General features: G+C 44.8%; 34 protein-coding genes and 1 pseudogene. 22 read left to right on the top strand and 13 right to left on the bottom strand.

What is annotated here, in order from left to right:
- The first annotated feature begins 262 nt into the window (after positions 1–262).
- Positions 263–1,336, top strand: coding sequence for a DMT family transporter (locus tag QUA24_RS03340; RefSeq protein ID WP_333227190.1), 1,074 nt, complete (start codon positions 263–265; stop codon positions 1,334–1,336).
- A gap of 33 nt (positions 1,337–1,369) precedes the next feature.
- Here QUA24_RS03340 and QUA24_RS03335 read toward each other — a convergent pair whose 3' ends face one another.
- Both QUA24_RS03335 and QUA24_RS03330 read right to left on the bottom strand, forming a co-directional pair.
- Positions 1,370–2,047, bottom strand: coding sequence for a phage tail protein (locus QUA24_RS03335; protein WP_333227189.1), 678 nt, complete (start codon positions 2,045–2,047; stop codon positions 1,370–1,372).
- A gap of 1 nt (position 2,048) precedes the next feature.
- Positions 2,049–3,158 (bottom strand): AAA family ATPase, encoded by a 1,110-nt coding sequence (locus QUA24_RS03330; RefSeq protein WP_333227187.1) that lies wholly within the window; start codon positions 3,156–3,158, stop codon positions 2,049–2,051.
- A gap of 47 nt (positions 3,159–3,205) precedes the next feature.
- Between QUA24_RS03330 and QUA24_RS03325 the strand changes: the two genes are divergently transcribed.
- From QUA24_RS03325 to QUA24_RS03310, 4 genes are all read left to right on the top strand, one after another.
- Positions 3,206–4,054, top strand: coding sequence for a M28 family peptidase (locus QUA24_RS03325; RefSeq protein WP_333227185.1), 849 nt, complete (start codon positions 3,206–3,208; stop codon positions 4,052–4,054).
- Positions 4,055–4,244: 190 nt separating this feature from the next.
- Entirely contained in the window at positions 4,245–7,955 is a 3,711-nt protein-coding gene (locus QUA24_RS03320; RefSeq protein WP_333227183.1) for a hydantoinase B/oxoprolinase family protein, read from the top strand.
- A gap of 581 nt (positions 7,956–8,536) precedes the next feature.
- Positions 8,537–9,184, top strand: coding sequence for a sigma-70 family RNA polymerase sigma factor (locus QUA24_RS03315; RefSeq protein ID WP_333080899.1), 648 nt, complete (start codon positions 8,537–8,539; stop codon positions 9,182–9,184).
- Positions 9,185–9,296: 112 nt separating this feature from the next.
- Complete coding sequence (locus QUA24_RS03310; protein WP_333227181.1) at positions 9,297–9,617, top strand: 2Fe-2S iron-sulfur cluster-binding protein; 321 nt, start codon at positions 9,297–9,299, stop codon at positions 9,615–9,617.
- Positions 9,618–9,928: 311 nt separating this feature from the next.
- On the opposite strand, the gene treS is transcribed toward QUA24_RS03310, so the two are convergent.
- Positions 9,929–13,309: a maltose alpha-D-glucosyltransferase gene (treS, locus tag QUA24_RS03305; protein WP_333227179.1), complete on the bottom strand. Its 3,381-nt coding sequence runs from the start codon at positions 13,307–13,309 to the stop codon at positions 9,929–9,931.
- Between the two features lie 564 nt (positions 13,310–13,873).
- Between treS and QUA24_RS03300 the strand changes: the two genes are divergently transcribed.
- Complete coding sequence (locus tag QUA24_RS03300) at positions 13,874–14,104, top strand: photosystem II protein, Psb35-related (RefSeq protein WP_333227177.1); 231 nt, start codon at positions 13,874–13,876, stop codon at positions 14,102–14,104.
- Positions 14,105–14,321: 217 nt separating this feature from the next.
- Here the strand turns inward: QUA24_RS03300 and QUA24_RS03295 are convergent, their stop codons facing one another.
- The gene (locus QUA24_RS03295; RefSeq protein ID WP_333227175.1) at positions 14,322–17,273 is read right to left on the bottom strand and encodes an AAA family ATPase; all 2,952 of its coding nucleotides are present in this window, start codon (positions 17,271–17,273) and stop codon (positions 14,322–14,324) included.
- 275 nt (positions 17,274–17,548) lie between these two features.
- Between QUA24_RS03295 and QUA24_RS03290 the strand changes: the two genes are divergently transcribed.
- The 4 genes from QUA24_RS03290 (at position 17,549) to QUA24_RS03275 (ending at position 21,993) form a co-directional block, all read left to right on the top strand.
- Positions 17,549–18,964: an MBOAT family O-acyltransferase gene (locus QUA24_RS03290; RefSeq protein ID WP_333227173.1), complete on the top strand. Its 1,416-nt coding sequence runs from the start codon at positions 17,549–17,551 to the stop codon at positions 18,962–18,964.
- Between the two features lie 5 nt (positions 18,965–18,969).
- Positions 18,970–19,188, top strand: a complete 219-nt coding sequence (locus QUA24_RS03285) for a hypothetical protein (RefSeq protein WP_333227171.1) — start codon at positions 18,970–18,972, stop codon at positions 19,186–19,188.
- A 93-nt stretch (positions 19,189–19,281) separates the two neighbouring features.
- Positions 19,282–19,941: an SGNH/GDSL hydrolase family protein gene (locus QUA24_RS03280; protein WP_445242581.1), complete on the top strand. Its 660-nt coding sequence runs from the start codon at positions 19,282–19,284 to the stop codon at positions 19,939–19,941.
- Between the two features lie 276 nt (positions 19,942–20,217).
- Entirely contained in the window at positions 20,218–21,993 is a 1,776-nt protein-coding gene (locus QUA24_RS03275) for a hypothetical protein (RefSeq protein WP_333227169.1), read from the top strand.
- A 116-nt stretch (positions 21,994–22,109) separates the two neighbouring features.
- Here the strand turns inward: QUA24_RS03275 and gloA are convergent, their stop codons facing one another.
- From gloA to QUA24_RS03255, 4 genes are all read right to left on the bottom strand, one after another.
- Positions 22,110–22,538, bottom strand: a complete 429-nt coding sequence (gloA, locus tag QUA24_RS03270) for a lactoylglutathione lyase (RefSeq protein ID WP_333227167.1) — start codon at positions 22,536–22,538, stop codon at positions 22,110–22,112.
- A 110-nt stretch (positions 22,539–22,648) separates the two neighbouring features.
- Positions 22,649–23,161 (bottom strand): cupredoxin domain-containing protein, encoded by a 513-nt coding sequence (locus tag QUA24_RS03265; RefSeq protein WP_333227165.1) that lies wholly within the window; start codon positions 23,159–23,161, stop codon positions 22,649–22,651.
- 19 nt (positions 23,162–23,180) lie between these two features.
- Positions 23,181–25,436, bottom strand: a complete 2,256-nt coding sequence (locus QUA24_RS03260) for a heavy metal translocating P-type ATPase (protein WP_333227163.1) — start codon at positions 25,434–25,436, stop codon at positions 23,181–23,183.
- A 36-nt stretch (positions 25,437–25,472) separates the two neighbouring features.
- Positions 25,473–25,667 carry a heavy-metal-associated domain-containing protein gene (locus QUA24_RS03255; RefSeq protein ID WP_333227161.1) on the bottom strand — a complete coding sequence of 65 codons (195 nt, stop codon included), beginning with the start codon at positions 25,665–25,667 and terminating at the stop codon, positions 25,473–25,475.
- A 322-nt stretch (positions 25,668–25,989) separates the two neighbouring features.
- Between QUA24_RS03255 and QUA24_RS03250 the strand changes: the two genes are divergently transcribed.
- From QUA24_RS03250 to QUA24_RS03220, 7 genes are all read left to right on the top strand, one after another.
- The gene (locus QUA24_RS03250) at positions 25,990–26,700 is read left to right on the top strand and encodes a DUF305 domain-containing protein (protein WP_333227159.1); all 711 of its coding nucleotides are present in this window, start codon (positions 25,990–25,992) and stop codon (positions 26,698–26,700) included.
- 21 nt (positions 26,701–26,721) lie between these two features.
- On the top strand, positions 26,722–26,847 hold the full coding sequence (locus QUA24_RS03245) for a hypothetical protein (protein ID WP_333227158.1): 126 nt from the start codon (positions 26,722–26,724) through the stop codon (positions 26,845–26,847).
- Between the two features lie 208 nt (positions 26,848–27,055).
- Complete coding sequence (locus QUA24_RS03240; protein WP_333227156.1) at positions 27,056–27,253, top strand: hypothetical protein; 198 nt, start codon at positions 27,056–27,058, stop codon at positions 27,251–27,253.
- 193 nt (positions 27,254–27,446) lie between these two features.
- Complete coding sequence (locus QUA24_RS03235) at positions 27,447–29,312, top strand: efflux RND transporter periplasmic adaptor subunit (RefSeq protein WP_333227154.1); 1,866 nt, start codon at positions 27,447–27,449, stop codon at positions 29,310–29,312.
- Between the two features lie 237 nt (positions 29,313–29,549).
- Positions 29,550–30,791 carry an ABC transporter substrate-binding protein gene (locus tag QUA24_RS03230; RefSeq protein ID WP_333227152.1) on the top strand — a complete coding sequence of 414 codons (1,242 nt, stop codon included), beginning with the start codon at positions 29,550–29,552 and terminating at the stop codon, positions 30,789–30,791.
- Positions 30,792–31,041: 250 nt separating this feature from the next.
- Positions 31,042–34,155, top strand: coding sequence for an efflux RND transporter permease subunit (locus QUA24_RS03225; protein WP_333227150.1), 3,114 nt, complete (start codon positions 31,042–31,044; stop codon positions 34,153–34,155).
- A 39-nt stretch (positions 34,156–34,194) separates the two neighbouring features.
- Positions 34,195–34,674 carry a hypothetical protein gene (locus QUA24_RS03220; protein WP_333159713.1) on the top strand — a complete coding sequence of 160 codons (480 nt, stop codon included), beginning with the start codon at positions 34,195–34,197 and terminating at the stop codon, positions 34,672–34,674.
- Between the two features lie 142 nt (positions 34,675–34,816).
- Here the strand turns inward: QUA24_RS03220 and QUA24_RS03215 are convergent, their stop codons facing one another.
- The 3 genes from QUA24_RS03215 to QUA24_RS03205 all read right to left on the bottom strand — a co-directional run bounded on the left by QUA24_RS03215 (position 34,817) and on the right by QUA24_RS03205 (position 38,034).
- The gene (locus tag QUA24_RS03215; protein ID WP_333227148.1) at positions 34,817–35,770 is read right to left on the bottom strand and encodes an FTR1 family protein; all 954 of its coding nucleotides are present in this window, start codon (positions 35,768–35,770) and stop codon (positions 34,817–34,819) included.
- Positions 35,771–35,843: 73 nt separating this feature from the next.
- Entirely contained in the window at positions 35,844–36,872 is a 1,029-nt protein-coding gene (locus tag QUA24_RS03210) for a helix-hairpin-helix domain-containing protein (protein ID WP_333227146.1), read from the bottom strand.
- A 157-nt stretch (positions 36,873–37,029) separates the two neighbouring features.
- Positions 37,030–38,034, bottom strand: coding sequence for a multicopper oxidase domain-containing protein (locus QUA24_RS03205; protein ID WP_333227144.1), 1,005 nt, complete (start codon positions 38,032–38,034; stop codon positions 37,030–37,032).
- A 206-nt stretch (positions 38,035–38,240) separates the two neighbouring features.
- On the opposite strand from QUA24_RS03205, the gene rppA reads away from it, so the two are divergent.
- The 5 genes from rppA (at position 38,241) to rpmB (ending at position 43,525) form a co-directional block, all read left to right on the top strand.
- Positions 38,241–38,930 carry a two-component system response regulator RppA gene (gene rppA, locus QUA24_RS03200; protein WP_333227143.1) on the top strand — a complete coding sequence of 230 codons (690 nt, stop codon included), beginning with the start codon at positions 38,241–38,243 and terminating at the stop codon, positions 38,928–38,930.
- Positions 38,931–39,016: 86 nt separating this feature from the next.
- Positions 39,017–39,244, top strand: coding sequence for a hypothetical protein (locus tag QUA24_RS03195; RefSeq protein WP_333227141.1), 228 nt, complete (start codon positions 39,017–39,019; stop codon positions 39,242–39,244).
- Positions 39,245–39,434: 190 nt separating this feature from the next.
- Positions 39,435–40,766, top strand: a complete 1,332-nt coding sequence (gene rppB, locus QUA24_RS03190; protein ID WP_333227139.1) for a two-component system sensor histidine kinase RppB — start codon at positions 39,435–39,437, stop codon at positions 40,764–40,766.
- A 378-nt stretch (positions 40,767–41,144) separates the two neighbouring features.
- On the top strand, positions 41,145–43,133 hold the full coding sequence (htpG, locus tag QUA24_RS03185; RefSeq protein ID WP_333227136.1) for a molecular chaperone HtpG: 1,989 nt from the start codon (positions 41,145–41,147) through the stop codon (positions 43,131–43,133).
- A gap of 155 nt (positions 43,134–43,288) precedes the next feature.
- Positions 43,289–43,525, top strand: a complete 237-nt coding sequence (gene rpmB / locus QUA24_RS03180) for a 50S ribosomal protein L28 (protein WP_006634309.1) — start codon at positions 43,289–43,291, stop codon at positions 43,523–43,525.
- 84 nt (positions 43,526–43,609) lie between these two features.
- Here rpmB and QUA24_RS03175 read toward each other — a convergent pair whose 3' ends face one another.
- Positions 43,610–45,670 carry an adenylate/guanylate cyclase domain-containing protein gene (locus QUA24_RS03175; RefSeq protein ID WP_333227134.1) on the bottom strand — a complete coding sequence of 687 codons (2,061 nt, stop codon included), beginning with the start codon at positions 45,668–45,670 and terminating at the stop codon, positions 43,610–43,612.
- Positions 45,671–45,783: 113 nt separating this feature from the next.
- Positions 45,784–48,756: pseudogene (locus tag QUA24_RS03170) on the bottom strand (adenylate/guanylate cyclase domain-containing protein).
- Positions 48,757–48,956 lie beyond the last annotated feature (200 nt).

The raw sequence follows: 48,956 nt of genomic DNA, 5'->3' as shown, positions 1-48,956 counted from the left end.
GTACAGGCAATGTTACGGATTTTTGTAGCTAACTTCTTATAGTGTGCCTTATTCATCGGGGTAGATGTTGTGCCTGTGTTCGCAACAGGCAAGATGCCTGTTCCACCTTGATTTTGTGGAACAGGCATCTTGCCTGTTCATAATGGCCGAGATTTGTGCGATCGCATTTAACTCAACACCAATATATAATTGTAAAAATTGCTTAACAAAACTACATCATCCCCACGAGAATCAATCTCATCAATTATCTGGAGCCATCCCCATGCAGCTAAAGCTTACCGATTCAAAACTGCCTTTTGCCCCGCTGTTGCTAATTGCGCCGTTTTTCCTGTGGGGAACCGCGATGGTAGCGATGAAAGGGGTGATGCCGCACACAACGCCGCTGTTTGTGGCATTCGTGCGTTTAGTACCTGCGGGTGCGTTGGTGCTGCTGGCGGCGGCATTCATGGGAAAACCGCAGCCGCAGGGTTGGAAAGCTTGGCTGTGGATTTCGCTGTTTGCTTTGGTTGACGCTACTTTGTTTCAAGGCTTTTTAGCCGAAGGTTTGGCGAGAACCGGTGCGGGTTTGGGTTCGGTGATGATTGATTCTCAACCGCTAGCTGTGGCGATTTTGTGTTTGTGGCTGTTTCAAGAAAAAATTGGTTTTTGGGGCTGGTTGGGATTAGTTATTGGCGTTGCGGGCATCAGTTTGATCGGGTTGCCGGATGGCTGGATTTTGGGGCTTTTTCCTCCTGAAAACAGGGAGGTTTCTGCGGGTATCGAACAGTTCTTTCAGGGTGGAGAATGGTTGATGCTGTTGGCTGCTTTGTCGATGGCTGTGGGTACGGTTTTGGTGCGCTGGGTTTGCCGTTATGTTGACCCGGTGGTGGCGACTGGTTGGCACATGATTTTGGGCGGTTTGCCGCTGTTGGCAATTTCTGCTGCAACTGAGTCTGAGCAGTTTGTGAATATCGATTTTTCCGGCTGGATGGCGTTAGCTTATTCTACTGTGTTCGGAAGTGCGATCGCCTACGGTTTATTCTTTTATTTTGCTTCGAGTGGCAGTCTAACAAGTTTAAGTTCTCTTACCTTTCTTACGCCTGTATTTGCTTTGCTGTTCGGCAATTTGTTCTTGGGCGAAGTGCTCAATCCGCTACAATCGATGGGAGTTGGGCTGACTTTGGTGAGTATTTATTTGATTAATCAGCGGGATACTTTGGGTGAGAAATTGCGAAAAGTGCGGCACGGTGAAGCGAGTGCAGAAGTTGAAGCAACAGGATTGTTAGAGTCGTCTGAGTTAAATTCGGTAGAGTTGCCGGTGCAGGTGCGGGTAGGCGAATTGGAATCAGAAGTTTAGCAGGTGGAAAAGTTTAGGCAAAATTGCCTAAATTTACCACTCGTCTTCTAAAGGAATAACAATTTTCTTGCTTTCAATCTCTACTACAAAACTTGTCAAACTGGGATTGTGTTGGTAACAAGCCATCAAATCCTTATGCTTGCGATATTGTTTGGAAATTTCCCGATAATATTCAGGCTTTTTGGCGTCAATTGTAAAATTATGTTTCTTGACAAGCTCCTTATTTAAGGTTTCTAAACACTTTTTGAATTTAGACTTTTTGTTGTCTTTATAATACAGTGGCAGCAACCAACACTCAATAGAGTGTACTGATATAGCCCAAATGATTCGCTGTTGACATTGACTGTAGAAATCTTCGCCAATTTCCTCTTTAAACTTTTCGATAACTTTTTCAATCAACTCTTTAGGAGTGAATTCGCCATTTTCATGTCGCTGTGGGATATCATAACCATGCTCTTCTGAAACATCAGTATCTATTTGGATAATTATATAGTCATTAAATTGAAACGCTTCTTGAAAATCTTTTAAACGGCAATAAGCAAAAACTTGACTCCAACTACCATAACCTTTAAATTTGTTTTCATCTTGTTTATCTCTTTCTGGTTGAAGCGGTCTAATATCTAGATCGGGATTCTTGAAATATCCTGCTAAAATATTTTCAATCACAATCTGGTCAGTCAATCCCTCAGTAATTAATCCAAAACTAATCATATTAAAAATTCTTAGGAAGTCCGCCGATATAGCCCCTCAAAAAAGCCTCGGATAATTTTACAGGTTCCTGTCCTTCGAGAGGTTCAGGTTTGAGAATGCGTCTAGCTTTAGTATGCCCTAATTGGTTGCGGTAGATCACAAACAGCCGCTGTTCATCATCATCTAAATCCAAACCGTCCAAAACTGCCGGGTTGTGGGTTGTGAATATAACTTGTTTGCCGTGTTTTTTGGATAATTCGACTAATTCTTGCATTAATCTGCGACACAATCTGGGGTTGAGGGAAGCGTCAATGTTATCAATTGCAAAAAATTTAGGCGTGAGAGCGCTAATAAATAAAGCGAAGTAAAAAAGCAAAAATAAAAAGCCTTCATTAGAACTTCTTTGGTCAAAGTAAGTTAAATCCGGGTCTAAGTATCTATCTTTAATTGGGAGAGAGTTTTGAATATTTGATAAATGTGGAGGAGCTTCAAAATCTTGAAACCAATCTATCAGTTGCAGCTTTTTTTTGATTTCATTAAGCTGCTCTTGCTTATCATCTGAATTCAAAAATTTTAAAAGTTTAAACAAACCTTCTCCATTAATCCCTAATGGTTGAATTTGGCCTTCTTTTTCAAAAGTTCGTAAAGCTTGGTTTTCAGGAGAGTAAATTATAAATTTCCATAGATAAACTATTTGATAAGCCTGATGTTTAAGAATCTTATTTTTTTCTATATTGGTGCCAATATAATAACTTACAAAATCTGGAAGTGGACTATAACAAATATAATAATTGCTGTCATTAACCCATTGAGAATAGGGAGAGTTATCATTTTGTAAACGAAACTTAAATTCTTGTCCATCATTCCACCTTAAGTCAATTTTTATCTCTTCAACCAAATTTTCATTTTCAAAAGCCGATCGCATCAATTGAGGTTCTGTAACTCTGATGCCCCTAGATGCTAAAAACTCGTTATCCAGCTTATCATCTGCCGCCGCAGAAGCAAGGGCGATCGCCTCTAGGATATTGCTTTTGCCGCAGCCATTTTCACCGATCAATACAGTTACTCGTCCTAATTCTAGCTTCAGCTTTTGAATCGACTTATAATTTTCGATTCTGACTTCTCCAATCATAATTCAATCCCATATAATCTTAGTGTACTCATTGTATCTCCGATCGCATGAATCTCAAGGAACGCTTGCACAGCCATCTGATTCAAATTGTACGCGATCGCAATCCATACCTCGCATCCGAAGGGCATTTTTATGCCCAGCAATACATCCGCGAACTGTTGGCACAGTGGGGAACAGTAGAAATTGACGATTTTTCCGTGCGCGGTCGAATTCATCACAATTTTATCTTGGATTTACCCCCCTCCGATCGGACGAGTAAGAAGCGGTTGCCGCCGATCGTAATTGGTGCTCATTACGATACTGCACCCGGATCGCCTGGGGCCGATGATAATGCTACTGGTGTGGCTGTTTTGCTGGAACTCGCAAGGGATATCGCATCTGGACCGCTCAAATATCCAGTGCAATTAGTCGCCTTCGATATGGAAGAATACGGTTGTTTGGGAAGCAGTCATCATGCAGCTAAATACAAGCAACAGCAAAAGTCAATCCGGTTAATGATTTCTTTGGAAATGTTGGGTTATTGCAACCCTAATCCTAATTCTCAAAGCTATCCCGCTGGCTTGAAATATTTTTATCCAAATAGTGGTAATTTTATTGCTTTAATTGGCACTTTCCCGACGGTGCCCGATTTGATTAATTTGAGTGGCAAAATTCGCAAATCTGGTCAGCCCTGCGAGTGGCTGCCGGTGCCGAATCGAGGTTTAATTGTTCCCGATACTCGCCGCAGCGATCATGTTCCTTTTTGGGATAATGGTTATCCGGCTATTATGGTGACTGATACTGCTAATATGCGAAATCCGCATTATCATCGAGGAAGTGATAGGATTGAGACTTTGGATTTGGATTTTCTGGCTGGTGTTTGTCAGGGGTTGGTTGAGGCTATTCGATATATATAGCAGTTTTATTTTAACGAACCGCGAAGACGCGAAGGGCGCGAAGGAAGAAGAAAGAAGATGAGAGAGAAACAGATATGATTTTTATGAGTCTCAGGTTCTGAATTTTATGAAATTTATGAATTGACTTTCAGATAATTTTGTTGAATAATTCTGAATCAGTAAAACAACAAAAGTCAGGAAAAAGATATATATGAATGCTGATTTTCCCGATCGCACTCGCTGGCAATTCTGGATCGATCGCGGTGGCACTTTTACCGATATTGTCGCCAACAGCCCCGACGGTAAATTAGTCATTCACAAGCTGCTGTCGGAAAACCCGGAACGCTACACCGACGCCGCAGTTCAAGGAATTCGCGAGATTTTGAGAATTCCGGCCGACGCAGCTATACCCGCCACCGAAATAGAAGCGATTAAAATGGGGACGACGGTGGCGACAAATGCTTTGCTGGAACGAAAGGGCGATCGCACAATTCTGTTAATTACTAAAGGTTTCGGCGATGCGCTGAGAATTGGCTATCAAAACCGCCCGAATATTTTCGCGCGTCATATTGTTTTGCCCCAGATGCTGTACGATCGAGTTATTGAAGTTGCAGAACGCTACAGCGCTCAAGGTGAGGAGTTAACTGCTGTCAATCCCGAGTTTATCCCGTCTTTGCAGCAAGCATACGATGAGGGAATTCGCAGTTGTGCGATCGTATTCATGCACGGCTACCGCTACTCGGAACACGAAAAACAAGTTGCTAAAATAGCAAAAGAAATTGGCTTTACTCAAATTTCAGTATCTCACGAAGTTAGCCCGCGGATGAAATTAGTTTCGCGGGGAGATACTGCGGTTGTCGATGCTTATTTGTCTCCGATTTTACGGCGTTATGTCGAACAAGTAACCAGTCAGTTAATCGAGGCAGATTCCGGGAACGAGGGATTATTAATGCCCAATTCCCAATGCCCAATTCCCAATGCCCAATTCCCCAAATTAATGTTTATGCAATCGAATGGCGGCTTAGTGGACGCCGCACAATTTCAAGGAAAAAACAGTATTTTATCCGGGCCTGCTGGGGGAATTGTCGGTGCAGTTCAAACGAGCAAAAAGGCAGGTTTTGATAAAATTATTACCTTTGATATGGGCGGAACTTCGACAGATGTTGCCCATTATAACGGCGAATACGAACGCGAATTTGAGACGGAAATTGCTGGGGTGAGATTGCGATCGCCCGTGATGGCAATTCATACTGTAGCAGCCGGCGGCGGTTCAATTGTCTTTTTTGACGGCACTCGCTACCGCGTTGGGCCGGAGTCTGCAGGAGCCAATCCTGGGCCCGCTTGCTATCGAAAAGGCGGCCGCTTGACGGTGACTGATTGCAATCTGATGTTGGGGAAAATTCAACCGGATTTTTTCCCGAAAGTATTTGGATTGAATGGAGATTTGCCGATCGCCCCTGACGTAGTAAACCAAAAATTTGGGCAACTAGCGGCGGAAATAGGGGGCGATAGGACGGCGGAACAGGTGGCGGAGGGTTTTTTGGCGATCGCTGTGGAAAAGATGGCAAATGCTGTCAAAAAAATCTCGCTTCAGCGCGGTTACGATGTTTCGGAGTATACATTGTGCTGTTTCGGCGGTGCGGGCGGCCAACACGCTTGTGCGATCGCCGATGCTTTGGGCATGAAACGGGTATTTATTCACCCTTATGCGGGTGTGTTGTCGGCTTACGGTATGGGTTTGGCTGATGTGCGGGCTATTCGCGAAAGGGCGATCGAGCAACAATTAAATGCAGAATTATTACCTGAGTTGCATCATATTTTAACCGAATTGGAGGCTGATGGAAAGAGGGAATTGAACCGCAGAGGCGCAGAGAACACAGAGAATGAGTCAGAGGTTTTAGTTGTTAGCAAGTTGCGCTTAAAATATCAGGGAAGTGACTCGGTTTTGGCGGTCAATTTTGCTGACAATATTGAGGAGATGCAGGCTGAATTTGAAGCAGCCCACCGACAGCGTTACAGTTTTATTATGCCAGAAAAACCGCTGATTGTGGAAGCGGTTTCTGTGGAAGTTGTAGAAAGAATGGATGTGCCGGAAGCATCCGCAAGTTCCCCCTCTGGTGGGACGCGCATCTTGCCTGTGCAACCAATTTCAACCGTGCAAATGTATGTTGCTGGGGGGTGGCGGGAAACGCCTGTTTATCAGAGAGACGATTTGCGATCGCACGACTGCATAGAAGGCCCTGCTATGATTGTTGAAGCTACGGGAACTAATATCATAGAACCGGGCTGGGAAGCGGAAATCACCGAAAATAACGATCTAATTTTGAACCGCAGATGCACGCAGATGGACGCAGATAATATCGGCGTTCATTCGCGTTTATCTGCGGCTAAATCCGATCCGGTTTTGCTGGAAATTTTTAATAATTTGTTTCGGGCGATCGCCGAACAAATGGGCGTCACATTGCAAAACACAAGTTCCTCAGTCAACATCAAAGAACGTCTCGACTTTTCCTGTGCAATTTTCGACCAAAACGGGCAATTAGTTGCCAACGCGCCCCACATTCCCGTACATCTGGGCTCGATGAGCGAAAGCGTTGAAGCTTTAATTTTAGCACAAGGCAATGCCATTCAACCGGGCGATGTTTATGTTTCTAACAATCCCTACAACGGCGGCACACACTTGCCAGATATCACCGTTATTACTCCAGTATTCGATCGTGATTCCTCCCTTCCTTTGTTTTATGTTGCCTCGCGGGGACACCACGCCGACATCGGCGGCATTACTCCCGGTTCCATGCCTCCCAACAGTACAACAGTAACTGAAGAAGGTGTATTGCTTGACAATTTCCTATTAGTAAGCGCGGGCAATTTTCAAGAAAAAGAATTACTAGAACTTCTGACAGCGGGGAATTTTCCTGTTCGGAATTCCGCTCAAAATATAGCCGATTTGCAAGCACAAATTGCTGCTAACAAGCGCGGCGCAGAAGAACTTCTCAAGATGGTAGAGCATTATGGATTAGAGACTGTGCAAGCTTATATGGGCTTCGTACAAGACAATGCGGAAGAGTCGGTGCGGCGGGTAATTGATGTTTTGCAAGATGGCGAGTTTACTTATCCGATGGATAGCGGCGGACAAATTAAGGTAGCGATTACAATTGACAAGTCTGCGCGCAGTGCAAAAATAGATTTTACTGGCACTTCTGCTCAACAAGCCAACAATTTTAATGCTCCCGCAGCCGTGTGCAAAGCCGCTGTTTTGTATGTTTTCCGCACCTTGGTAGATGACGATATCCCTCTAAATGCGGGCTGTTTGAAACCTCTCGAAATCATCAATCCCGAAGGCTGTATGCTGAATCCTCGCTATCCAGCGGCGGTAGTTGCCGGAAATGTGGAAACATCGCAGAATATTACCGATGCTTTGTATTGTGCTTTGGGAGTGATGGCGGCTTCTCAGGGAACTATGAATAATTTTACCTTTGGAAATCAGCGCTATCAATATTATGAAACTATTTGCGGCGGTTCGGGTGCGGGTGCAGATTTTGACGGTACTGATGCGGTGCAAACTCACATGACTAATTCGCGTTTAACTGACCCAGAAGTATTAGAATGGCGGTTTCCGGTGTTGTTAGAAAATTTTGAAATTCTGGCTAATAGCGGGGGGAATGGATATCATCGCGGCGGTAATGGAGTTGTGCGGCGAGTGCGGTTTCGGGAGGCGATGACGGCGGGAATTTTATCGGGGCGGCGGGTGATTTATCCTTGCGGTTTGAATGGGGGCGAAGCGGGTAAAGTTGGACGGAATTATGTTGAAACGGTTGAGGGAAAAGTTGAGGAGTTGGGGAGTACGGCGACTGTGGAAATGCAGCCGGGGGATGTGTTTGTCATTGAGACTCCGGGGGGCGGAGGATATGGTTATTTATAGTAGTAATATCAACTCCGGTAGATCGGAATTAATATTATCCACAGTCAGGACACGGCAGTGCCATGTCCTCGGTATCATTCTGATGCTACCGGAAACGATATAAGTAACAATAGTCCGGACAGTTTTTATATGGCCCAATGGCTTATTCTATACGACTTCGCAGCCCCTGTGGATAATTAAATCAATGTCAGCTCCACCCCTGACTTACATTTAATTCGACTTTATTTATGATCCTTGCCCCGCGTAAGCGTGTAGTCTCGTTCCCAAAACTGTCCGGAGTAATGAAGTAAGCGAACACTTTTAATTTATCGTGGTGAACCGACACGCATTGTTCCGGTGAAGATTCTTTTTTATGGGAAGTAATATAGCCAGAGTTTTTGATAACTTTTCTGGTGTATGAAAAGCTCGATCGCACGGGTTAACACCACACACTATCTTGAAAAAGCCGCAAAATGCCATAAATACCGCTCTGCGAGCATCGTACCGCTAAAAAATCACCCTCAACTCTGGAATGTCGATCGACAAATCGTGTAGAATCGGGCTGCACCAGCATTTATTCTCCAAGCTATTCCAGAACAATTGTGCAAACACCTAATTTTTCAGAACTCAACCATCCTGTAGTCAAATCCCTGTTCCATCACAGCGATCAGGAATTATTGACTCTGTTTCAAAACCATCCCGATCAGGGTCGCTTCTTCACGGCGATTTTTTGCCGCTATGCTCAAATTGTACACTCCCTGATTCGCCATTCCGTGCGATCGCCCGTACAAGGCGATTATCTATTTGCCCACACTTGGCTGCACATCTATCACGAACTCCGAGGCCTCGATTTGCGCCGCGAAACCCAAGAGTCTGATGGCGGAAATCTCAGTCTCCAAAACTGGCTGATTAATGTCACGGCCGTCTGCATAAATCAAGCTGAATTGCCCCCTGTTGAGTCGATTCACTACTCTTTGCAATCGGCTCCGCCTCCCCTGTGGTGTTACGTCAAACAAGCCTTGGAATTGTTAGCGCCGCTGCCGCGTTTAGTGGTGTTGATGGCTCAGACTTTCCGCTGGAGCGAAACTCGAATTGCAGCTTATTTGCAAGCAGAAGGCGAAGCTATTTCGCCCGCTCAGGTAAAGGCTTTACTGCAAAAAGGATATCAAACTTTAGAATCAAATTTGCCGGAGGATATTCGGGCTATTTATCTCGATGAAAATCTCGATTATCAAGAAGCACTTGTCTAGATCTACACCATACAAATCCGCCCTTTCTAGTTGTAGGGGCGGGTTTTACCCGAAATATTTGCTAGGACTAACAGCATCGTAAACCCGCCTTTTCGCGAGGAATAAGAAAAAAATGGCAGTTTATCAAGTTCGGTTGGTGAATCAGGAACTTGCGCTCGATCGCACGATCGCAGTACCAGACGACCAGTATATCTTAGATATGGCAGAAGATGCCGGCATCCGTTTGCCGAATGGATGCAAGCAAGGAGAGTGTTCTGCTTGCGTTGTCAAACTGCTGAGCGGTGAAATCGACCAAAGTGAACAAAAGTTTTTGAAGCCCTCAGAATTGCAAGCTGGCTACGCTATTACTTGTGTGGCCTACCCGCTTTCTGACTGCACTTTGTTAACTCATCAAGAACAAGTTTTATATCAAGCTGCTCTTTATTTTAAGTAATACGAAATCATTTTTTTACCATCTTTTCTTCTAGCCTCGCTTGGCGCGGAATTTGTTTGTAATACCAATTTCAAAAAAGAATGCAACAGTATTCTTGTTCCCCCCGCAATGCAGCGGGGGGGCTAGGGGGGTCGAAGAGTGTTGCACGATTTTAGGGAAATGGTATAAAAGAGCGAATTATATTCGCCAATCTAATCGTTATCAAAGCAGATTTGGTATGGTGTAAGGTGCGTGACTTTCTAGCATCTCGCTGTTAATTGAGGAACTAAAAAGCTACGCACCCTAACGAGTATAGATAAACCCGCCCTTAATTAATTCAGCAATTGTAGAATCCGCTGAAGCGGAATTTCCGCGAAATCTAAGCGGTAATTGAGTTCGTAGGCTAGCTCGGCAACCGCTTTTTCCAAAATGTAAGCATCCAGCAAAACTTGTAGTTCCGGTATAGATTTGGGCAAGAAACTTGCATCGGCTGCAGTCGCCAAATAACTCTTGACAAAAGTTAGGCTGACCCAGCGGTGCCAAACGTTCGCCCACTGCTGCATCTCGGGGAGATTTTCAGGGCGAATCATGCCGCTTTCTACTTCATTGCGGAGTGCCAAAGTAACAGCGTAACTTATAGATTGCAGCATTCCTGCAACATCTCGCAGGGGCGACCTCTTCATCCGCCGCTCGCTTAAGGGTCGATCGCGTTCTCCTCCGAAATCAATAATTACGAAGTCTTTACCTGTATAAAGAACTTGCCCGAAATGAAAGTCTCCGTGACAGCGAATTCTATCGGCGGTGATTCTCAAATTCAAAATAGACTTGAAACGTTCCATGAGCAAATCTTCGCGGTTGAGGAGCTTTTGCGCCGATTTTTGTATGTCTGGCGGCAGTTTGGACAGCCGTTTTTTCAGATCCAGCAAAGTTCTTCCCGCCAGATTTCTCATGTGTTGATAGATGGAACGCTGGTAAAAGGAGGTGAAGCTTTCTGGGGCAAAAGCGGGATTTTCTGCGTCAGACGCTAAAGCGAGGTGAAGTTCGGCTGTCCGTTGACCTAAAAGCTCGGCTGATGCTAAGTAAGAGCCGATGAGTTCGCGAGCCAATGGCGGAATTTCTAGGGATAAATCCGCTACTAGCGAGTTTGGCTGTCGCTGGGTTTGTCCGGTCAAAGCGTTCGGCAAATAATTTTCCGGGGCAGTAGATAAATTCTCGCCAGAATGCTTTGCTTCTACTGTCATTACTTGCTCGAAATAGTCGCGCAGTGTGTCTAATGTATAAGACCAAGCATCTACGCTGTCGGGGATTAATTTTTGTAGGATTCCGACTGTAAGGACTTGTTTTGCTGGTGTGTGATATTCCAATGCTCCGGCAATTGGAGCATAGTGTTGGATCGAGTTTCGCTCTGTTAAAAAGCGTCCGATTTCTAATTCGGGGTTGATTCCTTCCTCGATTTTTCGCAATATTTTCAGGACGAAGCGGTCGCCGTAACCTGCGGATGTATTGCTTTGTTCTTTTTTGAACACGTGAGGGTCGAGCTGCGATAAATCTTCTTCTGATTTGAATGCACTGTCGGCAATTCCTAGCAGTTGACCTGCAACACCTCTGTAACTGCGAGAATTGCCGATCGCCCCCAGCAGCGCGCTCAGAAAACCTTTCTCCCCAGCAGCATCAAATAGTACCCCGATTTCCTTTTTGGTTTCTGGGAAGTGCAGGCGCGCGATCGCCCGATCGTCCACATCGCCTTTAATCTCTTCCCACCCTAAAGGCAAAACGTAAGTTTCCGGCATACCTTCAGTATAATTCAACCGCAAAAACAGAATGTAAACTTGAGATTCCTCTCCCGCGCTATCTTTATATTCAATCGGTACAACCTCACTTATTTCTAAAGATTGAATTGTCCTATCAGAACCGCTAAACCAGCGATTACGCCGCAAGTATCCCGGCAAAAGATTAAGCAGCATATCGCTTAACTGACTTGTAGCAAAAGCAGTTTTCCAATTACCTATGACCGCCAAACTAGGCAAGTCTGTAGGATGACCGTGCGACGAAAAATCTTCGTGTTTAGCAGTAAGAGTAAACCAGTAAAACGTGTGAGGACTCAAACTCAAAAAATAAGGCGAATCGCCAACAGCAGGAAACTCCGTGCGGCCGAAAATCTCCACCGGAACAGCACCTTTAAATGGCGCCAGGTCTAATTCTGCTGTCTGGACAAAGCGTGACAAATTAGCCACTACGAGGATGTGTTCGTCTTGATAAGTGCGTACAAAAGCTAAAACTTTGCGGTTTTCCGGGTACAGAAACTCGCAAGTTCCGCGGCCGAATGCTTGGAAGCGCTGCCGAATTGCAATCAGGCGTTTCATCCACCACCAAAGAGAACTCGGATTCGCCCGCAGCGCTTCCACGTTAATAGATTCGTAGTGATATTCAGGGTCAACAATTGGCGGTGCGTACAGCCGCTGCGGGTTCGCGCGACTAAAACCGGCATTGCGATCGCCACTCCACTGCATCGGAGTTCTCACCCCGTTGCGATCGCCCAAATAGATATTGTCTCCCATGCCAATTTCATCGCCGTAGTAAAGCACCGGCGTACCCGGAAGAGATAGCAGCAAAGCATTCATCAACTCAATGCGGCGGCGGTTATTTCCCATCAAAGGAGCCAAGCGGCGGCGGATACCCAAATTAATTCTCGCCTGAGTGTCTTGAGCGTAAACCCGATACATATAATCTCGGTCTTCATCACTCACCATTTCCAGCGTCAATTCATCGTGATTCCGCAAAAACAATGCCCACTGACAATTATTGGGAATATGCGGAGTTTGCTGGAGAATGTCGCTAATTGGGAAGCTATCTTCCATATGCAAAGCCATAAATAAACGCGGCATCAGCGGAAAATGAAAGTTCATGTGACATTCATCGCCAGCAGCGTAATATTCAACCGCATCCTCCGGCCACTGATTCGCCTCAGCCAGCAGCATCCGGTTCGGGAATTTCTCATCTACGTGCTGCCGCAATTGCTTCAGGAATAGGTGAGTTTCGGGCAGGTTTTCGCAGTTAGTACCTTCGCGCTCATACAGGTAAGGCACCGCATCCATTCGCAGTCCGTCTACTCCCAGTGCCAACCAGAAATCTACTACATCTAAAATGGCTTGGCGGACGGCGGGATTGTCGTAATTCAAATCGGGTTGGTGGGAATAAAAACGGTGCCAGTAATAAGCTTTTGCTACCGCATCCCAAGCCCAATTAGATGTTTCAAAATCTTGGAAAATAATCCGAGCATCTTGATATTTTTCCGGCGTGTCACTCCACACATAAAAATCTCTTTCGTTACTGCCTTTCGGGGCGCGACGCGCTCGCTGAAACCAAGCGTGCTGGTCGGAAGTGTGGTTAACAATTAACTCAATAATGACCCTAATTCCCCGTTGATGCGCTGCTTCTAAAAGGTCTTTAAAGTCCTCTAATGTGCCGTAAATCGGGTTGACCGTAGTATAGTGAGATGTATCGTAGCCGTCGTCTCGGAGCGGTGAAGGAAAAAATGGCAGTACCCAAATTGCTGTTACTCCCAAGTTTTGCAGGTAATCCAGTTTTTCTGTCAGTCCTCTAAAGTCGCCGATCCCGTCTGCATTGCTGTCTGAAAAAGCCCGAACTGGTACTTCGTAAATAATCGCGTCTTTGAACCACAAGGGGTCGTCATTTAACATTGAGTTGGGCATGATTTGTAGCGATGATTGGTAATTAGTAATTTGTACTTAAAATTTGGTAATTGGGATTTGTTAGTTCCCATCCAAACCGATAAATCATAACTCATAATTTGACCGCAATTCCTCATGCCAGCGGCAGACTTTTAATCGTAATTTATTAACGCAAAACTTATGATTTCTTAACTATAAAATCTCAAAAATCTGTTTTGCTATTTCGGATACAGTTCACAATCCGGGTACTGTGCTAGCTACCGATGCGCGGTGCCCACCCTACCAAAGCGTGTCAACTTAAGCCTGAAACCCCTCTGTATCTCTCGCTGCTAGCCCAGTCTAGATCCCCCTAAATCCCCCTTGATAAGGGGGGCTTTGAGAACACTCTTGTTCCCCCCTTATTAAGGAGGGGTTAGGGGGGATCGAACCCTTGTTGACACTAAGCGCACCCTACAGACTCAGGATTAGGTGCGGTATTTACTACCTGCCGGACGGTTGCCACGACATTACAGTACCTTGACGTTGATTGCTAATTTTCGTTACATTAGTTTACATAAAGCAACAAAAGTTAAGGAAAAAGTAAAAATGACTATTGTAATCGCTCTTTTAATCGTCGGTTGGGTAGCAGCCTCAGTAATTGGCACTCAAGCATATTTCCTAGGCGAACAGTCAAAGCCCATCCACGAACGGAATTGGAACGATGAATCTTTTGAAAAATTGGCTGTAGCAATCACAGCAACAGAGATGGATTACAGCGTTCGCGTTCCCGCCTACAGCATGGATGCCTATGGCAGCCGCACCATGTCTAATTCTTGATATCAAGTAACAGGTTTCACCATTTTCAATAACAGGCATCTTGCCTGTTCCTAATTGTCAATAACAGGCAGGATGCCTGTTCCACAAGAAAATTGATCGTTTGTGGAACAGGCATCTTCCCTGTTTCTAATTGTCAATAACAGGGAAGATGCCTGTTCCACAAGAAAATTGATCGTTTGTGGAACAGGCATCTTCCCTGTTCCAAACTATTCGGCAACTACAAACTATTACCTACTAGCGCCGGACGAGACTCTTTTTTGCGAAACTGCAAAGTGTTATTTTCGCAGTCGATCGCAATTGTATCTCCCTCCACAAACGCATTTTCCAGAATCTTGTTAGCCAGCGGGTTTTCCAACTCCCGCTGGATAGCGCGTTTCAAGGGACGAGCGCCGTAAACCGGGTCGTAACCGACATCTGTGATATGGTTTTTCGCCGCATCGGACAGTTCCAAAGTGATTTTTTGCTCGGCCAACAAACGCTCGATCCGCTTGACTTGAATGCTGACAATTTGCCGCAGTTCGACCTTGCTCAAAGTGTGGAATAAAATTATCTCGTCCACCCGATTGAGAAATTCGGGCCGGAAGTGCGATCGCAGCGCTGTCATCACCCGTTTTAACATCTGTTCGTACTCTTGGTCTGTCTCCCGGTCTTGAGTCAATAAATTTTCATTTTCACTCTTGTTTTCAGTCTTGTTTTCACTCTTAGTTACAGTATCAACATCAACTCGCTGGGCCGACACCTCAACAGTACCGTCGGCAGCCACTTTATAATCTGTCTTTTGACTTGACAAATCTTTCGTTTCCTGCTTCCGACTCGCAGGTTTTTTGACGGTTTTTTCCTTCTTAGTAAACACGTCTAAAATGTGGTCGCTGCCGATATTGCTAGTCATCACAATTACGGTATTTCTAAAGTCAACCACTCGACCTTGAGAATCGGTAATTCTGCCGTCATCCAACACTTGCAGCAAAATGTTAAATACGTCCGGGTGCGCTTTTTCCACTTCGTCAAACAGCACTACCGAATAAGGATGTCTCCGCACTGCTTCGGAAAGTTGTCCCCCTTCATCGTAACCGACATATCCGGGAGGAGCTCCTACCAACCGAGAAACGCTGTGCTTCTCCATGTATTCCGACATATCGATGCGGACGATCGCATCATCGCTGTCAAACAAAAACTCCGCCAACGCCCGCGCTAACTCAGTTTTTCCGACGCCTGTTGGGCCCATAAACAAGAAAGAGCCGATCGGCCTCCCCGGATCTTTCATACCCGCCCTAGCGCGGCGAATTGCCGCCGCCACGGCTGTTACAGCTTCCTCTTGACCGATGACTTTTTGGTGCAAGTGTTTTTCCAATTGCAGCAATTTTTGGCGTTCGGACTCTAACAACCGGTTAACCGGAATGCCCGTCCATTTAGCGACAATTTCCGCAATATCGCCCTCAGTAACTTTTTCGCGCAGCAGGGAAGAACCTTGAGCTTGCTGTTTCAAAAGTTCCGCTTCTTTCGCTTCGCGATCGCGCACCGCAGTTTCCAACTTGCCGTACTTTAACTGTGCGGCTTTATTCAAATCGTAAGCCCTTTCTGCCTGTTCAATTTGCACTCGCAGTTGGTCTTCTTCTGCTTTCAATTTATTGATTGCATCCAACAACTGCTTTTCGCCCAACCACTGAGAGGACAATTTTTCCTGCTTGACTTTTAAAATGTCAATCTCCGATGTGATGCGTTCGACGCGGAAGCCGAGCCCGGGGGCTAGAGTACCTTTTCCTTCCCCTTCGATCGACAATTTTTCCATTTCCAACTGCATCACCCGGCGGTCAATGCCTTCCAATTCCACAGGTTTAGAGGTAATCTCCATTTTCAAGTGGGCGGCCGCTTCATCTACGAGGTCGATCGCCTTGTCCGGCAAAAAGCGATCGGAAATATAGCGAAAAGACAGAGTTGCAGCAGCTACCAGGGCCGAATCAGTAATTTTTACCCCGTGGTGGCGTTCGTAACGGTCTTTCAATCCGCGCAAAATCGAAACAGTATCTTCTACGCTGGGCTCGCCGACAAATACTTGTTGAAATCTGCGTTCCAGGGCTGGATCTTTTTCAATATTCTTGCGGAATTCGTCGAGAGTTGTAGCGCCGATGCAGCGCAATTCGCCTCTGGCCAACATGGGTTTTAACAAATTTCCCGCATCCATTCCCGAACCGGAACTGCCACCGCCGCCAGTGCCTACAACCGTGTGCAATTCGTCAATAAATAGGACAATTTGCCCGTCGGAATGGATGACTTCCCGCAGGACAGACCGCAATCGTTCTTCAAATTCGCCCCGGAATTTTGCCCCAGCAATTAAACTGCCCATGTCGAGGCTAAATAGCTGGCGATTTTTCAAAGATTCCGGTACGTCGCCGTTGACAATTCGCTGGGCTAAACCTTCGGCGATCGCAGTTTTTCCGACTCCGGGATCGCCAATTAACACCGGATTGTTTTTTTGGCGGCGGGAAAGAACTTGTACCACGCGGCGGATTTCCTCGTCGCGGCCAATTACTGGGTCGAGTTTGCCGGCTTTGGCGGCTTCTGTCAAATCGCGGCCGTACTTGCTGAGGGCGTCGGAGTTAGCTTCGCCATCTTGATCTTGGGCTTTAGCGTTGCTGCGGCTGCCTTTCCCGGTTTCGGAATTTTTTTCTTGGGCTTTAGCAGTGGCGCGGAAAGATTTGATTGCTTCTTCGAGTTTTGGTCGATCGAGTGTACCGGCTGGGGGTTTGCGATCGTAACCGGGGCGGCCCGGCGGCCCGTCGCCTTTTGTCAGCAACCTGCGCCCGACTCGTTCGTCTTCTACTAAGCCAATTAATAAATGTTCAACGGCGATAAAATTATCTTGCCAAGTCGCCCTGGTGGCCTCGGCAACATCTAACATAACTTCTAAGCCGCGACCGAGGTATAGTTGGTCAGCGTTGGCAACTCTGGGCTGTCGTTTGGCAAAAGCATCTAACTGCTGGGCCAAGCGGGGGGCATCGACTCCAGCTTTGCTGAGAATGCTGTTTGCCTGGCCTTGCTGTTCGAGAAGGGCGATGGCTAAATGTTCAACCTCTAGCTGCTGATTGGCAAAGCGGCGGGCTACATCCTGGGATTTGACAATGGCTTCCCAGGCTTGATCTGTAAATTTGCTAGGGTCTGTTGGCTGCACGTTGGTTCCTCGCAATCAAGGGGATTCCTGTTGTTATCCGTTAATACATCGTCTCACAACCATCATAATCTTTAAACAGGATTATGAATTTATGAGTGCGGTTAACTAAGGCGGAACTTGTGACCTAATTGACCTGTTGCAAAAGCTTACACTCCGCAATCCACCCCGAAATTTGGTGCGTTCAGACCCACTCTGGCGATTCCCTTCGGGATAGGTTGGGTGGCCGTACTTATAAAAATATTGCCAGCAACAAGATTTTTTATCGGCTGAGATATATGCTATTTCCCACTTACCAATTTTTAGTATTTTTCCTAATTATTTTTAGCCTGATCGTCTCTGTGAAGCCCCAAGTCGATTTGTATAAAATTGTCTTGTTAGTTGCGAGTTTATTATTTTATTCGTTTTGGAGTTTTGACTTTCTCTTGCTCCTCATTTTCTCTACAGTCTACAATTATATCATTCTCCGGGTTCTCTGCAAGAGTAAGTATAAAAAATTTGCTTTAATCTCCGGTCTAATTTTCAACATTGGCTATCTCGGCATCTTTAAATATTGCAACTTCTTTGTAACTTCTTTATTTGAGGTACTGAACCAGCTACAAATTCCAGCCAACTTTCCAGTTTTGCAAATAATCGCCCCCGTCGGCGTGTCGTTCTACACTTTTAGAATGATTTCTCATTTAATCGACTGCTACCAGCAAAAAATCCCTTGTCCGAAATTTGTAGACTATGCCACCTACATTACCTATTTTCCGCAAATTGCCTCCGGGCCAATCTCGCGAGCTCGCGAATTTTACTCGCAGCTAAATTCACAGGAAAAATACGACTATAAAATTGAAGAAGTTATAGTTTTGATTTTGTCTGGACTCTTCAAAAAATATACTTTAGCCAGCTTTTTGTTTAACTTCACTGACTTGCCATTCAAAGTCCCCCAGCAGTACAGCAGCATCGATTTAATCCTCGCGGCAATTTCCTATTCCTGTCTAATTTACGTAGATTTCAGCGGCTACTCGGATTTAGCCAACGGCATCTCCTGTTTGCTGGGTTTTAAACCCATTGCCAACTTTAATATGCCATACCGATCGCTCAGCCTGCAAGAATTTTGGAAAAGGTGGCACATCAGTCTTTCCGAGTGGCTGAGGGATTACGTTTACTTTCCCTTTGGCGGCAACAAATATGGCAAGTTGAGGAAGTACGTAAATTTACTGATGACAATGGCGATCGGTGGATTGTGGCACGGCGCAGGTTTAAACTTTATTTTCTGGGGAGCAATTCACGGTTTAGGATTAATTGTCAACCATTTATGTAAAGATATCCCCCAAGCTATCCACTTTAAATTAGACTATGCCTTTCCCAGATTGGCTAAATTTTGCAGTTGGCTGCTAACATTTACTTTTGTTACTTGTAGCTGGGTATTTTTCGGCACTCCCAACTGGGAAACGGCGGTGAGTTTTTTTCAAGGAATTGTCAATCCTGCTGTAGCCACTTTTCAATTTAACTTTTGGCAATTGTATTTAGTAATTGCAGTCATTGGCGCTATCAACTTGTGGGGCGATCGCATCTCCCAACTATTGCAAACCGTATTGTCCTTAAAAAACATTTTCTTTCGGGTTGTCTTAGTTTCACTGCTCGTGTATACTATCTTGATGTTGGGGCCAAGTACCATGCCGCCTTTTATTTACTTTAATTTCTAAGAAATATGAAAGACCGGGAATTTTTGCTGATTGTTACTTCTGTAATTCTCACTTTAATATTTTCAAACTTATCATTATTTCTGAAAAGCTTCGCTTCAACTCCTTTCGCCAGTGCAGAAATTAAACAAGCGGTGGGCCAGATCGAAATAGATGGTTTCCGAAAATCCGAACAAGATTTTTGGAGCAAAATTAAAGATATTAACTTCGACACCATCCCCAAATAATCAGAACTTCCTCCTGTCAAAACCGAAACAAAAACGGCCGTTCAACCCCCAAAGCCTGCTACTGCTAAAAAAACAACTCCAGCTAAACCCAAACTGACCATACCTTATCGCAAATTTTTATTTATTGGAGATTCCGTAATGTTCGACTTAGGAATTCAACTCCAGTACACTCTTAAGAAAAAATACAATATCGTCGATACCAAAATAGACTATAAGGTCTCGACTGGATTAAATCGGATAGATTATTATGATTGGTATGCCAGAACTCGCCAAATTCTTAATAATTACCAGCCGGATGTAGTGATAGTTTTGTTCGGAGCAAATGACCGTCAAAATATTATTGATTCTCAAGGAAAAGGCCGCGCTGTCCTAACCAAGGAATGGCAAAAAGCTTATCAAGAAAGAGTTGAAAGATATGCCAAGTTACTGGATTCGTCATCCGTCAGAAAAGTGTATTGGGTCGGTCAATCGATCCCTAACAAATCTTCGTATTTAAAAGCTTTTCCCATCATGAACGATATTTATAAAAATGCCAGCAAATCTTCATCCAAAATCGAATTTGTTTCTACTTGGGAGACATTTGCCCAAGCAGGAAAATTTGTTCCAGTAGTTGCTAATAAATCGGGTAAGCGAGGCTATGTGAAAAATAATGACGGCTTGCACTTTACCTCCCACGGAGCTCAAATTATCAGCGACTTAATCGTTGATCAAATGGTCAGCGACAAAATATTAAAAGCCCCAACCAAAAAATAACTATATTAGGTGGGGTTTCGTTGCCCAACTTATACTTTGGACATTTGACCAATTATTGCTAAATAATATATTTATTTCGGGGTTCATATTGGCTTTTATTAACTAGCTTTATAGGAAAAATCTAGGCTTAAGTTATAATAAATTTCCTCGTGAAACCGGGTTTCAAATTCCCTATGCGTCCAGGACGAATATTGACAAAAAGCAGCAGTAGATGTAAAATTGAAATGAGCATCAAACAACAGCGTCAAGATATAGTAATTGTCATCGCGACAAATTATGACGAGCAATGTGTGGAAACTCGATCGCACTAACATCCCTGAGTCAAGGGGGTGCAGCGGCACAGCACTCATCTTCCTTCTCACTAAATATACTCAACCTTGGCAAAGAATAAACCTAGTTGAAAAATTCCTGCAACAGTGCGGCATCGAGCCTTTTGCTGAAGTTTTGGGCGTACCCAACAGCGGAATATTCAGAGAAAATATACCGCAAGCCGTCAGAAAACCGCATCCGAATTTGCTGTTTCGGGCTTTGGCAATTCAGGCATTGGGGAATGTGCGAGAGGGGCTGATATCAAGTGAGAGAGAAGCTAGAGCAAGTGATTTTAGCAAAAATCTGCTGGCGGCGTTAGAACAGGAAGCGCGAGGGGGAGCGACTCCTTTAATTCGGTGGTCTGCGTCTGTTAGTATTAAGTCAATTTGGTTGGATGAAGCAGGGCAATGGCAAGGCAAGGAAGGTGCTGTCAATGCCACAATCAATGCAGAGGAAATTGAGCGACGGGTTGTAGAAGAGCAAATTCAACTATTAGCAAGCAACAAAATTGCTTTAGGTGACAGCAGCAGACATGACCGCCACAAGGGATATGAGAATTGTCTCGATTTTTGGGTGTACGGCCCTAGCTGGCTGTTGCCCAGTCTGCCAATGGATTGCGAAGAATATCTGTTTTGGATCGATCGAGTATTTGCTGCGATCGCACTTACGGGCCCGTACAAATTGAATGCTGAAAACGATGCAGCGGTAACAAACTTTTTGGAAGTTGCAGAAAATAATTTTAATGACTGGGAATTCTCTAAAATACTTGCCAAAATTTTTGAGTTCCTGCACCACCCGGAAGCAAAAGTGAAAAATCTAGCTACAATTATTTTAGAACCTTACAAAGATAAGCTAGACCGAAAATCGGCGCAGATTATGACAGCGCTGGTATATAAATTTAAGGTAAAATATCAGCCCTTAGAATGTCTGACTCTTCCCGAAATAGAAGAGTACAAAGCGTCACTGTATTTCGGTCAAATGGAAATTGACGACTTGTATGGTGAGGCTTTGTCGCTGTGTGGCGATCGGGATGTCGAACTCGCAAGTTTATTGTCAGCTAAACAAAGGGAATCCCAAAATACTCTAGAGGAGCATATCAACAATCTCAGCAAGTTAGTTAAGTCAATCATAAATTGCCAGAGCTTGTTAGATGCTAATAGGGAACTTTTGTATTTGACTGTAGATCGGCTGGAAAAATGGGATTACACTCTAGACAATAAACTGGCGGCGCACCGCAAACAAATCCAAAACCTGAGCTTGGATAAAAGTACATCCGAGCAGTGCATAAACCTGGACAATGAACTCAATTATATCAGAGATGCTTTGCAGTATACTTTGTATGAAATCACCTCAAATATTAACAGCCAAATTAGAGAGTTAGAACTTTCTGCGTCCAAAAATAGCAAGACTGCAACAGATATGTTTAAGTGGACGTGGCTATTATTCAGGGTGGGGTTTTCAGTAGGGCTGTTTTTGTATTTATCGGATTTAGTGATTAAGTGGATATTCGCGGTCAGCTACACAAGCGAATTTTTAGTTTATTGGACTATTTTATTTAGTGTGATAGTAGTATTTTTGTTAGTATTATCTGTATTTTTTTCTGGCATCGCTGCTTTAGACCAGCGCCGAGAATCTAAATTACTTCCAAAATTTGATAGCTTAAGCCAAATAGGGAGCAGTTTTTCTATATTGTGGCAAAAAATTTATTTGCAGCAGTTTGTCCCGTCGGTGCGATCGAATTAAAAGTTTCAGTTGACAGTTGTGGGTACGACTGTTGACAGTTTTGGGTATGAATGTTGTCTAAACGAAAATGGAAGGGGGAAGATAGTTTTTCCTTCCCCTTCCCCCTCTTAAGAAAGTTAAGATGCGGTTGTTGCTGCTACTTTCTGGGTGTTGCTACCTTGATTTTCCAGTTGAATTAATTCAACTTTATATCCATCTGGATCTTGCACAAAAGCGATGACAGTTGAACCGTGCTTCATCGGGCCGGGTTCGCGACTAACTTTACCGCCACGAGCTTTAATTTCTTCGCAAGTACCGTAAATGTCGTCAACGCCGATCGCAATATGACCGTAAGCATCACCCAAATTGTACTCTGTGACGCCCCAGTTGTATGTTAATTCCAAAACTGTAGTGTCTGATTCCTCGCCGTAGCCAACAAAAGCCAGAGTAAATTTACCGTCTGGATAGTCCTTTTGCCGCAGCAATTTCATGCCCAGAACCTCAGTGTAAAATTTGAGGGACTCTTCCAGGTTGCCGACTCGGAGCATCGTGTGTAGTAGTTGCATTTAGCTCACTCCAAATTTTTAAAGCTTTAATCTATTTTAGCGATTTCTTGCTGAAAAAACTCGCACCTCAACCGTCGCCATTGCCACAGGTTGATAACTGTCTATTTGATTTAGCTTTGTACTTCCACCACACCCCTAAACATATTCATGCCGCAAGTAAATAGGTATCGTCCAGGTTTTTGAGGGGTGAATTCAACAGCCGTCACCTGATTTAGAGGTAATTCGCGCACAATGTGAAAATCTGGTAACAACACTTTTTCCAGACAACTGTTGGGGTCGCGCCTCAAGAAATTAAGCCGGACTAATTTACCTGCTTTCACAACTACAGTGGCAGGCTCATAACCCCCGTCTACAGTAATAGTCAACTCTTGTATCCCCTGAATATATTCAGCTTTCTGCCCTTTAGCTTTACTGAACAAAAACCACCACAATTCCAAACCTATTAATGTCAAACCACCTATTGTTACGCCAACTTTTAAACCTAGTGGCTGTTCAATGCTGCGGAATTGAGTCGTTGAAGTAGAATGCGGGACGGACATTTTGGAAGCTTGAACTCCCGATGCCATTCCCATCACAAGTCCTAAACTCGCGAGACTTCCCCAAATTTGACGATGGTGTAACATTTTTCTCATTCCTCCAAATTTATGCACTAGATTTGGCTTGAAAGTTCCGTAATCGCAAAGCATTAGTAACTACAGAGACTGAACTGAAAGCCATTGCTGCACCGGCGATAATTGGATTTAGCAGCCAGCCAAAAATGGGGTACAAAATTCCCGCCGCGATCGGTATTCCAGCGATGTTATAAATAAACGCAAAAAACAGATTTTCCCGGATGTTCCGCATGGTGGCGCGGGAAAGTTTAATTGCTGTAACTATGCCTTGCAAATCGCCTGAAATTAAGGTAATGTCGCTGGCTGCGATCGCCACATCTGTGCCGGTGCCGATCGCAATTCCCACGTCTGCTAAGGCCAAAGCCGGTGCATCGTTTATCCCGTCTCCCACCATAGCGACAATTTTTCCTCCCCGTTGCAGGGCTTGGATTTGAGCTGCTTTTTGGTCGGGTCTAACTTCAGCAAAAACACGAGTAATTCCCACGGATTGGGCGATCGACTCCGCAGTCGCGCGGTTATCCCCCGTCAGCATCGCCACCTCCAAACCAAGTTTTTGAAGTGCTTTCACCGCCTGCGCTGACGACGGTTTGAGAGCATCCGCAATGCCCAGAATTGCCTCTATTTTGCCTTCTACAGCCATCCAAACAACCGTTTTGCTCGCAGCTTCCAAAGCTCTCGCGCGCAGTTCCAGATATTCAGTATCGCAGCCGAGTTCGTGCATCCACCTCAGCGTTCCCAAGGCGATCGACTTTCCGGCTACAACTCCGCGAACACCACTTCCCGCGATCGCCTCAAAATCCTTAACATCCGTCAAATTAACCTCTTGAGATTGAGCGTACCTCACAACAGCTTCTCCCAAAGGATGCTCCGAATTTCGCTCTACAGACGCCGCCAATTGCAGCAACTTTAACTCATTGCTATTCTCGGTTCCTTTAATTGTCACAAAATCAGTTACAGTCGGCTTGCCTTCTGTGAGAGTTCCCGTTTTATCTAACACGATAATTTGGATTTGGTGAGCCAATTCTAAACTTTCGGCTCCTTTAATTAAAATCCCATTTTCTGCACCTTTCCCAGTTCCCACCATCACAGCAGTCGGAGTCGCCAAACCCAAAGCGCAGGGACAAGCAATAATTAAGACTCCCACCATTGTCACGGTCGCTAGAGTGAAGTTTCCCGTCGTGTTAAACCAGATAATGAAAGTAGCTAAAGCGACGGCAATTACTACAGGAACAAACCAACCAGTCACTTGGTCTGCTAACTTTTGAATCGGTGCTTTTGAACCCTGTGCGTCCTGCACCATCTTGACAATTTGAGCTAAAAATGTATCTTTGCCAACTCTTGTCGCCCGAAACTTGAAGCTGCCAGTTTTGTTAATTGTGGCTCCGATAACTTCGTCGCCAAGCTGCTTTTTGACAGGCAAACTTTCTCCCGTAACCATTGCTTCGTCTACCGTCGAAGCACCCTCAATAACATCTCCATCTACGGGGATTTGCTCGCCCGGCCGCACCTGCACGATGTCGCCAACCTCCACTTGGGCGATCGGCACTTCCAACTCTTCCCCGTTGCGAACTATCCGAGCAGTTTTTGCTTGCAAACCCATTAGTTTCCGAATGGCTTCGGAAGTCTCTCCCTTCGCCCGATTTTCTAGGGTTTTCCCCAACAAAATTAAGGCGATAACGCTGGCTGCTACTTCATAGTAAACGCTAGGAGTCAAACCTTGGGCTGTCAAGAAACCGGGAAAAAATGTCACAAATACAGAATAAAAGTAAGCAGCACTCGTTCCCAAGGCAATCAAGGTATCCATTGTCGCCACCCGCCGTTTGAAGGATTTCCAAGCTCCTACATAAAACGATTTGCCGCACCAAAATTGTACGGGGGATGTCAGGACTAATTGCAGCCAAAAATTGTGCAGCCATGGGGGAATAAATGGCAGATGCAAGCCGGTCATCGCTGGAATAGCGCCCACAAATAGCAGGATGCTTATGATACCTGCTGTCCAGAGCTTCCGCTGCAAGGTTTGAGATTCAGATTTGCGATCGGCTTGTTCGGAATCATCCTCTGGCGCCGCCATTTCTTGAAGCGGCAAAGCTTGGTATCCCGCAGCATCAACAGCCGATTGAATTGTTTCTAAGTTGGTTTGCTTGGAGTCGTATTGGATGGTTGCTTGTTCCATCCCAAAATTGACATGACACTCAATTACGCCGGGAACTGATTTAATTGCTTGTTCGATAGATGAAGCACAAGAAGCACAACTCATGCCCCGCAATTTAAGTGTGAGATTGTCCATATATGCCATCCTCAATGAGACATTTACCCTTTGTCTTTAAATAGTTGGATAGCCCGCCGATGCGATCGCTTTCCTAACTTCACTTTCTGACTTAGCGGTTTGAATCGTGACCAATTTTGTCTTGAGATCGGCCTCAACCTTTGAGGCTGAGTCAATGGTTTGGACTGCTTTTGCGATCATAGTCGCACAAGCAGAACAAGCCATCTTAGGAACTTTTAGCTGTAAAGTCATAATTTCAACCTCAGCAGAAACTACTCTGCTCAATCAATGAATTAACTCCATTGTAAAGTCTCCAGTACACAGGAGAGTCAAGGGGAATTGCAAAATAAATCAGGAATTATAACAAAAGCGGTTTGACACCCTACCCATAGGGGTAAGGCGCGGACTGTGTACCCTACATAATTAGATTCAAGTGAGTTCTGTAAATCTTAAATTTGAGTGCGCTCGAGGGCAGAGCAATAATTCTTTACAAGTTCGCCGCAAAAATTTCATCCTAATTTCATTTATATGTGAAAAGCTGAAGATTAATGGCCGTTTTAAGGATATAAGCTCTATGAAACCAATTTCATTGAAAACAGGCTTTGCAGCACTGATGTTGACCGCCACAGCCGCTTTAACCAGTGGAGTGCTTGCAGCTTGTTCAAAAGCCCCTTCCAGCGAAACTCAAGCCCCAAATGTTACGGCTGCAACCGAAGCAAACAATAAGCAAAACGTGGCCCAAGGCGGTGGCATGAATCATGGCATGAATCACGATATGTCAATGGATTTAGGCCCTGCTGATGCCGACTACGATTTGCGATTTATTGATGGCATGACAGTACACCATCAAGGTGCTGTAAACATGGCTCAAGATGTGCTTAAACAATCCAAACGCCCGGAAATGAAAAAACTTGCCACTGATATAATTGCTGCTCAAAACCGCGAAATAAATCAAATGAAAGAGTGGCGAAAAACTTGGTATCCCAAAGCCAGCAGTACGCCGATGGCTTATCACGGTCCCATGGGTCACATGATGGCAATGACTCCCGAACAAATGCAAAGCATGATGATGAGCATGGATTTAGGGGCCGCTGACGCCCAATTTGACTTGCGATTTATTAATGCGATGATTCCTCACCACGAAGGAGCTTTAGTGATGGCCCAAGATGCTTTGAAGAAGTCAAAACGCCCGGAAATGAAGAAATTAGCTCAAGAAATTCTGACTTCGCAAAAGCAAGAAATTCAGCAAATGAAACAGTGGCGCCAAGCTTGGTATAAACAGTAATTTAGCTGCCGTAAACAAAACATGACACAAATCTACAAGATGAGTGACATGAATCACGTTAGGTCAAATGTTCAGGAAATACTTGCTTCACAAAAGCCAGAAATTGAAGAAATGAAAAAGTGGCGACAACTTTGGTACAAACAGTAATTTAGCTCGACTGTGGCTGTCAGAATTTAGAATTTGTCTGACTCCACCTCAGTTTCCTGAGAGTACCTACACATACTGTAGATAATTGAACCGTCCTACGTCTAAAGTAGTAGAAACTTAGGTAAGAATACTGTAGACAATGGATCAGCTCTACCTCTAAAGTAGTAGATAGGTCAGCAAAAAGCTATATACATAGAGAAGGTAGTTTATGATATTGAATAGCTTGGAATTAAACGCCACTTATAAATCAAATGCAGCCGTAGATGAGCTAGTGAGCGCATTGACAAACGAAATTGAAGCGCGAGCAGAGATTAAAAAAACGGAAAAAAATCTACAGCCCAATCGCTTGTCATTAGGCGAAACTTATCTTCGTATTTTAGAATCTGGTGGGCATCTGGGCTGCTGATGCGAAATTTCATCCTAATTTCATTTGACCGTGAAATACTAGGTTGAGTAGAGCATTTTTAGCTCTCGGTCATTGCTTAGCGGTCGCTTCTTGGAAAATGCTAATAAGTAACTTTACTTAATGGGTATCACTTACTTACCTTAGCAAAATACCAACTGCTAAACCTGTGGCACTCAACATGATTTCAAGGACAATGCCAACGATGATATTTCATAAATATGCTCAATGTCCGGCAATTATTAGCAGCTTTTCGGGAAGTTTGTTCAGCCTAATTTTGCTAAGTTATCCTGCCGCTGTTTTTGCCCACGCGGGCCACGGAAATGAATTTCACCATAGCGGCGAAACAACTGAAACTCCTGCTGCTATTTCTGTCGATGCCGAAACAGCAAAACGGTTAGGAATTAAAATCTCCCCTGCCACGCGCCAGAGACTAGATATCGGCATTAAAACTACTGGAGAAATTGAAACTTTACCCAACGAAAAAGTAGAAGTTACGGCTCCTGTTGCTGGGAAAGTAGTAGAGTTGCTGGTTAAGCCTGGGGACAAAGTATCAAAAGGTCAAGCCCTTGCGGTTGTATCGAGTTCAGAATTAGGACAATTGCGGGTTGAATCTCTCTCGAAACGTGCCGAAGCTGAGGCCGATTTGCAGCAAGCGGAAGGAGATTTCAAACTAGCACGAGAAAATTCCGATCGCCAACTTCAAATATCCGCAGCAGAAATCGCCCAAGCCCAAACCCAATTGACAGCGGTAACTAAGCAGTACCAGCGAGAACAAGAATTAGTAAACAAGCGTTCAGTTGTGCAAGCCGCTCAAGAAAACTATCAACGTCAAGTTGAAATATCGCAAGCTGAAATAGCGCGGGCCGAAACAGAATTAACTATTGCTAAAGAACAGTTCGATCGCGACAAAGAATTAGCGGCATCAGGAGCGATCGCGCGGCGCACAATGCTGGAATCGCAAGCCCACTTCGCCGAAGCAAAAGCCGCTGTTGCTAAGGCAAAAAGCCGTCCTGAAGTTATCAAAGCCGAAACCGAAATTAAACAAGCCGAAGTAGACCTCCCTATGCGGGAATTGCGGGAGTCTCAAGGCAGAGTAGCAGAAGCAAAAGCTCAACTTACCAGAGCTCAGAGCCGCCGGGAAGTCCTAGAAGCCGAGAACCAACTCAAACGCGGCAAAACTGCCGTCGAAGTCGCTCAGTCGCGCATTCGCTTGGCTGATGCAGCCTATCAAGCGCGACTGCAACAATTAGGAACTGTTGCCAACGATCGAGGACTCGTTACCGTAGTTGCTCCGATTTCGGGCACGGTAGCCGATCGCGAAATCACCCCAGGCGAGTCAGTAAACGCTGAAAAACCGTTGATGAGCCTCTTAAATGACAGCCGCGTTTTGGCCACAGCCAACATTTACGAAAAAGACCTGAATCAAGTAAAACAGGGTCAGGAAGTCAGGGTAAAAGTCTCTAATTTACCCGATCGCACTTTCAATGGAAAAATCGCCTTAATTGGGTCATCCGTGTCAGGAGAAACGCGGGTTGTGCCGGTGAAAGCAGAACTAGATAATATTAACGGCGAATTAAAGCCCGGACTGTTTGCTGAGTTGGAGATTTTAACAGACAAAACTGCCACAAATATTTTAGCAATTCCGAGTGCGGCGGTAGTGGATGTTAGCGGGAAAAAAACCGTTTACGTCCAAAATGGCAATGCTTATCAAGCGGTTGAAATTGAACTCGGTCAAACTGCCGGAGATTTAGTTGAAGTCAAGAGGGGTTTATTCGAGGGAGATTTGATAGTAACGCAGCGAGCACCTCAACTTTACGCACAATCTTTGCGGGGACCCAGCAAGCCCTCAAAAGACGAGGCAAAGAAAAAGGCATTTCCAAAGGCAACAGAGGTTAATTTTAATAATTTACCCGTGTCTTTATGGTGGGCGGGAATAGGGGGAGGAGTTGCGATCGCATCCCTGACTTTTGCAGCAGGGGTTTGGTGGGGAAATCGGCGCGAAGAAAGTTCGGCAGCGGATTTTGTAACGGATGTAACGGATGTCAGGAAGAAGGCATAATGCGGTAACTTTGTTAACTGTCAACTGTCAACTGTTTAAATGTTCAGCACTATTCTTAGATGAGTAATTAACCGCCGCTGGCTAGTTTCGCATTATCCCAGTTGGCGAAAGTTCGGAGTAAGGTAGAATTACCAATTACCAATTCCCAATTCCCAATTCCCAATTCCCAACTACCAATTACCTAACTAAATGTTCAGGACTATTGTAGTTGCACATACTCACTGCGGAAGTCCTAAGATGTTTAAGAAAAGTATCTTTACTCACATTCTCACCTCGTTCATCACTTTTGTACTGGTTGTTGCTTGCAGTCAAACCAATCAACCTACCACCACCACCACTAATACTCCGAGCAATACACCAGCAGCAGCTACACCCAATTGGGCCACTGCCCTTCCAATTGGAGCAGCATTCTCGCAAACCAGCAACTATGCTCTTTTAGCTCAGGAATCAGTGGGTGGTGCCAAAATTGCTGAGAAATATTTCAACGACAGGGGAGGTGTTAATGGTACTCCTATTAAAATGGTGTTTCAAGACACTGGAGGAGATGAAGCAGGAGCCATCAACGCCTTCCAAACTCTAATTAATCAAGATCGAGTGGTTGGCATTGTTGGGCCCTCGTCTTCTCAGCAGGCATTTAGTGCCAATCCAATCGCAGAACGAGCAAAAGTGCCAGTCATTGGCGCATCGAATACTGCCAAAGGGATTCCTGAGATTGGTGAGTATATTGCCCGTGTCTCTGCACCTATTTCGCTTGTAGCTCCCAATGCAGTAAAGGCAGCGCTTAAGCTTAATCCTAAGATTAAAAAAGTCGCTGTCTTTTATGCTCAAAATGACGCTTTCACGACATCGGAGACAAAAATTTTCCAGCAAGCGATTAAAAACCAAGGGCTGGATATCGTCACCGTCCAAAAGTTCCAAACTACTGACACGGACTTCCAAGCTCAAATTGGTAATGCACTCGCTCTCCAACCCGACTTAGTTGTTATTTCAGGACTGGCAGCCGATGGAGGTAACTCGATCCGGCAACTGCGGGAACTGGGTTATCAAGGTACGATCGTTGGCGGCAATGGTTTGAACACCTCTAATATCTTCTCGGTGTGTCAAGCACTCTGCGATGGTATTATCATTGCTCAAGCCTATAGTCCCGAAGCCCCCGGCGAAATCAATGCTGCCTTCCGCGATGCTTATGTAAAGCAAAACAAGAAGGAACCACCGCAGTTTAGTGCTAAAGCCTTCACGGCCGTACAAGTATTCGTGGAAGCCTTGAAAGCTTTGGATAGTAAAACCAAACTCAGCGCGTTGTCATTGGCAGAGTTACGCACAAAGCTGAATCAGCAAATCCTAGCTGGAAAGTACAATACTCCTCTCGGTCAAATTGCCTTTACCCCTGAAGGTGAAGTTCTACAGAGCCAGTTTTACATTGCTCAAATCAAGATGGATGTAGATGGAAATAATGGCAAGTTCATCTTTTTGAAGTAAGTCAAAAGAGTGCATCTTATATGATTTGAGATTTGAGATGACTTATCAATCGGGGTTAAATCTTAAAATATTTCATCCTAATTTCATTTTTGGGTGTCAAGCTAAATATAATGGCTATTTAACACTGTTCATCCAAGGAATCGCGGGAAAAGCTACGGCAGTCGGAGCCTTTAATATCTGCTAAATTTTATTGTTAAATAGTCGATCGCCCAACGGTGGCTGGTAGTCATCACCTCTATAAAATCATAAAATGTTCAGCACTATTCTTAGATGGGTAATTAACCGCCGCTGGCTAGTCGTTATCGCCACCATTATTGTTAGTCTGTGGACATTTTCTATCATCCCCAAAATGTCCCTTGATGTCTTCCCTCCTTTTGCACCCCCGCAAGTCGAAATTCAGACGGAAGCACCAGGGCTCGCGCCGGAAGAAATCGAGTCTTTGGTAACACTGCCGATCGAAAGTGCGATTAACGGAACTCCTGGGGTGACAGCAGTGCGATCGTCTTCGGCTGTGGGTCTTTCTGCGGTTAAGGTAATCTTTGATTGGGGAACTGAAATTTATCAAGCGCGCCAGTTGATAACAGAACGGTTGCAGCAAGCACAAAGCAAACTCCCGGCTGGGGTAGAAACACCGCAAATTTCTCCCACAACTTCTCCTGTGGGCACTGTTATCACCTATGCTTTTACATCAGAAACTACTCCTTTGATGGAAGTGCGCCGTCTAGTTGACTGGCAAGTCACAAATCGGCTTTTGGCAGTGACTGGCGTTGCTCAAGTAGTAGCTTACGGCGGCGAAGAAAGGCAGTATCAAGTATTAGTTGAACCTGCCAAGTTGAAAGCTTTTAATGTGTCGTTGCAGCAAGTTGCTGAAGCGGCTGCTGCTGCGAATGTTAACGCGCCGGGGGGGTATTTAATTACGCCGGATCGAGAAACTTTAATCCGCGGGGTGGGGCGGATTGAGTCTCTGGAAGATTTGCAGCAATCTGCGATCGCCTCTCGCCACGGAACACCTGTCAGAATTGGTGATGTAGCTGATGTCAAAATTGGTGCTGCAATCAAGCGGGGCGATGGCAGTTTTAACGGCAAAAAAGCTGTGATTGTGATGGTAAACAGACAGCCAGTTGCTGATACTCCGACAGTAACTAAAGCGGTTGAGGCAGCAATGGCTGAGGTGCAGCAAGCTCTGCCCAAAGATATTAAAGTTACTGTGACTTTTCGACAGGAAGAATATATTAATTCCTCGGTGGAGAATGTGCGATCGGCTTTAGTTGAAGGCAGCATCATTGTCACCCTTATTCTCATCCCGTTTTTGATGAATTGGCGGACTCTGGCGGTTGTTTTGCTGGATTTCTTTTTGACTTGGCTGTTGGCGCTGCTGGCGATGTATTGGCTGGGGCTGGGGCTGAATACGATGACTTTGGGGGGTTTGTCGGTGGCGATCGGCACTGCGATCGACGATGCGATCGTCTATGCGGAAAATACCTACCGCAACTTGAGAGAAAATACGTCTTCTCTTCATCCGCGTCCGGTGATGGATGTGATTTTTGACGGCAGTCAGGAGGTGCGCGATTCGTTAATTGGAGCGACTGTTATTGGGATTGTGGTGTTTTCTCCTATTTTTACTTTGCCCGGTGTAGAAGGTCGAATTTTTACGCCGATGGGGATTACTTATCTGGTAGTTGTTGTGATTTCTAGTCTGGAATCGCTGTTAATATCTCCGGCACTTTGCGCTATCTTGTTGCCTAACAAACGTATGAGCGCTGCGGAACCTTGGCTGCCGATATTTTGCAAAAAAATATATCATTTTTTGATAAAATTGTCAATGCGCTATTCGGGGATTATTTTAGCTTTTGCTGCTGCTAGTATGGTGGCTGCACTAATTATTTTGCCATCCTTTGGACGGGTGTTTTTGCCGGAGTTTCAGGAGCAAACTTTGGTGAATACTATTCAGCTTTATCCGGGGGTGTCTTTGGAGACAACAGATAGCGCGGCTTTTGCTATTGAAGATGCACTTAAGGATGATAGCAGGTTTGAATACGTGCAAGTGCGATCGGGCCGAGCTCCGGGAGATGCTGATGCTGCGGGAGTTAATTTAGCTCACATCGATATCGGTTTGAGCGAGAAAGGGATGAAAAACAGGCCGAAAACTTTGGAGTCGCTGCGGCAGGAATTTGCTAGATTGCCGGGAGTTGCACCAAATATCGGCGGTTTTATTTCTCACCGGATGGATGAGGTTTTATCTGGTGTCAGAAGTCAGATTGCTGTCAAAATCTTTGGCCCTGATTTGGATCAACTTCGCAGCATCGGTGCAAAAGTTGAAGAGCAAATGAAAACAGTTGAAGGAATTGTGGATTTGCAACTTGAACCGCAGGTGCCAGTGCAACAAATTCAAATTAAGTTTAACCGTCAAGCTGCGGGTAGATACGGTTTGAAAATCGGAGAGCTTTCTGAAATAATTGAAACAGCTTTGAACGGCAAAGTGGTTTCTCAAGTTTTGGAGGTGCAGCAAACTTTTGACTTAGTTGTTTGGTTGCAGCCTGAAGCTCGAAATAACTTAGAAACTATTCAGAATTTGTTGGTTGATACTCCGAGCGGCAACAAAATTCCCCTGGCCCAAGTTGCTACTGTCAAATACGGTACGGGCCCAAATACGATTAATCGCGAGAATGTTTCTCGCTTGATTGTGGCGGCGGCGAATGCTAAAGGTAGGGATTTGCGATCGGTTGTGAATGAAATTCAAGCTAAAGTAAAACGAGAGGTGCAGTTGCCTTTTGGCTATTTTATCCAGTACGGCGGTCAATTTGAAGCTGAGCAAAGAGCTTCGCAAAATATTATCATATTTAGTGCGATCGCCTTTTTGGTAATTACAGTATTGATGTACTTGTCCGTCAAGTCCCTTCCTTCAACAGCTATGATTATGATTAATTTGCCGATCGGATTAGTAGGAGGAGTAATTGCGGTAGCTGTGACTGGCGGCATCATCTCTGTAGCTTCCCTAGTTGGCTTTGTCACATTATTCGGCGTTGCTACCCGTAACGGCTTGCTTTTAGTAGACAACTACAACACTAAATTTGCTGAAGGACTGCCTTTTAAGGAAGCAATTATTAAAGGTTCGATGGAACGGCTCAACGCCATCCTGATGACCGCTTTAACTTCAGCTTTGGGTTTAGCACCTTTAGTATTTGAAGGCGGGGCGGGCAAGGAAATTTTGCAACCGCTGTCAGTAGTAGTTTTAGGAGGTTTATTTACTTCTACAGCACTAACTCTGTTAGTTTTGCCAGCTTTGTATGCTCAATTTGGGACTTTTTTACGACCTCAAAAACCTCAGCCAGTTATTGAAGACGGTAAGGTAGTTAATGTGTGATATTTTTTAATTATTGTCCGTCAACAAGGAGTCAAACCAATGAAATCGCTCAAGTCTAGCTTAGTTATTCTAGGTAGTGTCGGATTGCTGTTTTTGGGAGCTTGCAGTAAAGGCGACCAAGCAAGCGATCCAAATAACAATCCAGCCTCTCCTCCTGTCGCCTCTCAACCTGCCTCTTCTACTCCCGCCACTGCTCCTGCAACAGCAACTAAAGGGGGACAAGTTGTAAAGTCTGGAGCTTACTATTTAGAGTTTGTACCTGAAAAAGAAGCTACCGGAACTCATTTAGATGTTTTTGTGCAAAAAGGGGAGAAAAAGGAACCAATTCCTAACGCCAAAGTGACGGCTCAAGTGCAGTTGCCGAATGGAAAGCAGCAAACCCTCGCTCTCAAGTATGATGCTGAGGGCAAACATTACGCTGTGGTGTTTCCCGGCAAAGATGCAGGAAGTTACCCCGTGAAAGTGACTGCGGATATTAACGGAGAAAAAGTTGACGGTCGTTTTACCTTCAATCAATAGATAGCTAATAGACGGTCGTTTTACCTTCAATCAATAGATAGCTAATAACTAATGCGCTCTAAGTTAGGGGCGGATTAGTTATTAGCAAGAAACAACTGCCTCCTGCATTTCCACTACAAAGCCGATCGCGTTTCGATCGCACTTAATTTCTTATTTCGTTACCTGAGTTTTTTTTGAATGGGAAAAACACTCTACCTGCCAAACTTTGGAAGTAGATGCCACCCACAGTACCTAAAAACATCAAATAGGCGATCGCCTGCACGACATAGAGCTTATCCGTGTAGCCAAACAGCGCACTCAACAACAAACCGGGAAACTTTTCTTCGGGAAGCAGTTGCGAGGTATTCCAAACCATCGGCCCGAGAATGCAAGAGTGGATTTTAGTAAATCTTTCGTAATAGAAACACAGTGCTGCTGATTCGCGATTTGTTTGCGATAAAATATTCATCGCGCTGTCAAAAATTCCCAAAGTAGATACCACTAAACCCGCTACAATAAAGAGCAATAAAATGCCCATATATTTGAAAAACAAGCGGATATTAATTTTAACTCCCCATTTAAATAGCAGGACGCCAAGTCCGGTGGCTGAGAGAATGCCCGCCAAAGCGCCGAGGGCTGGAATAATGCCTTGTTGAAACTTGGCGACGACAAACAAAACAGTTTCAAACCCTTCGCGCAAAACGGCAATAAAAACTAAACTAAATACGCCCCAACCAGCATGAGAGTTTTGCGTTAAGGCGGCACTCACAGCGCCTTCAACTTCTGCTTTCATAAATCGCGCTTGCTTGGTCATCCAAATCAGCATCCAACTCAGCATTGCGATCGCTATCAGCCCAAAGATTCCCTCTAGCAGCGACTCCATAATCGGTGCAAAAGGCTGATTGGATGCGGACAAAATTTGAATCGTCCAGCCGAACAGTACACCTATCAAAGCGCTGGCGATAAGTCCAACGCCAACACCACCGAAAACCCAAGGACTTAAATAACTTTGTCCAGACTTTTTGAGACAAGCTAGAACGATGCCGACAACTAAAGCGGCTTCGACTCCTTCGCGGAGGGTAATTACAAATGTGGGCAATGCTTCGCCAAAATTCATTTTTTTACTTGAGGTAATATCGGGAGGTAATTGGTAATTTTTTTACCAATTACCGTGGTTTCAGTTAACTTTTTTAAGAGGCCGGTTTGAGAACTTTTTGGCTGTCGCTTTCGATGGTTTTAACTAGCTGGTTGACTTGTTCGGTGGTTTTGACGGGGGCGGGGGGTGCGATCGCCGTTGGCCAATTTGTCTTCAGTTCAGCCATGTTAGCCACAATTGCTTTGTCAATTTCCGGGCTGGTTTTAGCCACTTGCTCGGCTATATCTTTGTACAGCATTTCCGCGTACATGACAAAACCCCGCGAATCTTGATATTCAATAATTGCGGAAATCTTGCCGTTAGCAACTGCGGCTCCGTATTCGGAATTAGCTGTATCTAGCAAGCCGTTAATCACTTGCAGCACGAATTTCGGATCTTTGCGCTGCGTTTCGGGAAGAGCGGCAATTGCTCCGTCAACTGCTTGCATTGATGTGTCAAATTCCGCCTTCACTTGAGCCGGATCTTTTGCACCTGCTTTAACTAAATCCTGCAATTTAATTAAAGTAGCCTTAAATTCGGGAATTTTACGCTCGTTTAGCTGATCTTCCACATCGGCATAAATTTCTTCGACTGGATGCCCGATGTGCGGTTCTGCCTGGTCTGGTTTGCCTTGATCCAATAGTTCTTGGGCTACGAAAAGATGCCCTTTCATTAAGCCAAGTTTAGTCATGTAGTCTACATCTTTGGGTTCGCCTGTCAGCACCACGTTTTCAATAGTTACCAAGTCTTTGATTTGGTCAAATTGGGCTTGAGTAATGACATTTTTTGAGACTAATTCTTCGACTTTGCCGTAAGGACGGCTGGCTTGAATCTTGTTAGAAAGTGCTGGTACTCCTAACTTGGCTTCGAGTTTATCTAACTCTGAAAGAATGGCAGTATTGATGTTGATGCCACCTTTGCCACCGTGATTCCCGCTGTGACCGCTTGTGGATGCGGGACTGGCTGTGGCAGCAGGTGAGGGTGTGCTGTCGGTGTTGCTAGCCGTGGGGGAAACGCAACCGGTCAGAGCAACGAGGATGGCTGTAGCAGTGACTGTAGGTAATAAGCGAAAGGATGGTAACATGGCAGTTGCTAATTTTTACGTTATGTGCATTTGGACCCACAACTTATTAAGAATAATTCTCAATTTGTGAGCTATTCATTCTACCTATTTGCGATCGAGCTTGTCAAATAATTTCATACTTTATTTGAATCGCTGCACCGTGGTAGCAGGATTTGGTTTAAGTGATGACTTCAAATACCCCCATGCAGCCTGCTTCGGCGATCACATCTTGATGGGGATGAAACATATATTTTCCAGGGTAGCCGTAGGTAAATTCTAATATATGTCTTTCAGCTACTCCCATGGTGATGACATCAGTTCTTTCACTGGGAGTTAAAGTCATTCCCGTGCGATATACGTCAAAAAAGTTGGCGTGCAAGTGGAAAGTTACTGCTGCTTCGTACTCAATCATGTTGAGAACATAGAGCCTGATCAACTGATTTTTGTAAATAGGGATCGGGTTATTCATATAATAATTTGGCAAGCCATTAAAAGCGTATAGTTCGTTTTTTTCGTCCTCATTTACGTCATATCCCCCCATGATTAACATGATTTCATCGGCGGGAGGGCGGGGTTTTGGCGGATCGATAATGAACATTCCATATAGTCCTTTACCGATGTGGCGTGTTACGGGAGCAATATGGCAGTGATATAGATGCACTCCATAAGGATTGGCATCGAATTCATAAATAAATACCGAACCGTTCCTCACTGGTTTAACGCCATCCATTTCTGTGGGGTGAATGCCGTGAAAGTGCAGCGAGTGAGAATGTCCACCTTTGTTAGAAAAGATGACGCGGATACGATCGCCCTCTGTTGCCCTCAATGTTGGCCCCGGCACGCGATTGTTGACGTTCCAGGTGTTGAAAGTGACGGCGCTGTTAAGTTGGACGATCGAAGTATTAGCTTCCAGGCGAAATTCCCGAACCGTGCGCCCGTTTTCGCGCGTCACCGTGCCGTAATCAAAATCCCGCGCAATTTGCATCGGGTTGATATTGCTGACGGTGAGTGCATCTACGGGGATTGGCGGAATTCTCGCAACTGATGCCGGTTTGCGAGTCAAGTTTTGAAGTGCGATCGCGCCGCCCGCTACCCCAGCCCCAGCTATTCCTAGCTGTAGCAGTTGGCGGCGACTCCAGCGTCCCGGCTTTTTCATCGCGGGACGATCGGATAAATCTGTCATACTTATTGAAAAGTTTTCTCAAATATTCACTCGTGGTTGATTATAAGACATTATTAGCTTGTTGTCAATTATTCTCAATAGTTCTCTTTTTCTGCGAATTCAGAAAATTTCATGCTGATTTCATCTCAGTATGTGAGCTTAAAGATTGGGGTAGATGCTGCCGATCGCTAACAATGTATAAGGATTTACCGCTATAAATTAGAGTTATGAGAGTTTTGCTAGTTGAAGATGAGCCAGATTTAGGGAAAGCGATCGATCGCACTTTAAAGCAGGAAAAATATATAGTTGATTGGGCTTTGGATGGCAATGAAGCTTGGGAATATTTAGACAGTCACTGGATGCAATATAACCTGGCTATTTTTGACTGGTTGCTACCAGGATTGTCAGGGCTGGAACTGCTGCGGAGATTGCGTGCTAAAAATAGCGCTCTGCCCGTTTTGATGCTAACAGCAAAAGACCGAATGGAAGATAAAGTTGCGGGACTAGATGCCGGGGCTGACGATTATTTAGTTAAACCGTTTGGCATGGCGGAACTATTAGCAAGATTGCGAGCTTTGCAAAGGCGATCGCCCCAAATTCAACCGCAACAGCTACAGGTAGGAAATCTGGTTTTGGACTGCGGAAATCGAACTGTGTGCCATCTTGATCGAAGTGGTAACAGCCAGATAATTTCTCTAACAAACAAAGAGTTTCAACTGCTAGAATACTTTATGAAACATCCCAACCAAATTATCACCACTGACCAAATCCGGAATCAGCTATGGGAGGCGAGTGCAGATACCTTTAGCAATGTGGTAGCGGCTCAAGTGCGTTTGCTGCGGCGCAAACTTGAGTCGGTTGGCGGCACGAATTTAATTGAAACCGTACACGGCGTCGGATACCGCATGAGAAATTAAAGCTGTAGGGGCAACGGCGGGCGGAATATACCTCGTTTCCAGTATCTGGCTATAATATAGAAAACTTGATCGCAAAAATGACTGCCATGAAAGATTTAATCCAACAAGAGTTAGAAAAGCTCGATATACAACTCAAACAAGTATTTTATTTTATAGCTTTCCTGAAATTTCGTGCCAAATTAGTTACTATTCCAGCAACGGATGAAACTAACTTAGCTGCACTCTACAGCGAATTGGCCAAAGAAGACCGACAACTTGCGGAACTCGTAATGAGCGAATATGCAGAACTCCTAAAACATGAGAATTTGGCATAAAATCTAAATATAAAAAATGTATTTTTTACCTGCAAACTTTTATTTTAATATGACTTATGCAGGGGTGTCAGAAACCAGATTATTTAACCTTATTCTCTCTTTGTTCATCCTCTGCGTTCTCTGCGCCTTCTGCGGTGGATAAAAAAATATTATCTTCAACTAATTACCAATTACTAGAAAGATATGAAAGGTGAATCAAAATAAACTATTTAACCGAACTCGCTGGCAATTAGCCATTTCCTATGCAGCAGTGATGGGTTTGATTTTAAGCTTGTTGGGATTTGGTGTATATAAGGCGATCGCCCACGCTCACTGGGTAGCCATAGACCGGGAATTAGAATCGGTAGCAGGGACGCTACACGACAGCCTAGAACTCAAATTGCAGCAGCCCGGACGCTTGGAACCCATAGTAAACGAACTTTTGCCCAACCTCTGCCTCATTGGAGTTAAAGGCATTAAAAAACAGTTGCCAAAGCGCCATATTTTAAGCGCTATCAACCAAGGCTATTACTATATTCGTTTATTTGATGATTCGGGCAAATTAATTGCTACCGCAGGCGCTTATCCCGAAGAATTACCACCAGGATTTAACTCCCAATATTGGCAAACAATAACTGACACCAGAGGTAATGTTTATCACCAAATTTCTGTAGCGTTACACACCCAAACACAGCAAGATTGGGGATATTTTCAAGTTGGTCGGAGTCTGCAAGACTTCAATGATTATCTCAGTACAGTGAAATGGGTTTTGAAATTAGGATTGCCTACAGCATTGATTCTGATAGGGTTTGCTAGTTGGTTGTTGGCAGGATTAGCCATGAAACCGATTTACTCTTCCTACCGACAGATTCAACAGTTTACAGCCGATGCCGCCCACGAATTGCGGACGCCTTTAGCGGCTTCGCAGGCGACTGTAGAATCAGCGCTGTTGACGCCTCAATTAGATGAAAAAGAGGCGCGGGAAATTTTGCGGACGATCGATCGCCAAAACCGACGACTGACTCAGTTAGTGGCTGATTTGCTGCTGCTGGCTCGCATGGATAATCAAGTGATACGCGATCGCCCTCAATTGTGTTGTTTGAATGACCTGGTTAGTGATTTAGTAGAGGAATTGGCAGCTTTGGCGATCGCTTCTAAGGTAGCCCTCACATCCTCCGTGCGGGTGCAACAGCAATTAAATGTTGTCGGCAATTCCGACCAACTTTATCGCTTAGTTGCTAATTTAATTGTTAATGCCATTCAATACACTCCGGCGGGCGGGAAAGTAACAGTTATTTTAGATTGCAATCACATCGAGGCGATCGTTCAGGTTCAAGATACCGGTATTGGGATCGCGGCGGCAGATTTAGAGCGAATATTCGATCGATTTTACCGAGTCAACAGCGATCGATCGCGCCATACTGGCGGTTCGGGACTGGGATTGGCGATCGCCCAAACCATTGCCCGGGCACATCGTGGCAGCCTAAGCGCCAGCAGCGAATTGGGGCTGGGCGCTACTTTCCTGCTGCGGTTGCCTTTGTGAGCTACTATGTGAGGGAAACTGACATCTTGCACCATGCTCAAGAACAGGCTTTCCTGCCTGTTCCACAAAGAGTGATTCTTGTTGTGGGGTGGGCATCCTGCCCGCCAGTCAAAGGCTGATTGAGAATTGTGCAAGATGTGGGGAAAACCGAATCATCTTTTTGTGGTAATCCCTTTTGCAGAAGAGAGCACGATCGCCGAAAATCATTAAATAGTCATTAGTCCTCAGTCAGTAGTCAGTAGTCAGTAGTTAGTAGTTAGCAGCTAACAACGTATAACAGGAAAAGTCAGCTCGACTAACAATTAACAATTAATAACTAATGACCAATGACCAATGACTAATCACGGTTCATTACCGACAAATACCTAGCGAAAAATTATGACAGTTTTAGAACAGGGAACAATCTCAATCCATACCGAAAATATTTTCCCGATTATCAAGAAGTCGCTATATACTGACCACGAAGTCTTCTTGCGGGAACTAATTTCTAACGGAGTTGATGCCATTGCCAAACTCAAAATGGTTTCTCGTTCCGGCGAATACGGCGGCGACATGGGCGAACCGCAAATCAACATAGCGATCGACAAAGAAAACAAAACCCTCTCAATTTCCGATAACGGCATCGGCATGACCGCCGATGAGGTAAAAAAATACATCAACCAAGTCGCTTTCTCCAGCGCAGAAGAATTTATTCAAAAATACCAAGGCAACGGCGACGACGCAATCATCGGTCACTTCGGTCTAGGTTTCTACTCTTCTTTCATGGTGGCGAAGAAAGTAGAGATTGATACTCTTTCTTACCAAGAAGGCTCCCCAGCAGTACACTGGTCTTGCGACGGGTCTCCCGCTTTTGAACTATCAGAATCTTCCCGCACGGAACGCGGCACTACTATTACTCTTACCCTCCAAGACGAAGAACAAGAATATTTAGAACCCAGTCGCATTAAGCAGTTAATCAAAACTTACTGCGATTTCATGCCAGTTCCCATCAAATTTGAGGGAGAGGAACTCAACAAGCACAAAGCAATTTGGCGGGAATCAGCCAGTAATTTGCAAAAAGAAGATTACTTAGAACTTTACCGCCACCTTTACCCGTACCAAGACGAGCCGCTGCTGTGGGTACACCTGAATACAGATTATCCTTTTATTGTCAACGGGATTCTTTATTTTCCAAAACTGCGCCCGGATGTCGATGTTACCCAAGGCAATATTAAGCTATTCTGCAACCAGGTTTTTGTCAGCGACCACTGCGAAGAAATTATCCCGAAATTCTTGATGCCGCTGCGGGGCGTTATTGACAGTACCGACATTCCGCTGAACGTTTCTCGCAGTTCTTTGCAAAGCAATCGCACTGTGCGGAGAATCGCTGATTATATTGCGAAAAAAGTGGGTGATCGCCTGAAAGAACTCTACCGCGACGACCGTAACGAATACATCCGCTGCTGGCAAGATATCGGCACTTTTGTCAAGTTCGGAACTCTCAACGATGACAAGTTCAAAAAGCAAGTCGAAGATATTTTAATCTACCGCAGCACCTACGAACCAACAGCCGAGAAGCCAGAAACTGTAACGCCCGAAGTTCAGGTGCAAAGTGAGGAAGGAGATTTGTGGCAGGATGTGACTCCGAAGTCGGAAACTTCTACTTCGACGCAACCTTACACGACGCTGAAAGAGTATTTGGAACGCAATCAAAAACGCCACGAAAATCGCGTGTTTTATTGTACCGATCCTGCCTCTCAAGCAACTTACGTGGCAATGCACAAAAGCCAAGGTTTAGAAGTGCTGTTTATGGATTCTTTCATCGACACGCACTTTATCAGCTTCCTGGAACGAGAACACTCAGATGTCAAATTCTCGCGGGTTGATTCCGACATCGACGAAACGCTAATTGACAAAGAGAAAGAAGCGGAAATTGTCGATCCGGCGACGAATAAAACTCGCAGCGAACAAGTTAAAGAAATGTTCCAAAAAGCTCTCAACAAGCCGAAAGTGAACATTCGCACAGAAGCTTTGAAGTCTGACTCTGCGGAGGGGACGCCACCTGCGATCGTACTTTTGCCGGAAGATGTGCGCCGGATGCGAGACATGACGGCACTTTTGCGGCAGCAAGCGGCCGAATTCCCCGAAGACCACGTTTTGCTGGTGAATACGTCTCACCCGCTGATTCAAAATCTGGCGAGTTTGAGTCAGGGTGCGATTATTCAAGGCGGCGGGGAGTCTCCGTCAAGTCAGTTGGCGAGTATGATTTGTCACCACGTTTACGACTTGGCTTTGATGGCCCAGAAGGGTTTCGATGCTGAAGGGATGAAGGATTTTGTCGAGCGATCGAATCAAGTCTTGACAAAGTTGACTGAACGTGCAATGTAATTAACCCCCCCAACCCCCCCTTGCTAAGGGGGGGAGTAAGAGTTTATTTCTATTGGTAAAGGGATAAGTCAAGCCTTCTTCCTTCTTCCTTCTTCCTTCTTCCTTCGGGTATAATAAAAGGCTGCACGCAAAAAAACGGTAATCTGGAGGGCAATATGTCACGGAAATGTCAGCTAACGGGAAAGAAGGCGAATAACGGTTTTGCAGTTTCTCACTCGCACCACCGCACTCACAAATTGCAAGACGCTAATTTGCAGTGGAAGCGGGTTTGGTGGCCGCAGGAGAAGCGCTGGGTAAGATTGCACCTTTCTACAAAAGCAATTAAAACCTTGCAACACAAGGGTTTGGAAATCATGGCGAAGGAAGCTGGAATTAACCTGTACAAGCTTTAAAAAACTTGGCTAAATTAAAATGAGGGCGATCGCACATTTGAGAGTGCGATCGCCCTTATTTTTAGAGAAAAACCTTTACTAAAGCTATTTTCGGCATTGCAGTAAATAAGTAATCATCTGACCTTTGCCTTTAACTTCGATCGCGCCGCGGTTTTCAAAGGAATACTTTTCTCGCAACTGCTGATAAGTTGTTTCTGTTACCTGAATACTCCCTGGCTTGCCGTGAGATTCCATGCGGGAAGCGGTATTAACGGTGTCTCCCCATAAATCGTAAATAAATTTTTTAATCCCAATGACTCCGGCAACAACCGGGCCGCTATTGATGCCGATTCTGATGCTGAAATCTTGATTGTGGATATTGCTGAAGTCAGTAATTGCCTGCTGCATATCGAGGGCCATTTGTGCGATCGCTTCTGCGTGATCATGGCGAGGAATGGGCAGACCTCCAACTACCATGTAAGCGTCGCCAATCGTCTTAATTTTCTCCAAACCGTGCCTTTCTGCTAGGTTGTCAAATGTCGAAAAGATGTCATTCAGCAAGGCTACTAATTGCGTTGGAGAAACTCGCGAACTGAGTTGAGTAAAGCCTACTATGTCCGCAAATAAGACAGTAACATCAGCAAAAGTGTCTGCGATCGTACTGTCTCCCCGCTTCAAACGATTTGCTATTTCTTCCGGCAAAATATTCAACAACAAGCGTTCTGATTGTTCCTGTTGAACTCGCAGTGCACTTAAAGTATCATTCAGAGCATTAGTTCGTTCTTTTACTCTAAATTCTAACTCTTCATTCAGCTTGTAAAGCGCCATTTCAGCCCGCCTGCGGTCTGTGATATCCGTACCGATTGCCAGCATTCCCGCGAACTTTCCTGCTGCGTCAAACAGCGGTTTATTTGCCCAGGATACCCAAACGCGATCGCCGTTACGCCGGATACTTTCATTTTCATTTCGCGTGTATTGTTCTGGGTTTTGCAAAATATCTCTCAACTTTGCTGCCAAGTCATTTCCTGTTGTATCTCTCTGGGGAATAATTGTTCCCACGGCGTTTTTGCCAATTATCTCTTTTTCCTCGTAACCAAAAAACTTCTGTGCAAATTCGTTAAAAAAAGTAATATTTCCTTCCGTATCTAGTTTTAAAATAATGCTGTTAGCATTTTCCACTAATTCCCGATACTTAATTTCGCTTTGGCGCAGCGAATCCTCTGCTGAGGTGCGTTCCGCTACTGTGGCGGCCAATAACAGCGAAGTAATTACAATTACGCTCATAAAAGCCTGCAAAAATAAGATTGCCTGATTGATATTTTCCGCTTTGGCAATGAAGGGGCCGCCTCCCTGAGAACCTCCCCAAATGGCGATACTGGATACAATGAAAGATGCTAAAACCGCCCCGCCCCGGCCGAATTGAATGGTTGCCCAAATTACTAAGGGAAATGGCAAGTATTCGAGGGGATAACCGGAGAGATTACTTTCACTTTTTGAGTTGTATACTAGCCAACTGACGGTTACTAATAACACCAGGCCTATTGCAGCACCGATTCGATTTACAATTGTTTGATAACCTGTATTTTGTGAAGGGCTGGGCGCTGGTTTGTGATTATATATAATCAACAGCAGGGGAGTAAAAACTAAAACTCCTAATGTATCTCCGAGATACCAATTCCATCGAATGTGCCAATATTCGCTCCAGTCAACTAAACCAGTTACACAGAGGCGCAGCGTGCCGAGAGTGCAGTTGATTTGAGTGGCAACTACAGCACCGCAAAAAATTAAATTGACTACATCGATCAGCCGAGCAAGTGAGGGGCGAAACTTTAGCTGTTGCAGCAAAGTAAAGGCGCATAAAGCTTGTAAACAAGCGCAAAAGGCACTAAGTGCTGCAAGTGTTAAAGATACCTTAAGGTTAATAGTCTCGTAAAAAACCACGCCTAAAGCTATTCCCGGCCAAATGCGGCGACCAAATAATAAAATTGCAGCTTGTGCAATTCCTGCGGGCGGCCAGACGCAGGTAGCTAATTTATTTACGCCTGGGATTGAAATTGCTATTTTTGCTCCCAAAGCGTAAACAAAAGCAAGAGCAGCTACTTTTGCTAAGTATTGCCAATTTCTAGATTGAAGAAATCGCAGAAACTGATTTTTTGGGGAAATCATACTGAGTGTTATATTTTTAACTAACTATAGCAACCGCGCCCGAAGATTAGGAAATTATTGATTCTGAAATATGACTTCTTATATTGCTTCTTCCTTCTTCATTATTCCTGATGCTATAACTTGATCCCTGTCAGAAAATAAGTGTTCATCTGGCCTTTGCCTTTAACTTCGATCGCGCCGCGACTTTCAAATACATACTTGTCCTGCAATATATCATAAATTGCAGACGTGACTTGAATGCACCCCGGCAAGCCGTGGGATTCCATGCGGGAAGCGGTGTTAACTGTGTCTCCCCACAAATCGTAAATAAATTTTTTAATACCGATTACTCCAGCGACAACTGGGCCGGTGTTAATGCCAATTCTGATGTTGAAATCTTGATTGTGGGTATGGCTAAAGTTAGTAATTGCCTGCTGCATATCGATCGCCATTTGGGCGATCGCCTCTGCATGATCGCTGCGGGGCATCGGCAGCCCTCCAACTACCATGTAAGCGTCACCAATCGTCTTAATTTTTTCCAATCCGTGCTTTTCTGCTAGGCGATCGAATGTGGAAAAAATGTCGTTAAGCAAGGAAACTAATTCGGGCGGAGAAATTTGGGAACTAATTTGGGTAAAACCGACTATATCTGCAAATAATACTGTTACTTCGGCAAAAGTATCGGCGATGATGCTTTGGTCTTGTTTTAATCTGTCGGCAATGGGTTGTGGTAAAACGTTTAACAGGAGACGATCGGATTTTTCTTATTCTAAGCGCAAAGCTGCTTCAGCTTGTTTGCGAGTTGTGATATCTTGAACAGTACCTTCGTAATAAAGCAAATTTCCGTAGGAATCGCGCACTGTATAAGTATTTTCCGAAATCCAAATTATGCTGCCATCTCGGCGGTAAACTTGAGATTCAAAATCCGATACTTTGCCTTGTTCTTCTATTAAGCGGACAATTTCTGCCCGGCGTTCGGAGTCAACATAAAGCTGTTGGCTAATATCAGTTAATGTGCCGACCAATTCCTCGCGTGAACTGTAACCGTAAATGCGAAGCAAAGCAGGATTGGCGCTGAGATATTGCCCATCTGGGGTAGTTTGAAAAATGCCGACGATCGCATTTTCAAAAATGCTGCGGTATTTTTCTTCAGCTTGCCGCAGCGCTTCTTCAGCCCGCTGCCGTTCTCGCGCTTCCATTGCGAAAGTTACAGAGTCTGCTAGAGAAACAGCGAAACTTTGTTCTTCAATCGTCCAAAAGCGGGGCATTCCTACGTGTTCTAAACAGAAAACTCCTGCTGTTTCTCCGCCTATTTGAATCGGCGTATCTAGCATAGAAGTGATGCCCAAGGGAATTAGGTAAGATTCCGCAAATTCTTTAGTTCTAAAATCGTTTTGCGCGTCAAATGCAGCAATTGCGCGTTCTTCTCGCAGTGTTTGAAAATAGACAGGATAGTCTGCTGCTGCTAATTTCAAACCGTGTGAGTGCTGGTTGAGAGTGCGATCGAACAAATCCAGGCACTCCATCTTGGATTTAGTGCGATCGTACAGCCAGACGCTCGATCGGGCAATTTCCAGAGTACGGCTAGCAGTTTCAGTTATTTCTTGAAGCGCTTTTGTTAAGTCGCCTTGATTCAGCGCTTTATTTTTGGCTAAATCAATTAATGCCGATTTCTGTTTCTGTAGCTGAAGTTCGCTTTGTTTCAGGGCATTTGTCCGTTCTTCAACTCGGATTTCCAGCTTTTCATTCAGCTTTTGCAACGCTATTTCAGCTTTTCGGCGATCGGTGATATCTGTGCCGATGCAGAGGATGCCCAAAAGTTTTCCCGCTGCATCAACCAACGGTTTATTTGCCCAAGATACCCAAACGCGATCGCCACTGCGCCGCATATTTTCATTTTCATAGCTGATAAAGCGAGCGGGATTGTGTAAAATTTCATTATAAACCAACTCTAAGTTATTCCCTTCGAGGTCTCTGTGGGGAATAATTGTTCCCACTGGATTTTTTCCCAGGATTTCTTCCTCCTTATAACCAAAGAAATTTTCTGCAAATTCGTTAAAAAAAGTAATATTCCCGTCTCCGTCAAGTTTCAGAATAATACTGTTAGCATTTTCCACCAATTCTCGATATTTAATTTCGCTTTCCCGCAGAGAATACTCTGCTGATGTGCGTTCAGCTACTGTCGCTGCCAATAACAGCGAGGTAATCGTAATTACACCCATAAAAGCTTGCAAAAACAAGATAGCCTGATTAATATTGTCGGCTTTGGCTGTGAAGGGCCCACCTCCATGAGAACTGCCCAAGATTGCGATAATTGAGACAATAAATGATGCTAGAACAGCGGCTCCCTGACCGAATTGAAGCGCGGCCCACATGATCAAAGGAAACGGCAAATATTCCAGGGGATAACGAGAAATAGCAGCTTGATGTTTCGACTCAAAAACCAGCCAGCTCACCCCAATTAATAAGATTAACCATACTACCCGCTCAATTAAATAATTTTTCTGGGGCCCTATTGGTATTTTTAAACGGTCGGTGGTTACTTTAGGACGAAGAAATATTAAAATTAATGGAGTGACAATTAAAACTCCCATTGTGTCTCCTAACCACCAATTCCATCGAGCAGACCAATATTCGCTCCACTCTATTTTTCCGGCTAAATATAGAGAAAATGCGCCAATAGTGCAACTGATTTGAGTAGCAATTAGACCGCCAAACAAGATTAAATTAATTACATCTTTCAAGCGCTCGATAGAGGGACGAAACCGGAACCAGCCCAGGACAGTTACGGCAAAAACCGCTTGCAGAATCGCCCCGGCGTTTCCTCCCACCCAAAGTGCAAATATCTGTTCACTTGGGTTAACCAAATTGAGCAAAAATGTACCCAAAAGAATGGCAGGCCAGACTTTACTCCCAAACAATAAAAGTCCGGCTTGGGCAATTCCTGCGGGTGGCCACACCGAGGCAGCAAAGGGATTGACACCTTGAATTGAAATTGCTAGCCTCGCCCCCACGGCGTAAGCGACAGCAACGACAGTTACTTGGGCTAAGTACCGCCCAATTCGGGATTGAGGGAATCGCAGAAACTGATTTAGGTTCAGATTCATACCGAGTTTTAAGTTTTAGGGAATTTCACATCAGAAGGAAGAGGGAAGTTCGGCAACGGATTATGTAACGGATGTAACGGATGTAATGGATGTCAGGAAGAGGGAAGGAGGAAGAGAAAGAGGGGAGCTAATGTAGCTGTACACCGCGCACATTGCGAGCCTAAATGTAGGTGCGCGGTCGCGCACCTTACCAATTATAA

It is taken from the genome of Microcoleus sp. Pol12B5, from assembly GCF_036701335.1.
GTDB lineage: Bacteria > Cyanobacteriota > Cyanobacteriia > Cyanobacteriales > Microcoleaceae > Microcoleus.
This window is presented reverse-complemented; position numbering and strand designations above follow the sequence as displayed.

Coding starts and splice junctions, on each gene's coding strand:
- QUA24_RS03285 (WP_333227171.1), top strand. CDS start 18,970: ATGAAAGACCGGGAATTTTTGCTGATTGTTACTTCTGTAATTCTCACT.
- QUA24_RS03205 (WP_333227144.1), bottom strand. CDS start 38,034: ATGACAGATTTATCCGATCGTCCCGCGATGAAAAAGCCGGGACGCTGG.
- QUA24_RS03340 (WP_333227190.1), top strand. CDS start 263: ATGCAGCTAAAGCTTACCGATTCAAAACTGCCTTTTGCCCCGCTGTTG.
- QUA24_RS03250 (WP_333227159.1), top strand. CDS start 25,990: ATGAAACCAATTTCATTGAAAACAGGCTTTGCAGCACTGATGTTGACC.
- QUA24_RS03175 (WP_333227134.1), bottom strand. CDS start 45,670: ATGATTTCCCCAAAAAATCAGTTTCTGCGATTTCTTCAATCTAGAAAT.
- QUA24_RS03335 (WP_333227189.1), bottom strand. CDS start 2,047: ATGATTAGTTTTGGATTAATTACTGAGGGATTGACTGACCAGATTGTG.
- QUA24_RS03325 (WP_333227185.1), top strand. CDS start 3,206: ATGAATCTCAAGGAACGCTTGCACAGCCATCTGATTCAAATTGTACGC.
- QUA24_RS03225 (WP_333227150.1), top strand. CDS start 31,042: ATGTTCAGCACTATTCTTAGATGGGTAATTAACCGCCGCTGGCTAGTC.
- QUA24_RS03260 (WP_333227163.1), bottom strand. CDS start 25,436: ATGGACAATCTCACACTTAAATTGCGGGGCATGAGTTGTGCTTCTTGT.
- htpG (WP_333227136.1), top strand. CDS start 41,145: ATGACAGTTTTAGAACAGGGAACAATCTCAATCCATACCGAAAATATT.
- QUA24_RS03230 (WP_333227152.1), top strand. CDS start 29,550: ATGTTTAAGAAAAGTATCTTTACTCACATTCTCACCTCGTTCATCACT.
- QUA24_RS03245 (WP_333227158.1), top strand. CDS start 26,722: ATGACACAAATCTACAAGATGAGTGACATGAATCACGTTAGGTCAAAT.
- QUA24_RS03275 (WP_333227169.1), top strand. CDS start 20,218: ATGACGAGCAATGTGTGGAAACTCGATCGCACTAACATCCCTGAGTCA.
- QUA24_RS03290 (WP_333227173.1), top strand. CDS start 17,549: ATGCTATTTCCCACTTACCAATTTTTAGTATTTTTCCTAATTATTTTT.
- QUA24_RS03240 (WP_333227156.1), top strand. CDS start 27,056: ATGATATTGAATAGCTTGGAATTAAACGCCACTTATAAATCAAATGCA.
- gloA (WP_333227167.1), bottom strand. CDS start 22,538: ATGCAACTACTACACACGATGCTCCGAGTCGGCAACCTGGAAGAGTCC.
- QUA24_RS03330 (WP_333227187.1), bottom strand. CDS start 3,158: ATGATTGGAGAAGTCAGAATCGAAAATTATAAGTCGATTCAAAAGCTG.
- QUA24_RS03255 (WP_333227161.1), bottom strand. CDS start 25,667: ATGACTTTACAGCTAAAAGTTCCTAAGATGGCTTGTTCTGCTTGTGCG.
- QUA24_RS03210 (WP_333227146.1), bottom strand. CDS start 36,872: ATGTTACCATCCTTTCGCTTATTACCTACAGTCACTGCTACAGCCATC.
- treS (WP_333227179.1), bottom strand. CDS start 13,309: ATGCCCAACTCAATGTTAAATGACGACCCCTTGTGGTTCAAAGACGCG.
- QUA24_RS03265 (WP_333227165.1), bottom strand. CDS start 23,161: ATGTTACACCATCGTCAAATTTGGGGAAGTCTCGCGAGTTTAGGACTT.
- QUA24_RS03195 (WP_333227141.1), top strand. CDS start 39,017: ATGAAAGATTTAATCCAACAAGAGTTAGAAAAGCTCGATATACAACTC.
- QUA24_RS03220 (WP_333159713.1), top strand. CDS start 34,195: ATGAAATCGCTCAAGTCTAGCTTAGTTATTCTAGGTAGTGTCGGATTG.
- QUA24_RS03320 (WP_333227183.1), top strand. CDS start 4,245: ATGAATGCTGATTTTCCCGATCGCACTCGCTGGCAATTCTGGATCGAT.
- QUA24_RS03310 (WP_333227181.1), top strand. CDS start 9,297: ATGGCAGTTTATCAAGTTCGGTTGGTGAATCAGGAACTTGCGCTCGAT.
- rppA (WP_333227143.1), top strand. CDS start 38,241: ATGAGAGTTTTGCTAGTTGAAGATGAGCCAGATTTAGGGAAAGCGATC.
- QUA24_RS03235 (WP_333227154.1), top strand. CDS start 27,447: ATGCCAACGATGATATTTCATAAATATGCTCAATGTCCGGCAATTATT.
- QUA24_RS03300 (WP_333227177.1), top strand. CDS start 13,874: ATGACTATTGTAATCGCTCTTTTAATCGTCGGTTGGGTAGCAGCCTCA.
- rpmB (WP_006634309.1), top strand. CDS start 43,289: ATGTCACGGAAATGTCAGCTAACGGGAAAGAAGGCGAATAACGGTTTT.
- QUA24_RS03215 (WP_333227148.1), bottom strand. CDS start 35,770: ATGAATTTTGGCGAAGCATTGCCCACATTTGTAATTACCCTCCGCGAA.